Here is a 42,543-nt window from a genome sequence, read left to right on the forward strand (position 1 = left end):
CCGCGGCGTCGAAATAGGCGTGCTCGGCGTGATGGATGGTCTCCACCACGCTCATGCCGAGCGCGAGGATGACGCCGATCGAGATCGGCACGTCCATGTTGACGCCGCCTGCCCTCAGCGCGCGCCAGGCCGATTTGAAGAACGGCTGGCCGGCATAGGCGACTGCCGGCAGCACGATCAGCGCCGACATCCAGTGAAAGAAATCGCGCTGCTCCGGCAGCATGTCGGAGACGTTGCCCGACCACACCGGGATCGACAGCATCATCACGTTCATGGCGGCGAAAGCCGCAACGCCGAGGCAGCGCAGCAGGAAGCGCGACTGCTCCGCCTCGACGATCTCGGCGCGCACCGGCTCGAACGGATAGGCCTTGTAGCCGAGCTCGGCGAGGCGGTCGATCAGCGCCGCCGGATCGACCGCGCCCATCTTCCATTCCACCGCCAGCCGCCGGTCGGTCAGGTTGACGCGGGCGCGGGTCACGTCGGGGATGGCGGACAGGCCGCGCTCGATCTTCGACATGCAACCCGCGCAGTTCACGCCCTCGACCGCGAGATCGAGATGGGCGATGCCGGCGTCGAGCTCTTTGACGTAGTGCGAATAGTCACGCGTCAATGCCATGGCGCAGTTCACTTCATCCTTTTGAGCATGATCTGTTTCCGAAAACCGGTTCCCACTCTTCGTGATCATGCGCTAGTTGAGAATGACGCGGTTGCGCGACAGGAACAGCCGCGCGCCGCCCCTCGCCTCGCCTTCGATCACGAGGTCCCACTGCCCCGGCAGCACGTCGGGGGCGCTGCCGCGGTAGACGCCAATGCCGGATTCGGCGAGCTCGACGGCGCGGTCGACCCGCTTGTCGGTCGGCCGCTCCAGCCGTCCGGAGAATTTCAGTCCCGACAGCGGCGTGCCGTTGGCGTCGCGCGCGTCGATCCGCACCACGGCCGCGCCACCGGCGCTACGCTCGACATGGGCCTCGACCTTCCAGTTGCGCCGCTGCTGGTCGTGCGCGGCCGATATTTCGCTCTTGTAGGCGAGGCTCGCGCGATAGGCGCTGTCGACTTCCGTTCCCGGCAGCGTGTCGATGGCGAACTTCACCATGATCAGATTGACGCCCATGACGGTGGCGAAGAAGGCGACGAGATAGAACAGGACCGTTCGTCCGGTCAGCGGGCGCGGGGCCTTGGATGGATTGCGCATCGATAACTCCTGCCGCGTCACTGGGGGGTCACGAAGTTGTCCGTGGCGACCGCGGTCTCCCCGAGACCGATGTCGGTGATCCGGAACCGAACCGGCACGGATTTCGCGGTGTTTTGCTCGGCCGGCGCGGTGACCAGCACGCGCAGCTCGGTGGTCGCGTCGCGGCCGAGCACGATCATCGGCCGGTCCTGCGTCACCGAGTCGACGCCGACGACGTGCATGCTGGCGTTGACCGGACCGTCGACGTCGATGGCGATGACGCGATCGAAACCGCGCTTGTTGAGCAGACGCATGGTGTAGGCGTTGCGGATCGAGCCGTCGCTCAGCTTCACCGCGATCGGGTTGCGGTCGTGCAGCACGTTGACGTCGAGCAACGATCGCGTCAGCAGCGCGTACAGCATGATGGCGCCGACCGCGGCGATCATGCCGCAATAGATCACGGTGCGCGGACGGACCAGCCGGTAGATCTCCGGCTTTCCTTCCATGCGGCGCTTGATGTTGATGTCGTTGTCATAACCGATCAACCGCTTCGGGCGGCCGATCTTGCCCATGACCGTGTCGCAGGCATCGATGCACAGGCCGCACTGGATGCAGTCGAGCTGCGGCCCGTTGCGGATGTCGATGCCGGTCGGGCAGACCGCGACGCATTGGTAGCAATCGACGCAGTCGCCGACCGCTTCGCCCCTGGCGCGCAGCTCCTTGGCCTTCTTCACCGAAGTGCGCTGCTCGCCGCGGTCGTAGCGATAGGTGACGTTGAGCGCCCATTCGTCGGTCAGCGCGGCCTGGATGCGCGGCCACGGACACATGTAGACGCAGACCTGCTCGCGCATGAAGCCGGCCAGCACGTAGGTCGTGGCGGTCAGGATGGCGATCCAGATATAGGCGATCGCCGGCGCCTGGAAGGTGAGCAGGTTCATCACCAGCGTCGGCGCGTCGGCGAAGTAGAGCACCCAGGCGCCGCCGGTCCACCAGGCGATCATCAGCCAGAGCCAATGCTTGAGCGCGGCCTCCCCGACACGCCGCGGGGTCCATCCCGCGGTATCCTTCTTCATGCGCTCGCGGCGGTCGCCTTCGATCAGGCGCTCGACGGCGTAGAACAGGTCGGTCCAGACGGTTTGCGGGCAGAGATAGCCGCACCAGATGCGGCCGCCGATCGAATTCAGCAGGAACAGCACGAGGGCGGCGGCGATCAACAGGCCGGTGAAGTAGTAGACTTCCTGCGGCCATATCTCGATGAAGAAGAAGTAGAAGCGGTGGTTCGGGAAGTCGATCAACACCGCCTGGGCGGGCGCGCCAAGGCCGCGATTCCAGCGCACGAAAGGCAGGAAGTAATAGATGCCGAGGCAGACCCCCATCAGTGCCCATTTGATCCGGCGGAAGGTGCCGGACACCTTCTGGGGGTAAACCTTCTTGCGGGCCGCATAGAGCGGCCCGTCTTCCGGGACGACTTCCAGCTCGCTGGGTAACACGGTCTTGTTCATTGGCTTTGCTTCGGCTCGCGTGCGGTGCTGAACTTTATTTCCAGTCCCGAACGCGAACCTTGATGCAGCGCAAGCAAGCGGCGCTATTGACCGCCGCCGAGGGAATGTACGTAGACGGCGAGCGCCTTGATGGTGGCCGGATCGAGCCGGCCGACCCAAGCCGGCATCACGCCGGCACGGCCGTTGGTGATGGTGTCGACCAGCGTCGCCTCGTCCGAACCGAAGAGCCAGATCTTGTCGGTCAGGTTGGGCGCGCCCATCTCCGGGTTCCCCTTGCCGGCGTCGCCGTGGCAGGATGCGCAGTTGTCGGCAAATATCTTCTTGCCAGCCGCGGCGTCAAAGCCGGCAGCGGTCGAAAGACCGGCGAGCGACCTGACATAGTTGGCGACCGTGGCGATCTCCGCCGCCTTGAGCACGCCTTCCTTGCCGAAGGCGAGCATGGCGCCTTCATGCGCGTTGGCATGTCCGGACCGCGCGCCGAACTGGATGGTCTTCTCGATCTGGTCGAGCTTGCCGCCCCAGATCCATTCGTCGTCGTTGAGGTTGGGATAACCCTTGGAGCCGGTGCCGCCGGTGCCGTGGCAGGGGGCGCAGTTGTCGCCGAACGCCGCCTTGCCGCTGGCGCGCGCCAGCGCCAGCAACGCCGGATCCTTCGGGATATCGACGAGCGGCGTTGCCGCGAGCTTCACCATCTTCTCGCCGCGGATCTTCTCGAGATTGGCGAGCTCGACCGCGACGTCGGCGCGGGTCGAGTAGTTGAAGAAACCGGTGGTGTGGCTCGAGATCAGCGGCCAGGCCGGATAGACGATCCAGTAGCCGATCGACCAGATGATGGTGGCATAGAAGGTCCACACCCACCACCGCGGAAGCGGCGTGTTGAGTTCCTTGATGCCGTCCCATTCATGTCCGGTCGTCGACGTGCCGGAGACTTTGTCAACTTCGCTGTGATCGGTCATGGCTGATCAGTCCTCACGCAGCGGCATCTTCGACGCGGCGTCGAAGGTTGCCTTGTTTCGCGGCCAGAGCGCGTAAAGCACGATGGCGATAAAGATGCCGACGAACAGGGGCGTCCAGAGCGACGTCACGAATTCCGACACCGGATTCGAAGCGGTCAAGATTGCTTTCATGTGACAGCCTTCAGCGCAGGTTGGCTTTTTCGTTGTAGAGTTTGAAGTCGACGAGCGTGCCGAGCATCTGCAGGTACGCGACCAGCGCATCCATCTCCGTCGGATTGCCGGCCTTGGTGTCGAAGTTGCGCACCACTGCCTTCGGGTAGCGCTTGGCGAACGCATCCGTGCCGGCGTTGTCCGGATCGGCCTGCGCCTTGAGGTCGGCGGCGGCATTGGCGATCTGGTCGTCGCTGTAAGGCACGCCGATGGTGCGGTTGGCGCGCAGGTGGTCGGCGAAGGCCTCCGCGTTGAGCTCGGTCTCCGCCAGGAACGGATAGCCGGGCATGATCGACTGCGGCACGATCGCGCGCGGATTCTTCAGATGGGTGACGTGCCACTCGTCCGAATACTTGCCGCCGACGCGGGCCAGATCCGGCCCCGTTCGCTTGGAGCCCCACTGGAACGGATGGTCGTACATGCTTTCCGCGGCGAGCGAATAGTGGCCGTAGCGCTCGACCTCGTCGCGCAACGGCCGGACCATCTGCGAGTGGCAGAGATAGCAGCCCTCGCGGATGTAGATGTTGCGCCCGGCCAGCTCCAGCGGCGTGTAGGGCCGCATGCCGTCCACCTTCTCGATGGTGCTCTTGAGGTAGAACAGCGGCGTGATCTCGACCAGACCGCCGATGGCGATCACCAGCAGGATGCCGACGACCAGGATGATCGAGTTCTTTTCGAAGATTTGATGTCTTGCCCAGACTGACATTTTCTTATCCTCACTCCGCCGGCTGCAGGGCGACGGGCGACGTCGCTTCTTCTTCGCCCGCACGCACGGTCATCCAGAGATTGTAGGCCATGATCAGCGAGCCGATCACGAACAGCGCGCCGCCCGCGGCGCGGATCACGTAGAAGGGATGCATCGCCTCGACGGTCTCGATGAAGGAGTATTCGAGGAAGCCGAGCGCGGTGTAGGCACGCCACATCAGGCCCTGCATGATCCCGGACACCCACATCGCGGAGATGTAGAGCACGATGCCGAGCGTCGAGATCCAGAAGTGCCAGTTGACGAGCTTCAGGCTGTAGAGCTGCTTCTTGTTCCACAGCCACGGCACGAGGCAGTACAGCGCGCCGAAGGAGACGAAGCCGACCCAGCCGAGTGCGCCGGAATGCACATGGCCGATGGTCCAGTCGGTGTAGTGGGACAGCGAGTTCACCACCTTGATCGACATCATCGGTCCCTCGAAGGTCGACATGCCGTAGAAGGCGACCGACACCACCAGCATGCGCAGCACGGGATCGGTACGCAGCTTGTCCCAGGCGCCCGACAGCGTCAGCAGGCCGTTGATCATGCCGCCCCAGGAGGGCATCCACAGCATGATCGAGAAGGTCATGCCGAGCGTCTGCGCCCAGTCCGGCAGCGCCGTGTAGTGCAGATGGTGCGGGCCGGCCCAGATGTAGAGGAAGATCAGCGCCCAGAAGTGGATGATCGACAGCCGGTAGGAATAGATCGGCCGGTCGCAGCGCTTGGGCACGAAGTAGTACATGATGGCGAGGAAGCCGGCGGTCAGGAAGAAGCCGACCGCGTTGTGGCCGTACCACCACTGGAACATCGCGTCCTGCACGCCGCCCCAGGCGATGTAGGATTTCGAGCCCAGCAGCGATACCGGCAGGCCCGGATTGTTGCCGAGATGCAGCACCGCAATGGTGACGATGAAGGCGAGATAGAACCAGTTGGCAACGAAGATGTGCGGCTCTTTGCGCTTGATGATCGTCACCAGGAAGACGAGGAGATAGACGACCCAGACGATGGTCAGCCAGAGATCGGCGTACCATTCCGGTTCCGCATATTCCTTGGATTGGGTGACTCCGAGCAGGTAGCCGGTGCCTGCGATCAGGATGAAGAAGTTGTAGCCGAGCACCACGAACCAGGGTGCGAGGTCGCCGGCGAGGCGCACGCGGCAGCTCTTCTGCACCACGTAGAAGGAGGTCGCGATCAGCACGTTGCCGCCGAAGGCGAAGATCACCGCCGAGGTGTGCAGCGGCCGCAACCGCCCGAAGCTGGTCCATGGCAGGTCGAAGTTCAGCGCAGGCCACGCCAGCTGGCTGGCGATGATCAGGCCGACCAGAAAGCCGGCGATGCCCCAGAACATCGCGATACCAGCGGCGAACTTGATCGGACCGAAATTGTAGTTCGGCCGGCCGTTGATCTCCTGCGGCGGCAGCGCCGCCGGCCGCGTGAAATAGCGGTTGAAGATCGCAAAGCAGGCCCAGAGGCTGAAGGCCGCGCCGAGCAGGGCGTGGAAGGCAAAGGCGCCGTCGGCCGCCTTGGCCGCGACGAACACAAGAACGAAGGCGGACACGGCCGAAAGCCCGCCAAGCCCGGCCTCGCCGTGTGTCATCCATTTTGCGTCTGCGGATTGTGTCATTGCGGATACTTTCTTGAGTGACCCGCCCCCTCACATCACGCTTTCGCGAGTGCGAACTTGACCGAGATCAATTCTCGCCGGATTTGCGCAAGAGTGTGAGGAGCAGCGCGCAAGGCAAAGGCGGCAATAAAATGCAAAAGCCGGCAGCCCTTCGACTGCCGGCATTCGTCTTAGACCTTGGTCGAAGGTCAGGAACCGCAGGAGCCGCAGCAGCACGAATCGTTTTTCCGCTCCTTCTGCCCGACTCCCTCCTGTTTCAGAGCGTAGAGCGTGCAGATGTTCGGACAATACTCGTCCCGACCGGAATCCCGGTGCCGGGCGAAATCGTCGGCGCAGCGCGCGGTGGTCGTGCAGGTGCCGCAGACGCGCTGCAGGTCCTGCAACACTTCCGGATGCATCTTCGCCAACAGTTCCTCGGTCAGGCCGAATTCGGCGAGCCGCTGCTTGAGAAGACCGTCGCTCGCCCTGCTGGCGCACAGCGTGTAGAGCTCGGCACGCGAAAGGCCGAACTCGTGGGCGATCTGGCCGACTTGCAGATCGTCCATGCGACGGAATTCCGGCAGTTCGTCGGAACGGTCGGCGAGCCGTTTCACCCGCTCGATCAGCCGGCTGATGACGGGATATTTGCGGCCTGACGATGCAGGCATGACCGGCTCCCTCAGAAAGCGCGGCGCTTCGTTTTCGCGCTCTCGACGCTGGGCGAGAGGTCGCGGGTCCGGCGCTCGCCCCAGTACAGCACGGAGCCGAAAAGCACGAACACGCCGACAATAGCCGCGGACAGCATCACCACATCGATAGGCATCGTTTTCCTCCTCCTTGAGTCGGAAAACGATGCCACGCCCGTGGATCGCCTTGTTGAGCTGCGTCAAATCCCGGCGGAAGCAGCCGGCGCCGACTGGCGTTGAGGCAAATCAACGGCGGCAAGCGGCAACCGTGCCAGTGTTAAAACCCGTCTGGAATCAATGAGCAAGACACCTGCGATGCGATACCTTCCCGGCTGCCTGACCGCCATCCTCGTGATGACGAGCTCGGCGTGGGCCGTTACCCCCGCAGAGCAGCGCGGCAAGAACTTCGTGGTCACCAACTGCTCGCGGTGCCATGCGATCGACAAGGTGTCGCCGAGCCCGCTGAACATCGCCCCGCCCTTCCGCGACCTCCACCGCAAATACCCGATCGAAACGCTGCAGGAATCGCTGGCCGAGGGCATCTACACCGGCCACCCGACCATGCCGACATTCACCCTTGCCCCCGACCAGATCAACGACGTGCTGTCCTACCTCAAGAGCCTGGAATAGCGCGCTCCGCTCAGACCGTCTGCACCGCCCAGTCGATCAGTTGGCGCGCCAAATCGGCGAAGGCCGCATCGAACGCGGCGACCACCGCCGACGGGTCGACCTTGTCGACCGCCTGGCTGGCGCTGAACAGCTTCGCGGCGACGACCTTGCCCTCCTTGTTGAGGAGCCGCGCCGACAAGGCGATCTTCGCGGTCGGCTGGGAGCCGGCCGCCACCTGAAACTCCCTGATGTCGATCAGGAGCTGATAGTCGACCTCGGCACCGTCGGCGTTGCGCAGCGGCGCGTGGTCGATGTCGTAATTCTCGAAACTCTGGATCAATCTTGCCTGCAACAGCCGCGGAATCGTGTCGGCCCATTGGGCGTTGGCGAATTCCGGCGAGTCATTGGCCGGCGAGAACAGGATGCGCTGCGTGTCCAACATCACAACGGTCGAGGGCTCGGGGATCGCGAGCTGTCCCTTCAGCGGCTTGCCGGGCGTTGCGGGCGCGGCGGCGGCCTGCAGGTCGTAGATGGTCTTGGGCGGCGGCGTGCTCGCGCCCGTCATGCGCTCGAGGCCGGCGACGATACCGTCGAGCTTGCCCGTGTTGCGCGCGAGCCCGTCGGAAAAGGTGCGGAAGTTCTCGATCATGCCGTGCAGCGACTCGGCATTGTCGGCGAGAATCGAATCGACGCGCCGCAGCGCATCGCGCGCGGCCTGCGTCATGCTCTGCCCCGCGCCGGGTTCGGCGATCAGGGTCGGCACGCGGCCGGAGGCCGCAACCTGCTTGCCGCCCTCCAGCGCCACCACGGGAACGCCGGTCAGCCCCTGGAAGTCCAGCCCCACCTTGGTGTCGGCCCGCACCGGCGTGTCGGCCATTACCGCGATCGTCGCATTGACGCGGCGCGGATTGTCCGTCGCCAGCCTCAGCTCGGTGACCTCGCCGACGCGAATGCCGTTGAACAGGACCGAGGCACCGACCAGGAGTCCCGGCACCGGACCGTCGAACTGCAGCTGGTAGGTGCTGCGTGCGCCGATGCCGGTGGAATTGTGCAGCCAATAGACGAAGCCGAACGTGGCGACGATGGCCGCGAGGACGAAGGCGCCGACGATGACGAAGGGAGCTCTGGTTTCCATATGCGTTCTCAGTCCGGTTTCCTGTGCAGCATCAGCGAGCGCTTGCCGTGGAAATAGGCCTTCACCCAGGGATGCTCGGAGTGCAGCAGATCGTCCATCGATCCGATGGCGACGATCTCGCCGTCGGCAAGCGCAGCAACGCGGTCGCAGACCGTCTTCAGGCTGGCGAGGTCATGCGTCACCATGAAGACCGTAAGGCCGAGCGTCTTCTGCAGCGTCTTGATCAGCGCGTCGAAGTCGCCGGCCGCGATCGGGTCGAGGCCGCTGGTCGGCTCGTCGAGGAAGACGATCGCGGGATCGAGCGCCAGCGCGCGCGCCAGCGCCACGCGCTTGGTCATGCCGCCGGACAGCTCCGAGGGCAGCTTGTCGCCGTCCTCGGGCGAGAGCCCGACCATTTCCAGCTTGGCATCGGCAATTTCGTCCATCAGCGATTGCGACAGCGAGAGGCTCTCGCGCAGCGGAAACTGCACGTTCTGCCGCGCCGTAAGCGAGGAGAACAGCGCGCCCTGCTGGAACAGGATGCCCCATTTCGGCGCGCCGTGGCGGCCGTTGAGGCCGCTGGCCGCGTCGGCATCCCAGCCCATCACCTCGATGCGTCCGTCCATTTTCGGAATGAGGCCGATGATGGTGCGCATCAGCACCGACTTGCCGCCACCGGAGGCGCCGACCAGGCCGAGGATCTCGCCCCTGATCACGTCGAGCGACAGGTGATCGATCACGATGCGGCGGCCGAAGCCGACCACGAGATCGCTGACGCGGATCGCATATCGATCGGCCACGGCGTCCACGGCTCACATCCCGATCGAGGCGAAGAAGACGGCAAACAGGCCGTCGAGCACGATGACGAGGAAGATCGACTTCACCACCGAGGTCGTGGTCTGCCGACCCAGCGATTCGGCGCTGCCCTGCACCTTCAGCCCCTCGCTGCAGGCGATGATGCCGATCACCAGCGCCATGAACGGCGCCTTGATCATGCCGACCTGGAAATGCGTCACCGACACCGCCTCGTGCAGCCGCGCGATGAAGATCGCCGGCGACATGCCGCCATAGAGCCAGGCGATCAGGCCGCCGCCATAGAGCGCGGCCATCGAGCCCAGGAAGGCCAGGATCGGCAGCGCGATCACCAGCGCGATGATGCGCGGCAGGATCAGCACCTCGACGGGATCGAGCCCCATCGTCGTGAGAGCGTCGATCTCCTCGCGCATCTTCATCGAGCCGAGCTCGGCCGTGCAGGCGCTGCCGGAGCGGCCGGCGACCATGATGGCGACGATCAAGACGCCGATCTCGCGCAGCACGAGGATGCCGACCATGTCCACGACGTAGGATTCGGCGCCGAACCTGCGAAAGTGGAAAATGCCCTGCTGGGCGATGATCGCGCCGATCAGGAAGGTGATGAGCACCATGATCGGAATCGCCTGCCAGCCGATCCGCCAGGTCTGGTAGACCAGCGAGGTCAGCCGCAGCGAGCGCGGACGGCGCAGCACGCCGAGCAGCGCCCAGCCGGTCGCACCGAGCATCTGCAGGAATATCGCGGCCTCGCCGAGCGCGCCGACCGCCGCGCGGCCGGTCTGCTCCAGCCGCGCCAGCACGGGATTTGGCCGCGGCCGCGCCACGCGCTTGCCGCGATTGACCTTGTGGACGTCCTCGATCAACTCCGCATGGCGCTCGTCGATGCCGGTGACGGTGACCGTACGGCCCGCCTGTTCCGCTCCGCGCGAGATCTTCTCCAGAAGCCAGGCGCCGAGCGTGTCGATCTCCCGGACGCCGGCGAGATCGACGCGCAGGCGCTTGGCTTGCGCAAGCTGCGGCGCGGCCGCGTTGAACATGCTCTCCAGCAAATTGGCGTTGAGCACCGTCCACGATCCGGTGGGCCGGATTTCGAGCGTATCGCCGACAGTGGCGATGTTGAGCAGCGGGACACTCAATGTTGCCGTCCATCTTCTAAAGGCCGCCCCCTTCTAGGGTGGCGATATGACCCGGGGATTGACCTGCCTCAAGGGCAGCTTGTCGCGGGCAGCCTTGAGGCAAATCAAGGCCGCACGCAGACACCGGCTTAAGGTGATTTATACACTCCCTCAGGGAGATAATCATGCCGACATCCACCGAACTGCGCGACGAGCTCATGGCGCTGAAAGCCGATGCCGCGCGCCTGCTCGGCGCCGCCGGCGACGAGATGTTGAAGGCATCGCGCGAGCGCGCCGACAACTTTGCCGAGCAGCTCAAATCCGCGCTGGACGAGCTCGGCCGGAACCTCGGCGAGGAGGAGAAGCAGATCGAAAAGCTGGTCGCGGAGCGCCCGATCGCAGCGCTTGCCTGCGCCTTTGCGGTCGGCATCGTGGTGGGCATCGCCTTGAGGAGGCTCTGAGTGAACCCGGAAAACATCGTGAAGAACCTGCGCCTGCTGTGGCGCACCGACCGGATCATCGCCGAGATGCGGCTGCGCCACATGCTGATGAGCCTGGGCCTGCGCGCCTTTGCCGCGCTGATCGCCGCGTTCGGGCTCCTGATGTTCGAGCTGGCGGCCTATTTCGCGCTGGTGCAGGTCCTGAGCGCCATCGCCGCTGCGGCCATTCTCGGCGCCGTGAATTTCGCGATCGCGCTGATCCTTCTCTTCATCGCGTCGCGACGCAGTCTCGGCCAGGAGTTGACCCTCGCCAACGAGATTCACGATTCCGCGATCGACGCGCTGCAGGCCGAGGCACAGGCCACGCAGTTCCAGATCAATCGCCTGATGCATCACCCGCTCGAGGGCGTGCTGCCGCTGATCGTGCCGTTGATCACGGCGGCGATCAGCCATTTGCGCAAGCCCGCCGCCGCTTCCGACTAGAATCCGTCGTCAGGAACAGCAATCCATGTCCTCCCCCACGCCCATTCTCAACACCTCGCTTCCTTCGAGCTTCCGGCAGATCCGGATCGAACTCGCGCGCGAGCAGGGACATCCCGAAGGCGCCCACGACATCGCCTATGTGCTGGTCGCGCCGCTCAACGACGACGGCCGCATCGATGCCGAGGCGTGGCGGCAGCGCCGCGAGGCCTGCCGCGTGGCGCGGCTGCGGCCGGGTGCCGACACCGTGCACGGCCATCTCGTGCATCGCCGCGGCGGCGCATGGGCGTTCGAATACGAGGCGAACATCCCCGACGAGGGCGGCTATCACTTCAACGAGGAACGCTTCGTGCCGGGTGAATATGTCTCGGTGAACGAGGAAGGCCGCATGCATCCGTTCCGCGTCGTCTCCGTCGCGCGGCTCTGACGCGCTTCGCCTGGTCTAGCGATCGAGCGGCAGGGTCACGTCGAACAGGTCGCGCTCGACCGCATCGGGCACGACCTTGAAGCCGAGGTCCCTGCACATCTCGACCATGGTGGTGTTCTCGCGCAGCACCTGCCCGTAGATCTGCTTCAGCCCTTCCGACTTGGCATATTCGATCACGAGCTGCATCAGCGCCCAGCCCAATCCCCTGCCCTTGAGATTGGAACGCACCAGAATGGCGTACTCGCCGGTCTCGTAGATCGAGTCCGAGTGCAGCCGGACGACGCCGGCGAGTTCCCCGTTCGCCTCGTCGAAGGCGACGAACGCCATGGCGCGGGCATAGTCGAGCTGGGTCAGGCGCGCGACGAACTCGTGCGAAAAGTGCTTCATCGGGGCGAGGAAACGCAGCCGCAGGTCCTCCATGGTGACGTGCTTCAGGAAGTCGTGGATCAGCGGCTCGTCCTCGGGACGGATCGGTCGTGCCAGCACCTTCCATCCGTCCTTCACCATCAGGTGCCGCACCCATTCGGATGGATAGGGCCGCACCGCAAAGCGCGCGTTGCCCGGGCCGGCGAATTTGCGGCCGGGTGCGCCGACGGAGACGCGGGCATCGACCGCCAGCACGCCCGACGGATCGGCGAGCAGCGGATTGATGTCGAGCCCGGTCACTTCGGGCAGGTCGGCGGCGAGTTGCGCCAGCTTCACCAGCGTCAGCGCCACCGCGTCCTCCTTCACGGCCGGCACGTCGCGGTATGCGGCGAGCAGCCGCGACACCCGCGTCCGCCCGATCAATTCCCGCGCCAGCGCGAGGTCGAGCGGCGGCAATGCCAGCGCCTTGTCGTTGATGATCTCGACCGCCGTACCGCCGCGCCCGAACACCACCACCGGGCCGAAGGTCGGATCCTCGGCGATGCCGAGGATCAGCTCGCGCGCCTTCGCGCGCAGCACCATGGGCTGCACCAGCACGCCGGCGAGCTTTGCATCGGGCCGCAGCTCCTTCGCCCGCTTCAGCACGTCGGCGGCAGCCCAGCGCACCTCCTCGGCTGTTGCCAGGTTGAGTATGACGCCGCCGACGTCGGATTTGTGCGTGATGTCGCGCGACAGCACTTTCAGCACCACTTTGCTGCCCCGCGCGAACAGGGATTCGGCCTGCTTCACCGCATGCTCGGGATCGGCGGCTTCCAGCGTCGGCACCATGTCGATCTGATAGGCATCGAGCAGCCGCTTCACCTCGGCCGGATCGAGCCAGCGCCTTGCTTCGGCAACGGCGGTCTCGACGACGGCGCGTGCCGTCTCGACGTCAGGCACGAAGTCGGCAGGCAGGCTCGGCGGCACTGCCGACAAGGCTTCAAAGGCCTCGCGATGCTTCACCAGATGCATGAAACCGCGCACCGCGGCGTCCTCGGTCGCGAAGTTGGGAATGCCGGCATTGTCGAAGGTCTTCGATATTTCGAGCCCCGCCCCGACCCAGACCGCCAGGACGGGCCGCGCCGGCCGGCGCTTCTCGCGCGCCGCCGCGACGACGCGCGTCACGGTGTCGGCAATGTCGCCCGCGGAAGCCACCGCGGTCTGCACGTTCATGACCAGCACCGCGTCGTTGTCCGGGTCGGCAAGCAGGGCCTCCAGCGCGGCGGCATAGCGCGCCGCATCGGCATCGCCGATGATGTCGACCGGATTCGATCCCGACCAGGTCGGCGGCAGCACGGCATTGAGACTGTCGCGCGCCGCCGGCGAAAGCGCCGCAGTGACGCCGCCGAGCTCGGCGAGGCGATCCACCGCCAGCACGCCGAGACCGCCGCCATTGGTCAGCATGGCGAGCCGCTTGCCGCGCGGCGGCTTGAGCCGGCCGAGCGTCTCGGCGCAGTCGAACAGTTCGCGCAAGTCGAACACGCGCAACATGCCGGCGCGGCGGAAGGCGGCGTCATAGACGTCGTCCGCGCCGGCCAGCGCGCCGGTATGCGTGGCCGCGGCGCGGGCGCCCATCGCCATCCGCCCCGACTTCACCACCACGATCGGCTTGACGCGGGCCGCAGCGCGCGCCGCCGACATGAACTTGCGGGCATCGCGCACCGCCTCGATATAGAGCAGGATCGCGCCGGTCTCGCGGTCGAGCGCGAAATAGTCGAGCAGATCGGCAATATCGACGTCGAGCTGATCGCCGATCGAGACGACGCCGGAAAACCCGACCGACTTCTGTTCGGCCCAGTCCACCATGCCTGCCGCGATCGCGCCGGACTGCGAGATCAAAGCGAGGTTGCCGCGGCGCGGCATGTGCGCGGCGAAGCTCGCATTGAGCTTGACGCCCGGCATCATGATGCCCAGGCAGTTCGGTCCGATCAGGCGCATGCGATGCGCCCGCGCCGCGCGGTCGGTTGCCTCCGCAATCGAGCCCGGCCCATGGCCGAGCCCGGCGCTGACGATCACCGCGCCCGCTGCACCGCGCTTGCCGGCGGCGTCGATGATCCCCGGAATCTCCCGCGCCGGCGCGGTGACGACGACGAGCTCCGGCGCAAACGGCAGATGGTCGATATGGCTCGCGGTTTTCGTGCCGCCGATCTCGCCATGACGCGGATTGACGATGCCGATCGGGCCGGCGAATTCGCTGGTGCGGATATTCTGCAGGATGGCGGCTCCCAGCGAGCCCTGCCGCGGGCTCGCCCCCACCAGCGCCACCGAGCGCGGCGCCAGCACGTTGCTCAATCGATAGGTCGACATCTTTTCAATGACCTCGCATGGCCTGAGGCCGGGATGTACGACACATCGTGCGCATATGGATGAGGAATATGGATCAGGGAGCTAGTGCGACAGCATAACCCAGCAAGGTGGCCGGTTGATGACCGTCGCGGTCACCCCGCCCCAGATGAGCTCGTTCAGCCTGGAGTGGCGGTAGCCGCCCATGACCAGGAGGTCGATGCCGTTGTCCTCGACGAATTCCTCGAAGACCTTTCCGTCCGGACGGCCATCGATTGCGACGGTCTCGAAGCCGGCCCCGATGCGATGCTCGGCCAAATGGCGCTCGAGCGCCTCGCCCGAGGCCTTCTGCGCGGCGCTCGCCTCGTCGGTTGCGGTGACGATGCGAACCCCGGAAGCCCGCCGCAGCAGCGGCAGCGCATCGCCGACCGCGCGCGCCGCCGGTGCGCTGTGGTCCCAGGCGATCGCGACGTCGCCGAAGCTTGCGGCGAGGCTGTCGGCCGTCTCCTCCGGACACATCAGTACCGGCCGGCCGGTCTCGAAGAGCAGGCGCTCGACGAGTTTCTCCGAGATCGAATCGGCGGTCCTGACGATGGCAATCGCGATATCGCGCAGCCGCGCCTCGCGCACGACCATGTCGATCATCGCGCCACCTGCCGTGCGCTCCAGCCGCTGCTCGTTGCGCAGCGACAGTTTCGTGGCCGCCGCCGCGAACGCAGCGAGCAAGCCGTGCGCCGTCGGCGCAGTCTGCACGATTTCCGTCGCGCCCAGCACGTCGGCAACGGCCGGCGACGCGGCATCCTCGGTCTCGATCGCAAGCGCCGTGACGCGGACATCGAGCCCGCGAGACATCGCAACGCATTTCTCGATCGCCGCCATGGTGCTGCGCGAGGATTGTCCGATCAGCGGCAACAGCGCGTCGCGGATCGACATGGCTATGTTTCCTCAGCCTCGCATTGCGCACAATGCTCCAGTGCGCGGATGACGTCTTCGCGCGCGATGACGCCGTCCAGGCGCGAATCGGCGTCCAGGATCGGCAGGCTGCGAAGGCGATGCTCGATCATCAGCTGCAACACGCGAGTCAGTTTGGTGTCGCGGCTGGCATAGATGAATTCACGCGTCATGACGCTGGCCACCGTCCGTCGCATCAGATCGTCGTAGCGGGGCACCATCCGCGCCGGCGTGAACTCGAAGCAGGCGAGATAGTCGAACTTGCTGACGACGCCCACCACCTGGCCGTTGTCCACCACCGGAAAGCTGTTGAAATCGGTCTGCTTGAAGCGCTGGCCGAGCTCGCGAATCGACATCGCAGGCGGCACGGTCGTGACGTCGCGCGTCATGTAGTCGGAGACGATCTGTTCGAGGAATTTGTACAAGCTGGCCGCCGAATCCCTGGGTTTCATTTGCGCCGGACAAGATCCGGAAACGCCTGTTATTAGAAGCCCAGCGCCGGAAACTGCCCTTGATCGAGGTCAACAATGCCAGGGCCTACGTAGTGAACCCTAAGGTCGGCATCGGATTGCTGCACCGCACGCCGATACCGTAGCATCGCGGCCGATCGAGGAGGAAAGAACCATGCTGCGCAAGCTCGTCTATCTCGTGGTGGCAGGCACGGTTCTGCTGGCCGGCGTGACCGTGATCCTACGCTACTTCGCGGACATTCTGCCGCTGGCCACAACCGAACCGACCACTGTGTGGCGATTCGAAGTCGTCTCCCTGCTCACCGCGGCGCAGTGGATCGCGTTTGCGGTGGTGGCCATTGCGGCAGTCTCGATCGTCATTGTGCTGAGCAGGCCCGGCCGGCCCCGCGCGCCGTAGCGACTGAAGTGCTGCGGGACGGTGGGAATTCGCCTCTCCCTTGGGAGAGGTGAACCGAGCCCGCCGGACGATCGATTCAACCAATCACCATTGCGCTCTAGCGGACCGCCATTTCAGCATGCCGGTTGGTGAGCACCATCGGCTTGCCCGCCTTGATGACGGGGCTCGCTTCGGCGATGCCGGCGGCTGAGTTTACGCGGGCGGCGGTGGCGATGCCCACGATGACGACTGCAGCCAGCAAGGCGGCGGCCACGATCTTGCAGTGGGTGGCGCGATCGGCGCTCTCGATGAAATGGTTCATTTCCGACAACTCCTGCTGTCTGCAGTGAAGTTAGATCGGAACGCCGACGGCCGAAATTCGGCTTGTTTACCTAAGGAACCTTCCGGAACCCGACTTCTGGCTCATGCGCCTCCGGGTACACCGGCTCCCGGTGAACTTCCCTGCCGCTTTGGTCGGTGACGACGACCAGGAGATCCCTGCGGCCCGGCGGCTCCTTCCGTCGAATGATCGTGGCGAGCCGCTTGCTATGCTCGATGGCCATGCTGGTATTTGCAAGTTCCAGTCCCTTTCTGTCGCGGACAGGGACGCCGTCCTGAATGTCAAAGTAAAAAGTTTGCACCAACATCTCCTTCGGGCTTTGGAGCATTTTTTTGCAAGCTGCGCCAGCCCCGCGGCTGCCGGAACGGAAAGACCGGTAATTCGACGCGGTCGGGATCGCGCTAGTGCTTGCGCGCGTTGGCCAACAGGTGCGTGGTCGCCTCGACCAGGCGCTGGTTTCGGCGCAGGATATTCTGGCTCTCGCGGCTGAACACGTCCATCTGATGCTGGCCGCACTCCTTCAGCACATTGCGGATGTTCTCCACCGAATGCGCCTCGTTGATCCTGGCGGCGAACTCCGCCGCCAGATGCATCTCGGCGCGCACGTCTTCGAGGATCTCATCGCTGGCCGTCACCATTTCGCCGAGAATGACCCGCTGCGCATCGAACATGAAATGCAGCGCCCGCTTGTTGAATTCGACGATGGCGCCCGGCGCATCGCCCGGCAGCTTCCCCACTGCAGTTTCGGTCAACGTCTCTGACATGGCATCCTCCTGCATCGATCGCAGCAAGCCTAACGCCGCAGCCTCCGATTTCGTTGAGCTGCGTCAAGCAAAAAAATCAGCGCGAAAGCAGCGCGCAGCGGGCGGTCTGGCCCACGAGATGCTGAGTGACACCGCCCAGCACCCATTCGCGGAAGCGCGATCGGCCGTAGGCGCCGGCCACCACGACACCGGCGCCGATGTCGGCGGCGATGCGGTCGAGCTGCTTGACGGCGTTGCCGCAACGCTCCGGCACATGGACGCGAGCCGCGATGCCGTGGCGCGAGAGCCAGCCGACGACATCTTCGGCCTGCCGGCGCACGGCGGCCAGTGTTCCCTCTTGCTCGGCGACGGCCGCCACCGTGACTTCCGTGGCCTTGGCCAGCAGCGGCAGTGCATCCGCCACCGCCCGCCGCGCCTCCGGGCAATCCTTCCAGGCCACCAGCGCGCTGCGCAAGTCCAGCCACTTGACGCCGTGCGGCACGACCAGCAGCGGCCGCCCGGCCTGCAGCACGAGGTCGCTGGGGCCGGCGATCGCGAACGGATCGAGGATCGCATCGCCGTCGCCGCCGACGATGACGAGATCGGCCGCGCGGGCTTCGCGTGCGACATAGCGCGCCGGCAATTCGATGGCCGAACGCCATTCGAGCGCCCTGACGCGGCCCTGCATTGCAGCACGGAACCGGCCTTCCAGCTCGGCCATCCGGTTCTGGATGGCGGCCTCTCCCTCGTCGAGCAGTTGCTGGCTCGCGGCGCCTTCGAGGAAATACATCGGCGGGCTGAACATCGCCGCGGCGATGCCGATCACCTTGGCGGAAAACAATGCGGCAAGCTGTCCGGACACTTCCAGCAACGCCTCGTTCGGCTGATCCACCGCCAGGCTGACCATCGCCGTCGCATACGTCATCGGAATTCTCCCGCAACATCCAGTCTGGCCATCAGTTAGGCGACCGACCGGCGATCTGCGATGAGATAGATCAAGTGCCGGCCTTGAGCTTTGTCAACCGCGAGCCGTCTCCGCGGCTTACCATCGCTGCAAATCCGAGCAAGCTGGAGAGCCTTCGCATGCGCGTGCACCAGATCATGACCCGGCAGGTCATCACCGCCACCGTCGACACTTCCGTAGCGGAAGCCGCGCGAACGCTGCTGGAGCATCATATCAGCGGGATGCCCGTCATCGACGCCGCAGGAAAGCTGGTCGGCGTCGTATCGCAAGGCGACTTCGTGCGCCGCGCCGAGATCGGAACGCAGCGGCGTCGCTCGCGCTGGCTGAAACTGCTGCTCGGCCCCGGCGAAGAAGCCACCGATTTCGTGCGCGAGCGCGGCCGCAAGGTCGGCGAAGTGATGAACCCCTCGCCGATCACGGTCACCGAAGACGCCACGCTCGAGGACGTCGCATCAACCATGGAGAAGAACGACATCAAGCGCGTTCCGGTGATGCGCGGCGAGGCGCTCGTCGGCATCGTCACCCGCACCAATCTCGTGCAGGCGGTGCTCGACCTCGCCCGGGAGGTTCCCGATCCGACCGCCGACGACGATCACCTGCGCAACCGCATCCATGCCGCGCTCGAAAAGCACGACTGGAAACCGCTCGGGCTGTCCGTCGTGGTCCGCGACGGCATCGTGCATCTGTCCGGCATCATCACCGACGAGCGGTCGCGGCAGGCCGCCATCGTCGCGGCGGAGAACGTCACCGGCGTCCGCAAGGTGCATGATCACCTGGTCTGGCTCGAGCCGATGTCGGGTGTTTATGTCAATTCCGCCGAGGACGAACAGGAGGCCAAGGCGAGCTGACTTCCTTCAGGTGAAGGGCTTGAGCTTTGCCCGGCCTTGGGACAAATAGACTTGTTCCAAGGCCATCTTGGTTTCCAAGGCCATCTTGGCGCGCTGCGGCAGGGCCGTAGACCCAGGGGGCCGACCGCAAAGGCCCGGTTTGACCAATACCGCCCAACCAGAGCCCATCGACCCCATGCGGGACCAGCGTTTCCGCCTCGGAATCGAGCAATCCGGGGTCGGAATCTGGGATCTCGACCTCCTGACCCAGGAAGTCACGTGGTCCGAGAATGCCGGAAAGCTGTTTGGCACGTCGGGGGCGCATACGGCTGGCTATGAAGCCTTCCTGGAGCTCCTGGACCCGCTCGACCGCGAGCGCATCAGGCGGGCGATTGCGCACGCCGTGGACAGCGGAGCCCGCCTCGACATCGCCTTTTCGATCGTGACCCGGCCGGCGGGGCGGCACTGGATCCGGCTGCGCGCGGGCGTCGTCCGCGCCGAGGACGGCCAGCCGCGACACCTCAGCGGCCTTGCGCTCGACATCGATGAGCAAAAGCAGGTCGAGGAGGCACTGCGCACCCGCGAGACCCATCTGCGCTCGATCCTCGAGACCATCCCCGATGCGATGATCGTGATCGACAGCCGCGGCATCATGGAGTTCTTCAGCAATGCGGCGGAGCGGCAGTTCGGCTATACCGCAGGCGAAGCGATCGGCCAGAACGTCAGCATCCTGATGCCGGAGCCGGACAGCACGCATCATGACGCCTATCTCGAGCGCTACCGCGTCACCGGCGACCGCCGCATCATCGGCATCGGCCGCATCGTTACCGGCAAGCGCAAGGACGGCACCACCTTCCCGATGCACCTGTCGGTCGGCGAAACGCGCTCCGGCGGCGAGACCTTCTTCACCGGCTTCGTGCGCGACCTCACCGAGCAGCAGCAGACCCAGCACCGCCTGCAGGAATTGCAGTCGGAGCTCGTCCACATATCGCGCCTGTCGGCGATGGGCGAGATGGCGAGCGCGCTGGCGCACGAGCTGAACCAGCCGCTCGCCGCCATCAGCAACTACATGAGGGGCTCGCGCCGGCTGCTCGCGGCCAGCACCGACCCGAACCGCGACAAGATCGAGAGCGCGATGGATCGCGCGGCCGAACAGGCGATGCGCGCAGGCCAGATCATCCGCCGCCTGCGCGATTTCGTCGCGCGCGGCGAATCGGAAAAGCGCGTCGAAAGCATCGCGAAGATGATCGAGGAATCCGGCGCGCTCGGCCTCACGGGGGCGCGCGAGCAGGGCGTAAGCCTGCAGTTCGAACTCGACCGCAAGCACGATCTCGTGCTGGTCGACCGCGTCCAGATCCAGCAAGTGCTGGTCAACCTGTTCCGCAATGCGCTGGAAGCGATGGCGGCCTCGCCGCGGCGCCGGCTGGTGGCGACGACCCGGCCGGTCGCGGACGAAATGATCGAAATCGCCGTAGCCGATAGCGGCACGGGGTTCGCCGACGGCGTCGAATCGAATCTGTTTCAGACCTTCTTCACGACCAAGGAGACCGGCATGGGTGTCGGCCTTTCGATCAGCCGCTCCATCATCGAGGCGCATGGCGGGAAGATGTGGGCGGAGAACAACCCTTCCGGTGGCGCAACGTTTCGTTTTACACTGCCCGCCGCACCTAACGAGAGCCTGACTGATGCCTAAGGGAAAGGTCTACGTCATCGACGATGACGAGGCGATGCGCCATTCGCTGGAGTTTCTGCTCGGCTCCGTCGATTTCGAGGTCGCGCTGTTCGACTCGGCACAAGCCTTCCTCGATGCGATGCCCGGGCTCGAGTTCGGCTGCGTCGTTTCCGACGTGCGCATGCCCGGGATCGACGGCATCGAGATGCTGCGCCGTCTGAAGACGTTGCAGAGCCGCTTTCCCGTCATCATCATGACCGGGCACGGCGACGTGCCGCTGGCGGTGGAGGCGATGAAGCTCGGCGCCGTCGACTTTCTCGAAAAGCCCTTCGAGGACGACCTGCTGATCGCGATGGTCGATTCCGGACTGAAGCGCGCCGAGCCGGAGGCGAGGCAGGAGGCGGTCACCCGAGAGATCGCGGAGCGAATCGCCACCTTGAGCCCGCGCGAGCGCCAGGTGATGGATGGCCTTGTCACCGGCCTCTCCAACAAGTCGATCGCGCGCGAATACGACATCAGCCCCCGGACCATCGAGGTCTACCGCGCCAACGTCATGACCAAGATGCAGGCCGGCAGTCTGTCGGAGCTGGTGCGGCTGGCGATGCGGGCCGGCGCGCTGAAAGATTGAGCCACATCAATCGCCATGCAGCCAAATCTGTCATAAGGCCTTGATCCAGATGAACCCGGATTAGACAGGCGTCGGCTAATGCTCGATTTGCCGGCTAAGGCCATGATCTACGTTGTGGACGATGATACCGATTTCCTCGGCTCGTTGCAGTTCCTGCTTGAGACCGACGGCTTTGACGTGCGCACCTTCAGGAGCGGCGCGGCGCTGCTGCAGGATGAGGCGACGAACGGCGCGGACTGCTTCGTGATCGACTACAAGATGCCGAACATGAACGGGCTCGACCTGATCAAGCGGCTGCGCGGCAGGGATATTTCAGCGCCCATCATCCTGATCACGGGTTATCCGGACGAGCACATTTCGGAACGGGCCGCGACCGCAGGCGTCCATTTTCTCCGCAAGCCGCTGCTCGACGAGAGCCTGATCAGCCAGATCAGGGGCGCGCTCGACGAGCGCCGCACCCGCCACTGATTTGCATTTGCCGTAAGCCGCCTCCGGTAACCTACGTAGGGGCCTGCCCTTAAGGCATCGGACCAAATTTCGGCCGATCCCGTTTCCACTTACTGGTTTGGACATCCCGGAACGAGGAGATGCCCAAATGCTCACCCAATCGATCGACACCACTGCCGCCATCGGCCGCAAGGTTGCCCCTACCTGCGCAACCAGCGACCGGTTCGGCGTGCTGACCGGGCATGCGGGCCTCGTTGCCACCGAATTCACCTACCGCAAGGACGAGGAAATCTACGGCGAGGACGAGCCGGCGGAATACGTCTACCAGGTGATCCGCGGCGCTGTGCGCACCTACAAGCTGCTCTCCGACGGCCGCCGCCAGATCGGCGCCTTCCATCTCCCCGGCGACGTGTTCGGCCTCGAATCGAGCGATGCCCATCGCCTCGCCGCCGAAGCCATCCTCGACACCACGATGCGCCTCGTGAAGCGCAGGAGCCTCGAACAGTCGGCCCACAGCGACGTCCGCGTCGCGCGCGATCTCTGGTCGATCACCTCGGGTGAGCTGCAGCACGCCGAAAACCACATGCTGCTGCTCGGCCGCAAGACCGCCATGGAGCGCGTCGCCACCTTCCTGCTCGAAATGGACCGCCGCCTCGCCAAGACCGGCATGATCGCGCTGCCGATGTGCCGCCGCGACATCGGCGACTATCTCGGCCTCACGCTGGAAACCGTCTCGCGCGCGCTGTCCGAACTGCAGCAGCAGGGCGTACTCGGCCTTTCCGGCGCCCGCCAGATCATGCTGCGCAACCGCGAGCGGCTCGCCGATCTCGAAGCCTGATCCACTTTACCGTTCCTCCCTGAGCCTTGGCTGCCCGCCGTCATCCGGTGGGCAGTTTTTTTCGGCCCAGAGGCGAGCGAATTTCGCGCCGGCGCCTGAAACATCCGGGACGACCTGCGGGCAGAAGGCGGCAGCAAGCGCGCCTCTTCTTCGGCACCGAGCCTTCCTCTACAGCATCGCCGCGGCGATCCCGGCCACCGCGCTGAAGACAACGACCACCAGCGGCGGCGCGCGCCAGGCCACCAGCAGCACGAAGCCGGTGAGCGCAATCGCAAAGTCGCGCGGGCCCTGCACGCTCGAGGTCCACACGGGATCGTAGAGCGCCGCGCCGAGGATGCCGACCACCGCCGCATTGACGCCGCGCATCATCGCCTGCGCGGTGAGGCGCTTGCGGAAATTGTCCCAGAACGGCAGCGCCGCGAGCAGGATCAGGATGCCCGGCAGGAAGATGCCGATCAGTGCCACTGCCGCGCCGGCTATGCCGCCAAGCGAGCCCTTCATCACCGCGCCGAGATAGGCGGCGAAGGTGAACAGCGGCCCCGGCACGGCCTGCGCCGCGCCATAACCGGTGAGGAAGACGTCGTCGCTGACCCAGCCGGGCCCGACGACGGCTTCGCGCAAGAGCGGCAGCACCACATGGCCGCCGCCGAATACCAGCGCGCCGGAACGATAGAACGCCTCGAACAGCGCGATGCCGGAGGAAGGCGCGACGTGCGCCAGGATCGGCAAGCCCGCAAGCAGGATGATGAAGGCGGCGAGAAAGACGAAGCCGGACGCGCGCGATACCGGCATTGCGATGTGGCCCGCGCCATTGGTCTGTTCGGCGCGGCACAGCCACAAGCCAGCGACGCCACCGAGAACGATCGCACCGATCTGCGCCAGCGCCGAGGTGGAGAACAGCAGGATCAGCGCCGCGACGGCCGCGATCGAGGCACGCTCCCTGTCGGGACAAAGCGAGCGCGCCATGCCCCACACCGCCTGCGCCACGATCGCGACCGCCACCAGTTTCAGCCCGTGCACGAGACCGGTGCCGACAGGCCCGCCCAGCGCGCTCGCGCCGAAGGCGAACAGCACCAGCGCCATCGCCGACGGCAGGGTGAAGCCGGCCCATGCCGCCAGCGCGCCCGCATAGCCGGCGCGCATCAGCCCGATCGCGAAGCCGGTCTGGCTCGATGCCGGCCCCGGCAGGAACTGGCACAGCGCCACGAGGTCTGCATAGGCCTGCTCGTCCAGCCATTTGCGGCGCGCGACGAACTCTTCGCGGAAATAGCCGAGATGCGCGATCGGCCCGCCGAAACAGGTCAGCCCCAGCTTGAGGAAAATGGAAAACACCTCGAGCGCGCCGGCAGCTCGTGCCGATGAGACCGCCTCGTCTGTCTTCGTCATCGGAAGGAACCGTTGGTTGCGCGGTTGCCCCGGTGACGAAGCCACCAAGGCAGGTTCCCCAAGGTATCAGACAGGAGACGATCCATGGCAAGTGCCGCCGATCGCGATCCGCGCCATCACATCCAGCAAATGCAGAACGCCCTGGCGCAAGTGATTGGCGCGGTACGACGGCGAGTGCCGGCTATTCGCGCTCCGCGCCGCCCCGCTTGCTCGACAATCGGGCGTTGAAGAACGCGATGACATCGGCGGCAATCTGCTCGTGCACCGCAGCCCGATCGACGCCGCCCGGATCGTCGCATATCGGCGCGCCCGCGATCCGGGCCAGCATCGAACCAATCAGCCATTTGCATTCCGGGACATAGGCGAAATGGCCGACGGGACGGATGATCTCTCTTGCGCCGGGAATGAGCCGGGCGAGACGGCTCGAGTTGGCTTCCGGTTCGAGTATCTCATCGCCTTTGGCGGTGTCGACCACAAACGGCACGTCGATCGATGCAAGGGACTCCGCTGAAAAGCCCTGCCCCGGGCCGGACGCCATGATGTAGTACGCCTTGAACCGGCTGTCCCTGAAGGAATCACGGGCGTCCGACACGGCGACGCCGTTGATGTCGTCTTTCAAGGTGCTTTCACAATAGGGATCCGGTCTGGCCATCCTCATGCAGGATTCCCTCTGGATCTGCGGATCGTATCTGCCTCCGGCAAGGCTTACCCCGGTCCATCCGCCGAACGAATGCCCGACAAAGCCAATCCGATCCGCGTCGATCAGCGCCGACCAGCTCGAATGCCCGAGCAGTTCCCCAAGCGCCGACGAAACGTCTCGCGAGCGGTCCCACAGGCGGAGCCGTCCGGCAACCGTCTGGTCGTCCCCGAGCGTGCCGGGATGCGACGTGGAGAGCACCACGAAGCCCGCATGCACCAGCCTGATCGCCAGCCAGCCCTGGGAATACCTGCCGCCCCAATTGCCATGGGAAATCACGATCAGGGGCCGCCGGCCGCGATCGGGGGCAGGCCGGGCGTTGCGGGCGATTGGAATTGCGCGCAGCGGCGGCCTTGGGGCAAATCCCTCGACCCTTTCTCCCGGCGCCGCCTCGAACCAGAATTCGCCGGTGAAGGCACGTGGCGCGCCTGCATTCACGGCGATCGACGCCGTGCCGGCGGGTTTGCCGTCCTGCGCCGCCGCTGCGGTGCAGAGAACGGCCGCAACAACCGGCCCGAGGACGGACCATGCGATCTTCATCCGAGTTCTCCTTGTGCCTGCCTTTGGAAAATATGCAGGCAACACGCGGGACTGATTAGGCGATTGCCGCTACTATCTTTCCTAACCAAAGGTTTGGAGTGCGCGGTCATGAAGAGCATTCGCGGGCTGGTCGGCTTCGTCCAGACGGTCGAGGCGGGCAGTTTCGCCGCCGCTGCCGGCAAGCTCGGCATCAGTCCGGTGGCCGTCAGCAAGAACGTGCAGCGTTTCGAGCGGGAGCTCGGAGTACGTCTGCTCCACCGCTCGACACGAAAGCTGTCGCTGACGGAGGAAGGGCGTGCCTGCTACGAACGATGCATCGGCCCGCTGCGCGAACTCGAAGCGGCGCAATCGGCGATTACCGATCGGGGCAGGTCTCCCGGCGGCACCCTCAAGGTAACCTGTCTGTCGCCTTTCGGGCGGACCTACGTTCTGCCGCTCCTTCCCGCATTCCAGCGCCTGTATCCCGGCGTCGAAATCGATCTGCATCTCGACGATGCCGTCGTCGACATGATTGCAAACGGATATGACGTCGGCATTCGCGCCGGCGAAGCCCGCAACGGCTCCATGGTGATGCGTGAGATCGGCCCCCTCAATTTCGTCGTGTGCGGCGCACCGTCCTATCTTGCCGAGCGCGGTGCTCCGGCAACGCCCGCCGATCTGGTCGGACACAATTGTCTGCGTCTGCGCGGACGTGGTCCCGTCGTTCGCTCCTCGCCATGGAGGCTGGGATCGGGGAAACATGCCGTATCGCTGCAGGTGAGCGGAAACTTCCTGGCCCGCGACCTGCCCACGCTTGTGACCGCCGCGGTGCAGGGCCAGGGGCTGGTATTCGCGCCGCTTCCCCTGGTTCTTCCGTTGTTTCGAGCGAATGCGCTACGGCCCGTCCTAACCGACTACGTCGCTCAACCGGCGCGCCTCTTCATCCACTACGCCACGCGGAAGCACGTGCCGGCGCGGGTCAAAGTCTTCGTCGACTTCATGCTCGCGCATTTGCGTGCCAATCCGGACCTGATCTCCGATCCACAGAAGCTGCTGGCTCCGTTTGCCGGCCTTCCAGCCATCGCCGCTCGCACTCCTGACGACCGCGCGAAGAAGGCGGCCGGCCGGCGCAGATAGAAACGTTCATTGCGCGTAGTACGCCCGCCCCTGTTCCCGGCCTGCAAGCGAACCACGGATCGACGGCGCCTCCAGCTGTCGCGGAGATTCCTCGATGCGGTTAAGCCCGGCTTAACATTCATTTCAACGTTCACGCCATCGGGCACGCCCGGGCGTTCCGGCGACGGCCGGGAGCGCGTATAGTTGCGCCATGGCCAATTCGATATGGACCCTCGAGCAGTTCGCCTGCCCCAGTTGCGGGATGAACTATACGGCGACAAGGGAGGAGCTGCAGAGCAAGCGCTCCGGCAGTTTCGCGTGCATCGTTTGCGATGCCGAAGTGCACAGCTGGTCAGGCCGTCATGACTTCTTCGACTGGACGGCCAAGAGGACCGCATCGCCGGTCTTCGGCCGAAAGCGATGAGGCGCGTACCCCCGCTACTGACCGCCGACGAACTTCACCCATCGGCTGAACTGCGATTGCCGCAGCGTGCCCCGCTCCGCCTCCAGTTCGCTCAAGCGCCCGGCGGCAGCCGCCATTGCGGATGAGCAGGCGTTGTAGCCGTCCGCCGTCGCCTGCAGGCGGAAGATGAACTGGCCGCCCGTCGCCTTGTAGGAGCCGAACTCCTTGACCAGCAGGGCGGCGCACCTTTCGTAGCCGGCGTAATAGTCGGCGTTCGCGGCCAGCACTTTCGCGGCGAGCGCGGCGATTTCCGCATGCTGCTCGTCGACCGCGGCCATGAACCTCGTGACGGCGGCGCTGTCCAGGCCGAGCGCTCGGGCGCTGCTCTCGAGTTCGCCGCGCCTGGCCTTGACCAGCGCAGCCATCCGCGGCGCGAGCGTTGCGACATTGCTTGCAGCCAGCTTCACGTCGCGGTGCAGCGCCTCGAGGTCGGCGCGGCTCGCGTTGGCGAGGTTGACCTGCTTTGCAAGCGCCGCAGGCTCGGCTTCGCCGATCATCTTGCGCGTGGCGGCATCGATCTCAGCCGACTTCTCGCCTGCCAGCGCAATCAGCTTCAAAATCCTGTTGGCCGGATATCGCTTGAGCGCAGAATCGAGTTGCTCGGGATTGCCGACGTCGCGGAGCGCAGCCTGGCTTTCCGCGACCATGGCCGATTCCTGGTACCGCGCGAGGTCACCGACGAAGATCAACGCAACGAGGCAGGCGATCGCGAAGAGGCCAAGCAGGATCAGCGGCAACCGTCCGGGCTTCTTTTTCTTCTCATCCCAAGATGTCGCCACGCATCGACTCCCAATCGCACCACCTTTTTACCTTGCTTCGCCCGGCTTGGAAATTTTGAGGGCAGCGCATCGCCGATCAGGAACCGGCGAAACCGTCCAGCATCGCTGTCGTATTGCCTGACGGAATTGGTCACCGGGCTTGCCATGTCCATGACAAACCCTGGGCGTAGCGATAACCTCACCACAACCAGAACGTACGGGAGGATTGGCATGCCAGAGGCAATGGTCGCACCGCGTGCTTCGGAAACAGCAGGCAGCGCAGCAACACAAACCGTCGACGTCGCCGTGGTCGGCGCCGGATTTGCCGGCCTCTATTTGCTGCATCGCCTGCGCAAGGCGGGCTTTTCCGCCGTCGTGCTGGAGGAAGCCGACGACGTCGGCGGCACCTGGTACTGGAACCGCTATCCCGGTGCGCGCTGCGACATCCAGACCATCGACTACAGCTATTCCTTCGATCCGGAGCTGGAGACCGCCTGGAAATGGTCGGAGAAATACGCGACCCAGCCGGAAATCCTGCGCTATCTCGGCTTCGTCGCCGACCGCTACGATCTGCGCCGCGACATCCGCTTCGGCACCAAGGTGACTTCGGCGACATGGGTCCAGCCCGCCCAGCGCTGGCAGATCGCGACCGACAAAGGCGCCAAGGTATCCTGCCGCCACTACATCATGGCGACCGGCTGCCTCTCCACGCCCAAGCCGCCGGAAATCGACGGCGTCAGGGATTTCGAGGGCGAAGTCTATTTCACCGGCCGCTGGCCGCATGACGGCGTCAAGCTCGCGGGCAAGCGCGTCGCCGTGATCGGCACGGGGTCGTCGGGCATCCAGGCGATTCCGATCATCGCCGAGCAGGCCGCGCAGCTCACGGTGTTCCAGCGCACGCCGAACTTCGCGCTGCCCGCCCGCAACGGCGCGCCGCCGGCCGATCGTCTCGCCGCGCTCGAAGGCGATCGCGCCGCCTATCGCGAGCAGGCGCGCCAGTCGATGGCCGGCGTGCCATGGCCGCAGCAGACGGTGGTAAGCTGGCAGCTCAGCGATGCCCAGCGCCGCGAGCGCTTCGAGACCGCATGGGCCGCCGGCGACCTCGTCTACATCCTCACTCAACTTTGGGCCGACCAGGGCGTCGATGTCGACGGCAACAGGATCGTCGCCGACCTGATCCGCGAAAAGATTCGCGCGGTCGTGAAGGATCCAGAGACCGCGGAGGCGCTGAGCCCGCACGATCATCCATTCGGCGCCAAGCGCCCCTGCCTCGACACCAACTACTACGCCACCTATAACCGCCCCAACGTTACGCTGGTGAATTTGCGGCAGGAGCCGGTCAAGGCGATCACGGCATCGGGCATCGCCACAGACAAGCGCAGCTTCGACGTCGACGTCATCGTGTTCGCCACCGGCTTCGACGCCATGACCGGCGCGATCATGGCGGTGCATCCCATCACCGGCCGCGACGGCAAATCGCTGTCCGATGTCTGGGCCCATGGTCCGCAGAGCTATCTGGGCCTCACGGTCTCAGGCTTCCCCAATTTCTTCATGATCACCGGCCCCGGCTCGCCGTCGGTGCTGTCGAACATGGCAGTGTCGATCGAGCAGCACGTCGACTGGGTCGTCAATCGGCTCGCGGCGTTGCGCGAGGCCGGCTTCACCACCGTGGAGGCGACCGAGACGGCGCAAGCCGGCTGGGCGCAGCACATGGCCGATTGCGCCGGGCTGACGCTGCATCGGCTGGCCAACACCTGGTACACGGGCGCCAACGTGCCCGGCAAGGCGATAGGCGTGATGCCGTATACGGGCGGCGTCGGCCCCTATCGCAGCATCTGCGACGAGGTCGTCACCCGCGGCATGCTGGGCTTCCGCCTCACCGGCCCCGGCGTCGCCGAACAGTGCAACGACGGCGAGGTGGTGCGGCTGCAGCCCGACGTGCGGCTGGTGCTGGGCCTCCTTGCGTCGCTGAACCTGCCGCCGATCGAGACTATGGGCGCGCAGGGCGCCCGCGACTTCGTCAATGAGTTCAACAAGGGCCGGCCGTTCGGCCGCCCGGTCGGCGAAGTCGGCGACGGCGTGCTGATGGGCGCCGACGGACCGCTGCCCTACAAGCTCTACCGGCCGGCGTCGCCCGGGCCGCATCCCATCGTGGTCTATTTCCACGGCGGCGGCTGGGTGCTGGGCGACCAACAGTCCGACGATCCCTTCTGCCGCGACCTGTGCCGGCGCACCGACATGATCGTCGTCAGCGTCGACTATCGCCACGCGCCCGAGCATCGCTTCCCGGCCGCCGCGGAAGACGGCTATGCCGCGACGCGCTGGATCGCCGATCATGCCGCAGAGCTCGACGGCAGGCCGGGACCGGTGCTGGTCGCCGGCTGGAGCGCCGGCGGCAACATCGCGGCCGTCACCTGCCAGCTCGCGCGCGACCGCGGCGGGCCCGAGATCGCGGGCCAGCTCCTGATTTGCCCGGTCACCGACTGCAGCTTCGACCGGGCGTCCTACATCGACAACGCCGCGAACTATTTCCTCACCCGCGGCCTGATGTTCTGGTTCTGGGACCTCTACTGCTCGCCCGCCGACCGCACCGATCCGCGCGTCTCGCCGCTGCGCGGCAAGCTCGAGGGCCTGCCGCCGGCCTTCGTCACGACCTGCGAGTTCGATCCGTTGCGCGATGAAGGCGTTGCCTACGCGGAAGCGCTGCTTGCTGCCGGCGTACCGGTCGAGCAGCTCAAGGCCCGCGGCCATTTCCACTCGTCCTTCACCATGGTCGATGTGGTCATCACCGCCGTTCCCGGCCGCATCAAGATGGCCGAGGCGCTGCGGCGCTTTGCGGGACTGCCGCCGGAAGTGAAGCCTGCGCCGCAGAAGCTGGAGGCCGCGGCGAGCTAGCGCGAAGGCCGATTGCCGCACGGCCGTGCCGACCACGCCCATTGCCGATTTCGCGGCAATGGGCTTCCTCTCCCGCGGTTTACCCCGAAACGCCAGCTTGGCGTGCGGCAGGTTCCGCGCTACCTTCTGCCCGCTATTTTCAGAAAGACATTTCGTGATGAGCAAGACTTTCCGGCTTGTTCTGATCAAACCGTCTCATTACGACGACGAAGGCTACGTCATCCGGTGGTGGCGTGGCGGCCTGCCCTCGAATTCCTTGGCCTGCCTCTACGGCATCGCGCTGGACTGTCACGAGCGCCAGGTTCTCGGCGCCGATTTCACCATCGACATCGCCGCCATCGACGAGACCAACTGCAAGGTGCGGATCGAGGATCTGGCGCGCTCGATCGAGGCGGCGGACGCCGGAATGGTGATGCTGGTCGGCGTGCAGTCCAACCAGTTTCCGCGGTCGCTCGATCTGGCAAGGCGATTTCGCAAGCTCGGAATCCAGGTCGCGATCGGCGGATTCCATGTCTCCGGCACGCTTTCGATGCTGCCGGAGCGCGATCCCGGCGTCCAGGAGATCATGGACCTCGGCGTGTCGGTGTTCGCCGGCGAAGCCGAGGGGCGGCTCGAAGGACTGTTGCACGACGCGATAAGCGGGCAGCTGCGGCCGCTGTACAATTTCATCGACGACCTGCCGGCGCTGGAGGGCCAGCCGTTGCCGATCATTCCCCGCCAGCAGATCGAGCGGGTCATCGGTCACACCACGAGCTTCGACGCGGGGCGCGGCTGCCCGTTCCAGTGCTCGTTCTGCACGATCATCAACGTGCAGGGCCGCCTGTCGCGGCGCCGCAGTGCGGACGACATCGAAGCCGTGATCCGCGCCAACGTCGCCCAGGGCGTCCATGCGTTCTTCCTCACGGACGACAATTTTGCGCGCAACAAGGATTGGGAGAGCCTGCTCGACCGGATCATCGAGCTGCGCGAGAGGGAGGGCTGGGACCTGCGCTTTACCATCCAGGTCGATACGCTCTGCCACAAGCTGCCGAACTTCATCGAGAAATGCGCCAAAGCCGGCGTCCGACGTTGCTTCATCGGCCTCGAGAACATCAACCCGGACAGCCTGCTCGGCGCCAAGAAGCGCCAGAACAAGATCACCGACTACCGCGAAATGATGCTGGCCTGGAAGCGGGCCCGCATCATGACCATCGGCGGATACATTCTGGGATTTCCCAACGATACGCCGGCGTCGATCGTCCACGACATCGGGATCATCAAGCACGAATTGCCGATCGACATGCTGGAGTTCTTCTTCCTCACGCCGCTGCCCGGCTCGGAGGACCACAAGATCCTCTACACCAAGGGCGTGGCGATGGATGCCGACCTCAACAAGTACGATCTGGACCACGTCACGGTCGGCCACGCGAAGATGTCGAAGGCGGAATGGGAGCGAGCCTACCGGCTGGCCTGGGATACCTACTATAGCTGGGACCACGTCGAGACCCTGATGCGCCGCGCTGCGGCGGCCGGCAACAACGTCGGCAAGATCGGAACCTATGCGCTCTATTTCATGGGCTACCACCCCATCGAGCACGTCCATCCGCTCGAGGGCGGCGTGCTGCGGCTGAAGAGCCGGCATGAGCGGCGGCCGCATCTGCCGGTCGAACCGGTCCTGCTGTTCTATCCGCGCTATCTTGCGGACACCGCCGCGAAGGCGCTGCGCTGGGCTTCGCTTGCGATCCGCCTGCAAAGGCTTGCGCGCAAGGTCAGGAAGGATCCGCGCCGGCTCGACTACATGGACCAGGCGCTGACGCCGCTGACCAACGAGACCGACGACCTCGAATTGTACAAGACGAGGTCCAGCCAGGCCTTCCTCGAGCAGCGCCGGCACGTCGAGGACGCACAGAGGGGCAAGCTGGCGGCGCATTAGCGGTTCTAATTCAACCGCAGCTCGGTGATGTGACGCGGGTCGGCCCTCAACTCGCCGCGCTCCACCTTCGTGACCAGCTCCGTCAGCACCGCATTGGCGCGGCAGGCGATGCCGACCTTCGCGCCTTCGCGCACCACGAGGCCGTTGAGGAAATCGATCTCGGTGCGCCTTCCCTTCTGCATGTCCTGCCCCATCGAGGGACGCTGCTCCGACGAGGTGCGCTTGCCGTCCTTGAACCGCTGCGCGTCGCAGGCCTGCATCGCGGCCTCGTCGCCCTCGCCGGCGCGCGCGATCGTCTCCGGCGGCAGGTGCAGGATCTCCTCGAGCTGATAGCCCTGCGCCTGGCCGACGCGGATCGCCTCGCTGCCGAGGCGAACCGAGAAGCGGCGGATCGGCTCGCTCTCCAGCATCTGCCCACCGGTGAGGCCGGTGCAGGCCGACAGCCCGTTGCCCATGACGTTGGCGACGAGCTTCGACCAGCGCTCGCCCCACAGATTGTTGGTGACCCTGGCGCTGTCGGAATAGGCGACGAGGCGGCAAATCTCGTGCGCGCGATCGGTGATGCGCCCGTGCACCTCGCCGGTGCGAAACACCGTGTGCGCCGCCCCGCCCTTCCCCGCGCCGCGATGAATGTGCCCGGGCGCGGGCAGATTCACGGTGATGCTGCTGGCGATGCAGCCGAGCGTCTTGCCCCAGCCGACGATGCCGGCGATGGTCTCCTCGTTCATGCAGTTCTGCAGCGACACGACGTAACCGTCGGGCGCGAGATACTGCCTGATCATCATGGTCGCCCACGACGTGTCGTAGGACTTCATGCAGACGAAGGCGATGTCGACCGGCTTCTCCTTCGACAGCTGCTGCACGTCGGTAACGTGCAGCGCCCGCACCGGCACCGAGAATTCCGCGACGTCCTTCGCGTGCGTGACGCGCAGCCCGTGCTTGCGCATGTGCTCGACATGCTCCGGCCAGGGATCGATGAAGGTGACGTCCTCGCCCGCCTGCACCATATGCGCGCCGGCATAGCCGCCGACGGCGCCCGCTCCCACGATGGCGATTTTCCGACGCATGCGCTCCCTCCCGGCGCTTGTTCGTTGAGCGGACCCTAGCGCACCATCGGGACGGATCACAAACGCGCAGCTCAAAGGAAACGAGCGGGCGCGAAGGGTTCGAGCGGAATTTCCGGCGCCTTGCCGCTCAACAATTGCGCGACGAGACGGCCGGTGCGGGCAGAGCCGACGAGGCCGACATGGCCGTGGCCGAACGCATAGACGATGTCGCGCGAGGCGCGGGCATAGCCGATGCAAGGCCGGCCGTCCGGCATGCTCGGGCGATGCCCGAACCAGGTCTTGATGCGCGCGGCCGGAATGGTCTTCGGCAGCTTGGGAAACATGCCGACGAGATGGTCGCGCAGAATCTCGGCGCGCTTCCAGTTCGGCGCGGCCTCGAGGCCGGCGATCTCGACCGTGCCGGCGGCGCGCAGGCCCTTGTCCGTCCAGTTGACCACCATCTTGGCGTCGGAGACCATCATCGAACTACGCGGCCCGGATTCCGGATCCTCGATCATGACGTGGTAGCCGCGCTCGGTCTCCAGTGGCAGCGGATCGCCGACGGACGCAGTGAGCCGCTTCGAACGGGCGCCGGCGGCAACCACTGCGGCATCGCAGGCAACCTCGCCGGTCTCGGTGACGACGGCGACGAGCTTGCCGCCGTCGAGCTTGAGGCCGGTCGCCTTGGCGCGCACGAGCTTGGCGCCGTTTGCGAGGGCGTGATTGGCGAGTGCTGCGACATAGGCGCCGGGATCGCGGCAGCGCCCGGCCTCCTCCACCATCACACCAAACGTATAGCGCGGATGGAGATCAGGCTCGCGCTGGCGCATCTCGTCGGAAGTCAGTTCCAGCCACTCGATGCCGACGCGCTTGCGGATACGCCAGCCAAGATCACCATCGAACGACGCTCGCGAGGGAAAGACGTGCATCACGCCGTTGCGTTCGATCAGTTCGGGAACACCGGCCTCTTCCGCGAGCTTCCTGTGCAGCAACGGCGCGTCCCTCAGGAGCTCGCGCAGCGCTCGCGCCGTTTTCTCGACCTTGGCTTCGGTCGAGCCCGAGAGCAGATAGCGGATCAGCCAGGGCAAGGCCTTGGGCAGATACGACCAGCGGATGGCAAGCGGCCCGAGCGGATCCATCAGATAGCCCGGCACCTTCTTCCAGATGCCGGGCTCCGACGGCGGGATTACCGAATGCGAGGACAGCCAGCCGGCATTGCCATAGCTTGCGGCCTGTGTGCCGCCGGGCTCGCCGGGATCGATCAGCGTTACGCGATGGCCCTCGCGCAGCGCCTCGATGGCGCTGATCACGCCGACCGCGCCGGCTCCGATGACCGCAACGTGGCGGCTCTCAAATCCCGTCATCGGCCCGCCTCCTCATGGTGGCCGAATCCTGCATGACAAATTGGAGGCAAGGTAGCCGGTCGCCGGCGGGACGCGATGCACCGAACGGGCGAATCGGAGGTTGACTCGGCAATCCGCACCGATCAGAAGAAAAAATCCAATGGATTAATGGTCGGAGTGGCAGGATTCGAACCTGCGACCCCTGCTTCCCGAAAGCAGTGCTCTACCGGGCTGAGCCACACTCCGACTAGGAACGCGGCTTATAGCCTCCGGCCTTCGCCACCGCAAGAAGCGGAATTGAGGAATTTTGTCCTAGTGAATCCGGCCCTGAAGTCCCAAATCCTGGCCGCCGGCGAGGCCGCGGTGGCCACGGCGGCGCGCACCCTGGCCGGCGGCGGGCTGGTCGCCTTCCCGACCGAGACCGTCTACGGCCTCGGGGCCGATGCCGCCAACCCCGCGGCGATCGCCCGCCTCTACCAGGCCAAGGGCCGGCCCGCCTTCAATCCGCTGATCGCCCATGTCGGCGACCTCGCTGCGGCGAACAAGATCGCGCGATTCGATGCGGACGCGCTGAAGCTGGCGAAGGCCTTCTGGCCGGGGCCTTTGACCCTGGTGCTGCCGAAGACGGAAGGCTGCACCGTCGCCGATCTCGCCACGGCCGGCCTCGACACGGTCGCGGTGCGCGTGCCCGCCCATCCAGTGGCGCGCGACATCCTGCGCGCGTTCGGTGGACCCGTAGTGGCGCCGTCGGCGAATCTCTCCGGCCATGTGTCGCCGACCACGGCGGCGCATGTCGAGCACGATCTCGCCGGGCTGATCGATCTCATCATCGATGGCGGGCCGGTGGAAGTCGGCGTCGAATCCACCATCGTCGGCTGCTTCGAGCAGCCGACGCTGCTGCGCCCCGGCGGCGTGCCGCGCGAGGACATCGAGCGCGTGCTCGGCCGCGCGCTGGCGCAAGCTCCCCGGGAAGCCGATGCCGACAGCGCGCAGCCGCTCGCCCCCGGCATGCTCGCCTCGCACTACGCGCCGCGCACGCGCGTGCGGCTCGACGCGGAGGACGTCGCGCCGGGCGAAGCGCTGCTGGCGTTCGGATTGCACCGATTGCACGGAGCGGATCGCGCGGTTGCGATCATGAATCTTTCGGCGGAGCGCGATCTCGCTGAAGCCGCCGCCAATCTTTTCGGTTATCTTCGAAGCCTCGATGCGAAGGGAGCAACCACCATCGCCGTGATGCCCATCCCGGACGAAGGATTGGGTGAAGCCATCAACGACCGGCTGCGGCGCGCGGCGCTGGGACGAGCATGATCCCGAAAAGTGGGAACCGGTTTTCGGACAAGATCATGCTCAAAAAAAGAGACTGACTAAAGGAAGAGAAGACGTGAACATCGTCCAGCAAGCCATGCCGCCACTATCCGGCGAGTTGATCGCGAAATTCCGCGCCGTCGTCGGCGACAAATATGCGGTAACCGATCCGGCGGATATCGCGCCCTACACCACCGAGGAGCGCGACCTGTTTCGCGGCCGCTCGCCGCTGGTGCTGCGCCCGGGCTCGACGGCGGAAGTTTCCGCCATCTGCAGGCTTGCCAACGAGCATCGCATCGCGCTGGTGCCGCAGGGCGGCAACACCGGCCTCGTCGGCGGGCAAACGCCGCACAATGGCGAGGTCGTGGTCTCGCTGCGCCGGCTGGATAAGATCCGCGAGGTCGATACCGCTTCCAACACCATGACCTGCGAGGCCGGCGTGATCCTGCAGGTGGCGCAGCAGCGCGCCGCCGACGCAGGCCGCCTGTTCCCGCTGTCGCTCGGCGCGGAAGGCAGCTGCACCATCGGCGGCAATCTCTCCACCAATGCCGGCGGCACGGCTGCATTGGCGTATGGCGTGGCGCGCGAGATGGCGCTCGGGCTCGAGGTCGTGCTTGCCGACGGCCGCGTGCTCAACGCTCTGTCCAAGCTGAAGAAGGACAACACCGGCTACGATTTGCGCAACCTCTTCATCGGCGCCGAAGGCACGCTCGGCATCATCACCGCGGCAACGCTAAGACTGTTTCCGAAGCCGCATGCGGTCGAGACCGCCTTTGTCGGCCTCAAATCGCCGGCGCAGGCGCTCAGGCTGTTGGAGATCTCGCAGAACGAAGCGGCCTCGGGCGTCACCAGCTTCGAGCTGCTGGCCGACATCGCGGTGGATTTCTCGATCCGCCACGGCATCGGCGTGCGCGATCCGCTGACGTCCAAGCACCCCTGGTACGTGCTGATGGAGCTGTCGTCGGTGCGCGACGACGCCCGTACCGCGCTGGAATCGATCCTGGAGAAGGGCATGGCGGAGGGTATCGCCGACGACGCCGTCATCGCCGCGAATTTGAGTCAGCGCCAGGCGTTCTGGAAACTGCGCGACGAGATGTCGGCGGCGCAGAAGCCGGAAGGCGGCTCGATCAAGCACGACATTTCCGTTCCCGTCGCCGCCGTGCCCGGCTTCATCGCGGAGGCCAACGCCGCCGTGGTCGAGCTGATCCCGGGCTCGCGGCCGGTGCCGTTCGGTCATCTCGGCGACGGCAACATCCACTACAACGTCAGCCAGCCCGTGGGCGGCAACACCGCCGACTTCATGGCGCGCTGGCACGAGGTCAACAAGGTCGTGTTCGACATCGTGCTGCGCATGGGCGGCTCGATCTCCGCCGAGCACGGCATCGGCGTGCTCAAGCGCGACGAGCTGCCCGACGTGAAGGACAAGACCGCCATCGAGCTGATGCGCAGCTTCAAGGCGCTGCTCGATCCCAACGGCATCATGAACCCGGGCAAGGTGCTGTGAACGCGCCCTCGCCCGTCGCTGCGCTTGCCGTCGCCGAGATTGCGGATGCCGATGTCGAAGCCGTCGTCGCGCTGTGGCAGGCTTGCGGCCTGACCCGGCCGTGGAACGATCCGGCCGCCGACATTGCGCTGGCGCGCCGCAGTGCAAATTCCACGGTGCTGGTCGGCCGCGCGAACAGCGCGATCGTGGCGACCGCCATGGTCGGCCACGACGGCCATCGCGGCTGGGTCTATTACGTCGCGGTCGATCCCGTCAGGCAAAAGAAAGGCTTTGGCCGCGTCATCATGATCGCCGCCGAGCAATGGCTGCGCGCCGCCAGCGTGCCGAAACTGCAACTGCTGGTCCGCCGCGAGAATGCGCAAGCCGGCGCGTTCTACCAGTCGCTCGGCTATGAAGAAGCCGACACCGTCGTGTTCGCCAAATGGATCGACGGGCGCAAGACAATATGACGATCTCCGACCGCATCCGCGTCAAGAGCATCCGCCCGCTCTCCGATGGTCATTTCAAGCTGAATGCCGTCACCTTCGACTGGCGGCGCGACGACGGCCAATGGCAGACGCAAAGCCGCGAGGTGCTCGATCGTGGCGGTGCCGCCGTCTTGCTGCCTTACAACCTCGCGCGACGGACGGTCGTGCTGGTGAAGCAGTTCCGTTATCCCGCCTATGCAACCGGCTACGATGACCTCTTGATCGAGGCCGTCGCCGGCCTGCTCGACAACGCCGCCCCCGAAGAACGCATCCGCCTCGAGGCTGAGGAAGAGACGGGCTACCGGCTGCACGAGGTCCGGAAAATCTTCGAAGCCTTCATGAGCCCGGGCGCGTTCACCGAGAAGGGCCACTTCTTCGTCGCCGAATACGAGCCATCGATGCGCGTGAGCGCCGGCGGCGGCCTCGCCCACGAGGGCGAGGAGATCGAGGTGCTGGAGCTTCCGGTAGACGAGGCGCTGGCAATGATCGAGGGCGGCCGCATCGTCGATGCCAAGACGATCATGCTGCTGCAACACGCGGCGCTGAAGATTTTCAAATAGCTGTCGTCCCGGGCAAGCGAGCCAACGGGTCGCGCGAACGCGCGCCCGATGACAGGCTCCGCGAGCGCGACCCGGGACCCATAACCACAGCCGTTCGTTATGCGAAGGCTGTGGCTCCAGCTTGCTTCAACAATACAATCCTGTGGTTATGGATCCCGGCCTTCGCCGGGAAGACATCGGAGTTGGACGCGCGATCAACGCGTCAAAACAAGCTCCCCTGCCCGTCATCGCCGCCGCTCGGCGCCTTCCTCGCCGCCGCCCGCTTCGGCTTCGGCGCCTCGGCCGCGCGCTGCTCGTCTGATATCGGCAGCACCAGCTGCGCATCGTCATTGGCGACGTGATTGACCCGCGTCGAGATCTCGTGCCACGCGAACTCGCCCTCCTCCGGCCCGGTCAGCATCGCCATCACACCCTCGGCTGAGTCGGATGAGCAATCCAGCCATTGCTCGAAGGCATCTTCGGCGATCGTCACGGGCACCCGGTGATGCAGCACAGCCAAATCAGGGCTTGCCGGCGCGGTGGCGATGGCGACCGTGTCGACCTCCTCGCCGTTCGGCCCGACCCAGGTTTCCGCCAGCCCCGCAAAGCCGAACGGCTCCCGGTCGCGGCGATAAATGAAATAGGGCCGCTTGCGATCGGCCGAGACGTGCCATTCGTAATAGCCGTCGGCCGGGATCAGGCAGCGCCGCCGCCGGATCGCGTTCTTGAAGGCCGGCTTGTCCTGCACGGTCTCGCTGCGCGCGTTGATCAGCAGCGAGAACTTCCGGGGGTCCTTGACCCAGGCCGGCACCAGCCCCCAGCGCATCAGCCGGAAGTGCCGCGCGCCCTGGTCGAGGATCACGACCGGAACGGGCTGGGTGGGGGCAATGTTGAACCTCGGCGGGAAATTCGGCTGTTCGGCGTAGCCAAATACCTGCCGGATCGCCGCCGGAGGCGATGTAATCACGAAGCGTCCGCACATTCTGCAACCCGGACAGGCACTTGTTGAGGGCCCATTAACTCCAAACGTTAACACTGGGAAAGATGAGCTCAGCGGCCTCCCCATCCGCGCGTTCCAATCCGACGGGCATCGACGAGGCCCGCTCGGCGCAATTGCGCGCGGCCAACATCAACCCGCGCACGGGGCTCGCCACCGACTACCTCAATCATTTCAACGAAGCCATCATGCTTCTGGAAATGATCCCCGATATGCCCGAATGCGCCGAGGACTTTCTGCTGTGGTGCCCGCTGTCCTACGCCGAGCACTTCACCGCCTCCAATTTCAAGGCGCGCGACCTCGCCATCGAGGCCTACGAGCAGGCCCATCCGGCGATCCGCGGCGAGTTCGACCGGCTGACAAGCACCATGACCTCGATCCTGACCGCGGTGGGGCAGGCCATGCGCGAGGTCTCGCAGGACAAGACCCGCGCGACGCTGGCCGAACAGGCGACCGGCTGGGTCAAGCCGCTGGTGACGCTCGCCGGCGGCGTCATCAATGGCGGCCACGAGGCCGACATCGACACCATCATGGCGGGCTGAGCATGATCCGGAAAAGTGTGAAGCGGTTTTCCGACAAGATCATGCTCAAACAATAAGCTGAGCCGCGTGGCCCCGATCGATCATCCGCAGCGACCGCAAGTAGCCGTCAGCGCCGCCATCTTCCGCGACGACAAGGTGCTCTTGGTGCGGCGCGCCCGCTCGCCCGGCAAAGGCTTCTACTCGCTGCCCGGCGGCCGGGTCGAATTCGGCGAGTCCCTGCACGCGGCCCTGCACCGCGAGGTGGACGAGGAGACCGCGATCAAGATCGACATCGTCGGGCTCGCCGGCTGGCGCGAGGTGCTGCCCTCGGCCGGCGGCGGCGGGCACTATCTGATCATGACCTTTGCCGCGCGCTGGAAGGCGCTGGAACCGGTGCTGAACGACGAGCACGACGATTTCAAATGGCTGAGGCCGGGCGAGCTCGGCGAGCTCAAGATGACCGGCGGACTTCAAGAGGTGGTTCAGGCCGCCTGGCGGATTATTAACGCGCAATAACAGGGTTTTGCGCCTTGCTTCGAACCCATTGAGGGGGCATATCGGGGCTCGATTATGCCCAAGCATTTCGCCGCCATTTTCCTCCTGGTTTCGGCCGTCCTGACCGCGCCTGCACGGGCGCAGGATGCAGCCGCGCCCTTCGACGGCGATCTGCAGCGCCTCGCCGAGATCCTCGGCACCCTGCACTATCTGCGCGCAATCTGCGGCAACAATGAAGGCCTGAAATGGCGCAACGAGATGCAGGCGCTGATCGACGCCGAGACGCCCTCCGGCGACCGCCGCGCCCGCATGATCGCCGCCTTCAACCGCGGCTATAACGGCTTCCAGCAGACCTACCGCACCTGCACGCCGGCCGCCAGCGTAGCGGTCCGCCGCTACATCGACGAAGGCGTCAAGATCTCGCGCGACCTGACGGCGAGATACGCCAACTGACATGGACACCATCTTCTTCGACCTCGACGGCACCCTCACCGACCCCAAGCCGGGCATCACCGGATCGCTGCAATATGCGCTGGAGCAGCTCGGCCGTCCCGTGCCCGCGCAGGACGAACTGGCCTGGTGCATCGGCCCGCCGCTGCGCGACAGCCTCGTGGTGCTGCTCGGCGGCGAGGTGGATGCCGATCGCGGCGTGGCGCTCTACCGCGAACGCTTCGGCGATGTCGGCCTGTACGAGAACAGCCTCTACCCCGACATCGCGGCGACGCTGGCGGCGCTGAAACCCCGCGCGCGGCTGTTCGTCGCCACCAGCAAGGCGCACGTCTTCGCCGACCGGATCGTCGACCATTTCGGCCTGCGCCCCCATTTCGACCATGTGTTCGGCGCCGAGCTCGACGGCACCCGCGCCAACAAGGGCGACCTGCTCGCCTTTGCCCTCGAACGCACCGGCACCGATCCGTCGCGGGCGATCATGATCGGCGACCGTAGCCACGACATCGTCGGCGCGAGGCGAAACGGCATCGACGGCATTGGCGTGCTCTACGGCTATGGCAGCCGCGAGGAACTGACGGAGGCCGGCGCGGTGCACCTGTGCGCGACCCCGCTGGCGATCGCCGAGCACCTTTCGGCGGGCCTGAATTAGGCGGCCGCGGCCTTAACTTCAAAAAGAAGAACCGCGTTAACCTTTCCTAAAGAACTGCCCTAGGCGGGCGGGGAGCCCGTGCTACACCACCTTTCGCCAGACGCGTTCCGGGGAGCGCGTCAGAAATCCGTTGAGTGCAATGAGCCTGCCTGCGCCCTATTCCACCGCCCGCGAACCCTTGCCTGACTACGAGCAGAAGCAGGCGGCGCTCGGCTACCTCAACGAGGCCTGGGCCGAAGCCCGCCACGACGGCGTCGACGGCGATTGCCTGGCGCAGGCCAGCATGTTCGCCGCTTTGGCCGAGCTCGTCACCACCTATGGCGAGGACGCGGTGGCAAAGTTCGCCGAAGGCCTGCCCTCGCGCGTGCGCAACGGCGAGTTTTCGCTGCGTTTGGCGAAGCAGTAATCTCCTTTCGTCCCTGCGAAAGCAGGGACCCATACGCCGCGGCCGTCGTTGTTGAAACGAGCCGGCCGTCGATTTTCGCTCAACAACAACGCCCTGTGGTTATGGGTCCCTGCTTTCCAGGCTGTGTGAAAAGTCGATCATGACGAAGCTCGGTAGAATGGATTGCTAAGCGGGGCCGCTGGTCAGCCTTTCCAAAGAACGTTCGTTTGCAACTCAAGCACACGAGGGAATTTGGTTCTACAACAAATCGCGAGCGTCGACTTTTC

Annotated in this window: 47 protein-coding genes and 1 tRNA gene (1 of these 48 running past the window's edge); 22 read left to right on the top strand and 26 right to left on the bottom strand. The window is 65.5% G+C overall.

Annotated elements, in window-relative coordinates; all coding sequences use genetic code 11:
- The 9 genes from ACT4OC_RS01905 to ACT4OC_RS01945 form a co-directional block, all read right to left on the bottom strand.
- A protein-coding gene (locus ACT4OC_RS01905; protein WP_444837310.1) for a heavy metal translocating P-type ATPase crosses the window boundary here: on the bottom strand, positions 1 to 616 show its 5' portion. It extends 1,577 nt beyond the left edge of the window; the window shows 616 of its 2,193 coding nt (coding positions 1-616); the start codon lies at positions 614 to 616; its stop codon lies off the left edge, out of view.
- A 72-nt stretch (positions 617 to 688) separates the two neighbouring features.
- A complete protein-coding gene (locus ACT4OC_RS01910) occupies positions 689 to 1,192 on the bottom strand; it encodes a FixH family protein (RefSeq protein WP_444837311.1) in 504 nt (167 codons plus the stop codon).
- Positions 1,193 to 1,209: 17 nt separating this feature from the next.
- Positions 1,210 to 2,673, bottom strand: coding sequence for a cytochrome c oxidase accessory protein CcoG (gene ccoG / locus ACT4OC_RS01915; RefSeq protein WP_444837312.1), 1,464 nt, complete (start codon positions 2,671 to 2,673; stop codon positions 1,210 to 1,212).
- An 83-nt stretch (positions 2,674 to 2,756) separates the two neighbouring features.
- Positions 2,757 to 3,629 carry a cytochrome-c oxidase, cbb3-type subunit III gene (gene ccoP / locus ACT4OC_RS01920; protein WP_444837313.1) on the bottom strand — a complete coding sequence of 291 codons (873 nt, stop codon included), beginning with the start codon at positions 3,627 to 3,629 and terminating at the stop codon, positions 2,757 to 2,759.
- Between the two features lie 6 nt (positions 3,630 to 3,635).
- Entirely contained in the window at positions 3,636 to 3,800 is a 165-nt protein-coding gene (locus ACT4OC_RS01925; protein WP_444837314.1) for a cbb3-type cytochrome c oxidase subunit 3, read from the bottom strand.
- 10 nt (positions 3,801 to 3,810) lie between these two features.
- The gene (gene ccoO, locus ACT4OC_RS01930) at positions 3,811 to 4,545 is read right to left on the bottom strand and encodes a cytochrome-c oxidase, cbb3-type subunit II (protein WP_444837315.1); all 735 of its coding nucleotides are present in this window, start codon (positions 4,543 to 4,545) and stop codon (positions 3,811 to 3,813) included.
- A gap of 10 nt (positions 4,546 to 4,555) precedes the next feature.
- Complete coding sequence (gene ccoN, locus ACT4OC_RS01935) at positions 4,556 to 6,178, bottom strand: cytochrome-c oxidase, cbb3-type subunit I (RefSeq protein WP_444837358.1); 1,623 nt, start codon at positions 6,176 to 6,178, stop codon at positions 4,556 to 4,558.
- 215 nt (positions 6,179 to 6,393) lie between these two features.
- Entirely contained in the window at positions 6,394 to 6,852 is a 459-nt protein-coding gene (locus tag ACT4OC_RS01940; RefSeq protein WP_444837316.1) for a hypothetical protein, read from the bottom strand.
- Positions 6,853 to 6,863: 11 nt separating this feature from the next.
- Positions 6,864 to 7,007: a hypothetical protein gene (locus ACT4OC_RS01945; protein ID WP_444837317.1), complete on the bottom strand. Its 144-nt coding sequence runs from the start codon at positions 7,005 to 7,007 to the stop codon at positions 6,864 to 6,866.
- A 178-nt stretch (positions 7,008 to 7,185) separates the two neighbouring features.
- Here ACT4OC_RS01945 and ACT4OC_RS01950 point away from each other — a divergent pair, with 178 nt between their 5' ends.
- A complete protein-coding gene (locus tag ACT4OC_RS01950) occupies positions 7,186 to 7,500 on the top strand; it encodes a c-type cytochrome (RefSeq protein WP_444837359.1) in 315 nt (104 codons plus the stop codon).
- 10 nt (positions 7,501 to 7,510) lie between these two features.
- Here the strand turns inward: ACT4OC_RS01950 and ACT4OC_RS01955 are convergent, their stop codons facing one another.
- From ACT4OC_RS01955 to ACT4OC_RS01965, 3 genes are read right to left on the bottom strand one after another with little or no spacing between them, the layout of a single operon-like run.
- Positions 7,511 to 8,614, bottom strand: coding sequence for an ABC-type transport auxiliary lipoprotein family protein (locus ACT4OC_RS01955; protein WP_444837318.1), 1,104 nt, complete (start codon positions 8,612 to 8,614; stop codon positions 7,511 to 7,513).
- A gap of 8 nt (positions 8,615 to 8,622) precedes the next feature.
- Positions 8,623 to 9,402 (bottom strand): ABC transporter ATP-binding protein, encoded by a 780-nt coding sequence (locus ACT4OC_RS01960; RefSeq protein ID WP_444837319.1) that lies wholly within the window; start codon positions 9,400 to 9,402, stop codon positions 8,623 to 8,625.
- A gap of 3 nt (positions 9,403 to 9,405) precedes the next feature.
- Entirely contained in the window at positions 9,406 to 10,539 is a 1,134-nt protein-coding gene (locus ACT4OC_RS01965) for an ABC transporter permease (protein WP_444837320.1), read from the bottom strand.
- 164 nt (positions 10,540 to 10,703) lie between these two features.
- On the opposite strand from ACT4OC_RS01965, the gene ACT4OC_RS01970 reads away from it, so the two are divergent.
- From ACT4OC_RS01970 to ACT4OC_RS01980, 3 genes are read left to right on the top strand one after another with little or no spacing between them, the layout of a single operon-like run.
- Positions 10,704 to 10,979 carry a hypothetical protein gene (locus ACT4OC_RS01970; protein ID WP_444837321.1) on the top strand — a complete coding sequence of 92 codons (276 nt, stop codon included), beginning with the start codon at positions 10,704 to 10,706 and terminating at the stop codon, positions 10,977 to 10,979.
- Positions 10,980 to 11,441 carry a phage holin family protein gene (locus ACT4OC_RS01975; RefSeq protein ID WP_444837322.1) on the top strand — a complete coding sequence of 154 codons (462 nt, stop codon included), beginning with the start codon at positions 10,980 to 10,982 and terminating at the stop codon, positions 11,439 to 11,441. It begins immediately after the preceding gene.
- Positions 11,442 to 11,466: 25 nt separating this feature from the next.
- Positions 11,467 to 11,865, top strand: a complete 399-nt coding sequence (locus ACT4OC_RS01980) for a hypothetical protein (protein WP_444837323.1) — start codon at positions 11,467 to 11,469, stop codon at positions 11,863 to 11,865.
- 15 nt (positions 11,866 to 11,880) lie between these two features.
- Here the strand turns inward: ACT4OC_RS01980 and ACT4OC_RS01985 are convergent, their stop codons facing one another.
- The 3 genes from ACT4OC_RS01985 to ACT4OC_RS01995 all read right to left on the bottom strand — a co-directional run bounded on the left by ACT4OC_RS01985 (position 11,881) and on the right by ACT4OC_RS01995 (position 15,929).
- Positions 11,881 to 14,577, bottom strand: a complete 2,697-nt coding sequence (locus ACT4OC_RS01985; RefSeq protein ID WP_444837324.1) for a bifunctional acetate--CoA ligase family protein/GNAT family N-acetyltransferase — start codon at positions 14,575 to 14,577, stop codon at positions 11,881 to 11,883.
- An 81-nt stretch (positions 14,578 to 14,658) separates the two neighbouring features.
- On the bottom strand, positions 14,659 to 15,486 hold the full coding sequence (locus tag ACT4OC_RS01990; protein ID WP_444837325.1) for a universal stress protein: 828 nt from the start codon (positions 15,484 to 15,486) through the stop codon (positions 14,659 to 14,661).
- 2 nt (positions 15,487 to 15,488) lie between these two features.
- Positions 15,489 to 15,929: a CBS domain-containing protein gene (locus tag ACT4OC_RS01995; RefSeq protein WP_444837326.1), complete on the bottom strand. Its 441-nt coding sequence runs from the start codon at positions 15,927 to 15,929 to the stop codon at positions 15,489 to 15,491.
- Positions 15,930 to 16,128: 199 nt separating this feature from the next.
- On the opposite strand from ACT4OC_RS01995, the gene ACT4OC_RS02000 reads away from it, so the two are divergent.
- Complete coding sequence (locus tag ACT4OC_RS02000; protein WP_444837327.1) at positions 16,129 to 16,371, top strand: hypothetical protein; 243 nt, start codon at positions 16,129 to 16,131, stop codon at positions 16,369 to 16,371.
- 97 nt (positions 16,372 to 16,468) lie between these two features.
- On the opposite strand, the gene ACT4OC_RS02005 is transcribed toward ACT4OC_RS02000, so the two are convergent.
- The 4 genes from ACT4OC_RS02005 to ACT4OC_RS02020 all read right to left on the bottom strand — a co-directional run bounded on the left by ACT4OC_RS02005 (position 16,469) and on the right by ACT4OC_RS02020 (position 18,358).
- Positions 16,469 to 16,672: a hypothetical protein gene (locus ACT4OC_RS02005; protein ID WP_444837328.1), complete on the bottom strand. Its 204-nt coding sequence runs from the start codon at positions 16,670 to 16,672 to the stop codon at positions 16,469 to 16,471.
- Positions 16,673 to 16,742: 70 nt separating this feature from the next.
- Entirely contained in the window at positions 16,743 to 16,997 is a 255-nt protein-coding gene (locus tag ACT4OC_RS02010) for a DUF6894 family protein (protein ID WP_444837360.1), read from the bottom strand.
- A gap of 94 nt (positions 16,998 to 17,091) precedes the next feature.
- Positions 17,092 to 17,454 (bottom strand): hypothetical protein, encoded by a 363-nt coding sequence (locus ACT4OC_RS02015; RefSeq protein ID WP_444837329.1) that lies wholly within the window; start codon positions 17,452 to 17,454, stop codon positions 17,092 to 17,094.
- A gap of 76 nt (positions 17,455 to 17,530) precedes the next feature.
- Positions 17,531 to 18,358 (bottom strand): universal stress protein, encoded by an 828-nt coding sequence (locus ACT4OC_RS02020; protein WP_444837330.1) that lies wholly within the window; start codon positions 18,356 to 18,358, stop codon positions 17,531 to 17,533.
- A 158-nt stretch (positions 18,359 to 18,516) separates the two neighbouring features.
- Between ACT4OC_RS02020 and ACT4OC_RS02025 the strand changes: the two genes are divergently transcribed.
- The 5 genes from ACT4OC_RS02025 to ACT4OC_RS02045 all read left to right on the top strand — a co-directional run bounded on the left by ACT4OC_RS02025 (position 18,517) and on the right by ACT4OC_RS02045 (position 22,809).
- Positions 18,517 to 19,245: a CBS domain-containing protein gene (locus ACT4OC_RS02025; protein ID WP_444837331.1), complete on the top strand. Its 729-nt coding sequence runs from the start codon at positions 18,517 to 18,519 to the stop codon at positions 19,243 to 19,245.
- Between the two features lie 175 nt (positions 19,246 to 19,420).
- Positions 19,421 to 20,917 carry a sensor protein FixL gene (fixL, locus tag ACT4OC_RS02030; RefSeq protein ID WP_444837332.1) on the top strand — a complete coding sequence of 499 codons (1,497 nt, stop codon included), beginning with the start codon at positions 19,421 to 19,423 and terminating at the stop codon, positions 20,915 to 20,917.
- On the top strand, positions 20,910 to 21,524 hold the full coding sequence (fixJ, locus tag ACT4OC_RS02035) for a response regulator FixJ (protein WP_444837333.1): 615 nt from the start codon (positions 20,910 to 20,912) through the stop codon (positions 21,522 to 21,524). The genes fixL and fixJ overlap by 8 nt, the downstream gene beginning before the upstream one ends.
- A 102-nt stretch (positions 21,525 to 21,626) precedes the next feature.
- Positions 21,627 to 21,992 carry a response regulator transcription factor gene (locus tag ACT4OC_RS02040; protein ID WP_444837334.1) on the top strand — a complete coding sequence of 122 codons (366 nt, stop codon included), beginning with the start codon at positions 21,627 to 21,629 and terminating at the stop codon, positions 21,990 to 21,992.
- 127 nt (positions 21,993 to 22,119) lie between these two features.
- Positions 22,120 to 22,809, top strand: coding sequence for a helix-turn-helix domain-containing protein (locus tag ACT4OC_RS02045; protein ID WP_444837335.1), 690 nt, complete (start codon positions 22,120 to 22,122; stop codon positions 22,807 to 22,809).
- Positions 22,810 to 22,977: 168 nt separating this feature from the next.
- On the opposite strand, the gene chrA is transcribed toward ACT4OC_RS02045, so the two are convergent.
- Together chrA and ACT4OC_RS02055 are read right to left on the bottom strand one after the other, a co-directional pair.
- The gene (chrA, locus tag ACT4OC_RS02050; protein WP_444837336.1) at positions 22,978 to 24,195 is read right to left on the bottom strand and encodes a chromate efflux transporter; all 1,218 of its coding nucleotides are present in this window, start codon (positions 24,193 to 24,195) and stop codon (positions 22,978 to 22,980) included.
- A 181-nt stretch (positions 24,196 to 24,376) separates the two neighbouring features.
- Complete coding sequence (locus tag ACT4OC_RS02055) at positions 24,377 to 25,432, bottom strand: alpha/beta hydrolase family protein (protein ID WP_444837337.1); 1,056 nt, start codon at positions 25,430 to 25,432, stop codon at positions 24,377 to 24,379.
- Positions 25,433 to 25,495: 63 nt separating this feature from the next.
- On the opposite strand from ACT4OC_RS02055, the gene ACT4OC_RS02060 reads away from it, so the two are divergent.
- Positions 25,496 to 26,548, top strand: a complete 1,053-nt coding sequence (locus ACT4OC_RS02060; RefSeq protein WP_444837338.1) for a LysR substrate-binding domain-containing protein — start codon at positions 25,496 to 25,498, stop codon at positions 26,546 to 26,548.
- 417 nt (positions 26,549 to 26,965) lie between these two features.
- On the opposite strand, the gene ACT4OC_RS02065 is transcribed toward ACT4OC_RS02060, so the two are convergent.
- On the bottom strand, positions 26,966 to 27,769 hold the full coding sequence (locus ACT4OC_RS02065; protein ID WP_444837339.1) for a hypothetical protein: 804 nt from the start codon (positions 27,767 to 27,769) through the stop codon (positions 26,966 to 26,968).
- Between the two features lie 210 nt (positions 27,770 to 27,979).
- Here ACT4OC_RS02065 and ACT4OC_RS02070 point away from each other — a divergent pair, with 210 nt between their 5' ends.
- Both ACT4OC_RS02070 and ACT4OC_RS02075 read left to right on the top strand, forming a co-directional pair.
- Positions 27,980 to 30,643: a flavin-containing monooxygenase gene (locus ACT4OC_RS02070; RefSeq protein ID WP_444837340.1), complete on the top strand. Its 2,664-nt coding sequence runs from the start codon at positions 27,980 to 27,982 to the stop codon at positions 30,641 to 30,643.
- A gap of 157 nt (positions 30,644 to 30,800) precedes the next feature.
- Positions 30,801 to 32,555 carry a B12-binding domain-containing radical SAM protein gene (locus ACT4OC_RS02075; protein WP_444837341.1) on the top strand — a complete coding sequence of 585 codons (1,755 nt, stop codon included), beginning with the start codon at positions 30,801 to 30,803 and terminating at the stop codon, positions 32,553 to 32,555.
- Between the two features lie 5 nt (positions 32,556 to 32,560).
- Here the strand turns inward: ACT4OC_RS02075 and ACT4OC_RS02080 are convergent, their stop codons facing one another.
- From ACT4OC_RS02080 to ACT4OC_RS02090, 3 genes are all read right to left on the bottom strand, one after another.
- The gene (locus ACT4OC_RS02080; protein ID WP_444837342.1) at positions 32,561 to 33,622 is read right to left on the bottom strand and encodes a ketopantoate reductase family protein; all 1,062 of its coding nucleotides are present in this window, start codon (positions 33,620 to 33,622) and stop codon (positions 32,561 to 32,563) included.
- A 71-nt stretch (positions 33,623 to 33,693) separates the two neighbouring features.
- Positions 33,694 to 34,965 carry an NAD(P)/FAD-dependent oxidoreductase gene (locus ACT4OC_RS02085; RefSeq protein WP_444837343.1) on the bottom strand — a complete coding sequence of 424 codons (1,272 nt, stop codon included), beginning with the start codon at positions 34,963 to 34,965 and terminating at the stop codon, positions 33,694 to 33,696.
- Positions 34,966 to 35,113: 148 nt separating this feature from the next.
- Positions 35,114 to 35,190 (bottom strand) — tRNA-Pro (locus tag ACT4OC_RS02090).
- 69 nt (positions 35,191 to 35,259) lie between these two features.
- Here ACT4OC_RS02090 and ACT4OC_RS02095 point away from each other — a divergent pair.
- The 4 genes from ACT4OC_RS02095 (at position 35,260) to ACT4OC_RS02110 (ending at position 38,780) form a co-directional block, all read left to right on the top strand.
- Positions 35,260 to 36,252 carry an L-threonylcarbamoyladenylate synthase gene (locus tag ACT4OC_RS02095; protein ID WP_444837344.1) on the top strand — a complete coding sequence of 331 codons (993 nt, stop codon included), beginning with the start codon at positions 35,260 to 35,262 and terminating at the stop codon, positions 36,250 to 36,252.
- Positions 36,253 to 36,325: 73 nt separating this feature from the next.
- Positions 36,326 to 37,753, top strand: a complete 1,428-nt coding sequence (locus tag ACT4OC_RS02100; protein WP_444837345.1) for an FAD-binding oxidoreductase — start codon at positions 36,326 to 36,328, stop codon at positions 37,751 to 37,753.
- The gene (locus ACT4OC_RS02105) at positions 37,750 to 38,202 is read left to right on the top strand and encodes a GNAT family acetyltransferase (protein WP_444837346.1); all 453 of its coding nucleotides are present in this window, start codon (positions 37,750 to 37,752) and stop codon (positions 38,200 to 38,202) included. Before ACT4OC_RS02100 ends, ACT4OC_RS02105 begins: the two co-directional genes overlap by 4 nt.
- Positions 38,199 to 38,780, top strand: a complete 582-nt coding sequence (locus ACT4OC_RS02110; protein WP_444837347.1) for an NUDIX domain-containing protein — start codon at positions 38,199 to 38,201, stop codon at positions 38,778 to 38,780. The genes ACT4OC_RS02105 and ACT4OC_RS02110 overlap by 4 nt, the downstream gene beginning before the upstream one ends.
- Positions 38,781 to 38,982: 202 nt before the next feature.
- Here the strand turns inward: ACT4OC_RS02110 and ACT4OC_RS02115 are convergent, their stop codons facing one another.
- The gene (locus tag ACT4OC_RS02115; protein WP_444837348.1) at positions 38,983 to 39,741 is read right to left on the bottom strand and encodes an SOS response-associated peptidase; all 759 of its coding nucleotides are present in this window, start codon (positions 39,739 to 39,741) and stop codon (positions 38,983 to 38,985) included.
- Between the two features lie 62 nt (positions 39,742 to 39,803).
- On the opposite strand from ACT4OC_RS02115, the gene ACT4OC_RS02120 reads away from it, so the two are divergent.
- The 5 genes from ACT4OC_RS02120 (at position 39,804) to ACT4OC_RS02140 (ending at position 42,277) form a co-directional block, all read left to right on the top strand.
- Positions 39,804 to 40,298: a hypothetical protein gene (locus tag ACT4OC_RS02120; protein WP_444837349.1), complete on the top strand. Its 495-nt coding sequence runs from the start codon at positions 39,804 to 39,806 to the stop codon at positions 40,296 to 40,298.
- Positions 40,299 to 40,364: 66 nt separating this feature from the next.
- On the top strand, positions 40,365 to 40,793 hold the full coding sequence (locus ACT4OC_RS02125) for an NUDIX hydrolase (RefSeq protein ID WP_444837350.1): 429 nt from the start codon (positions 40,365 to 40,367) through the stop codon (positions 40,791 to 40,793).
- Between the two features lie 54 nt (positions 40,794 to 40,847).
- Positions 40,848 to 41,225 carry a TIGR02301 family protein gene (locus tag ACT4OC_RS02130; protein ID WP_444837351.1) on the top strand — a complete coding sequence of 126 codons (378 nt, stop codon included), beginning with the start codon at positions 40,848 to 40,850 and terminating at the stop codon, positions 41,223 to 41,225.
- Position 41,226: 1 nt separating this feature from the next.
- Positions 41,227 to 41,871 carry an HAD family hydrolase gene (locus tag ACT4OC_RS02135; protein WP_444837352.1) on the top strand — a complete coding sequence of 215 codons (645 nt, stop codon included), beginning with the start codon at positions 41,227 to 41,229 and terminating at the stop codon, positions 41,869 to 41,871.
- Between the two features lie 139 nt (positions 41,872 to 42,010).
- A complete protein-coding gene (locus tag ACT4OC_RS02140; protein WP_444837353.1) occupies positions 42,011 to 42,277 on the top strand; it encodes a hypothetical protein in 267 nt (88 codons plus the stop codon).
- Positions 42,278 to 42,543: the final 266 nt, after the last annotated feature.

The organism is Bradyrhizobium sp. (assembly GCF_052389815.1).
In the GTDB taxonomy this organism is placed as follows: Bacteria; Pseudomonadota; Alphaproteobacteria; order Rhizobiales; family Xanthobacteraceae; genus Bradyrhizobium.

Coding starts and splice junctions, on each gene's coding strand:
- ACT4OC_RS01910 (WP_444837311.1), bottom strand. CDS start 1,192: ATGCGCAATCCATCCAAGGCCCCGCGCCCGCTGACCGGACGAACGGTC.
- ccoG (WP_444837312.1), bottom strand. CDS start 2,673: ATGAACAAGACCGTGTTACCCAGCGAGCTGGAAGTCGTCCCGGAAGAC.
- ccoP (WP_444837313.1), bottom strand. CDS start 3,629: ATGACCGATCACAGCGAAGTTGACAAAGTCTCCGGCACGTCGACGACC.
- ACT4OC_RS01925 (WP_444837314.1), bottom strand. CDS start 3,800: ATGAAAGCAATCTTGACCGCTTCGAATCCGGTGTCGGAATTCGTGACG.
- ccoO (WP_444837315.1), bottom strand. CDS start 4,545: ATGTCAGTCTGGGCAAGACATCAAATCTTCGAAAAGAACTCGATCATC.
- ccoN (WP_444837358.1), bottom strand. CDS start 6,178: ATGACACACGGCGAGGCCGGGCTTGGCGGGCTTTCGGCCGTGTCCGCC.
- ACT4OC_RS01940 (WP_444837316.1), bottom strand. CDS start 6,852: ATGCCTGCATCGTCAGGCCGCAAATATCCCGTCATCAGCCGGCTGATC.
- ACT4OC_RS01945 (WP_444837317.1), bottom strand. CDS start 7,007: ATGCCTATCGATGTGGTGATGCTGTCCGCGGCTATTGTCGGCGTGTTC.
- ACT4OC_RS01950 (WP_444837359.1), top strand. CDS start 7,186: ATGCGATACCTTCCCGGCTGCCTGACCGCCATCCTCGTGATGACGAGC.
- ACT4OC_RS01955 (WP_444837318.1), bottom strand. CDS start 8,614: ATGGAAACCAGAGCTCCCTTCGTCATCGTCGGCGCCTTCGTCCTCGCG.
- ACT4OC_RS01970 (WP_444837321.1), top strand. CDS start 10,704: ATGCCGACATCCACCGAACTGCGCGACGAGCTCATGGCGCTGAAAGCC.
- ACT4OC_RS01980 (WP_444837323.1), top strand. CDS start 11,467: ATGTCCTCCCCCACGCCCATTCTCAACACCTCGCTTCCTTCGAGCTTC.
- ACT4OC_RS01985 (WP_444837324.1), bottom strand. CDS start 14,577: ATGTCGACCTATCGATTGAGCAACGTGCTGGCGCCGCGCTCGGTGGCG.
- ACT4OC_RS01990 (WP_444837325.1), bottom strand. CDS start 15,486: ATGTCGATCCGCGACGCGCTGTTGCCGCTGATCGGACAATCCTCGCGC.
- ACT4OC_RS02000 (WP_444837327.1), top strand. CDS start 16,129: ATGCTGCGCAAGCTCGTCTATCTCGTGGTGGCAGGCACGGTTCTGCTG.
- ACT4OC_RS02005 (WP_444837328.1), bottom strand. CDS start 16,672: ATGAACCATTTCATCGAGAGCGCCGATCGCGCCACCCACTGCAAGATC.
- ACT4OC_RS02010 (WP_444837360.1), bottom strand. CDS start 16,997: ATGTTGGTGCAAACTTTTTACTTTGACATTCAGGACGGCGTCCCTGTC.
- ACT4OC_RS02015 (WP_444837329.1), bottom strand. CDS start 17,454: ATGTCAGAGACGTTGACCGAAACTGCAGTGGGGAAGCTGCCGGGCGAT.
- ACT4OC_RS02020 (WP_444837330.1), bottom strand. CDS start 18,358: ATGACGTATGCGACGGCGATGGTCAGCCTGGCGGTGGATCAGCCGAAC.
- ACT4OC_RS02025 (WP_444837331.1), top strand. CDS start 18,517: ATGCGCGTGCACCAGATCATGACCCGGCAGGTCATCACCGCCACCGTC.
- fixL (WP_444837332.1), top strand. CDS start 19,421: ATGCGGGACCAGCGTTTCCGCCTCGGAATCGAGCAATCCGGGGTCGGA.
- fixJ (WP_444837333.1), top strand. CDS start 20,910: ATGCCTAAGGGAAAGGTCTACGTCATCGACGATGACGAGGCGATGCGC.
- ACT4OC_RS02040 (WP_444837334.1), top strand. CDS start 21,627: ATGATCTACGTTGTGGACGATGATACCGATTTCCTCGGCTCGTTGCAG.
- ACT4OC_RS02045 (WP_444837335.1), top strand. CDS start 22,120: ATGCTCACCCAATCGATCGACACCACTGCCGCCATCGGCCGCAAGGTT.
- chrA (WP_444837336.1), bottom strand. CDS start 24,195: ATGACGAAGACAGACGAGGCGGTCTCATCGGCACGAGCTGCCGGCGCG.
- ACT4OC_RS02055 (WP_444837337.1), bottom strand. CDS start 25,432: ATGAAGATCGCATGGTCCGTCCTCGGGCCGGTTGTTGCGGCCGTTCTC.
- ACT4OC_RS02070 (WP_444837340.1), top strand. CDS start 27,980: ATGCCAGAGGCAATGGTCGCACCGCGTGCTTCGGAAACAGCAGGCAGC.
- ACT4OC_RS02075 (WP_444837341.1), top strand. CDS start 30,801: ATGAGCAAGACTTTCCGGCTTGTTCTGATCAAACCGTCTCATTACGAC.
- ACT4OC_RS02080 (WP_444837342.1), bottom strand. CDS start 33,622: ATGCGTCGGAAAATCGCCATCGTGGGAGCGGGCGCCGTCGGCGGCTAT.
- ACT4OC_RS02085 (WP_444837343.1), bottom strand. CDS start 34,965: ATGACGGGATTTGAGAGCCGCCACGTTGCGGTCATCGGAGCCGGCGCG.
- ACT4OC_RS02110 (WP_444837347.1), top strand. CDS start 38,199: ATGACGATCTCCGACCGCATCCGCGTCAAGAGCATCCGCCCGCTCTCC.
- ACT4OC_RS02115 (WP_444837348.1), bottom strand. CDS start 39,741: ATGTGCGGACGCTTCGTGATTACATCGCCTCCGGCGGCGATCCGGCAG.
- ACT4OC_RS02120 (WP_444837349.1), top strand. CDS start 39,804: ATGAGCTCAGCGGCCTCCCCATCCGCGCGTTCCAATCCGACGGGCATC.
- ACT4OC_RS02130 (WP_444837351.1), top strand. CDS start 40,848: ATGCCCAAGCATTTCGCCGCCATTTTCCTCCTGGTTTCGGCCGTCCTG.
- ACT4OC_RS02135 (WP_444837352.1), top strand. CDS start 41,227: ATGGACACCATCTTCTTCGACCTCGACGGCACCCTCACCGACCCCAAG.
- ACT4OC_RS02140 (WP_444837353.1), top strand. CDS start 42,011: ATGAGCCTGCCTGCGCCCTATTCCACCGCCCGCGAACCCTTGCCTGAC.